Below are 57258 nucleotides of genomic sequence, written 5' to 3' on the forward strand. Positions count from 1 at the left end.
CATACGCTTAAACATTGTCGTATAGGCCGCAGCGCTTTCATAACCGGTGTCGAACGCAACAGATGTAATCGGCTCACCGGAAGCAAGCTTTGGCAGAGATGCGAAAATACAGGCCTGCTGACGCCATGTCACAAAACTCACACCGGTCTGCGCACGGAACAGCCTTGTAAAAGAACGGCGGCTCATGCCCATTTTCTCTGCCCAGCTGTCAATATCCGCAGCCGGATCCGGCGCTTTTAAAAATGCTTTGCACAATGCGGCCAGTGCCGGCTTTTCCGGAAACGGCAATCCCAGCTCACGCACTGGCAGGCGCTTAATCTCATGGAGCAGCAGGTCAAAAAGCAAGCCACTGCGCTCATCATCCGCATCAGGCTTTTGCAGCTTCACCACCTCTGCCAGCAGGCTGCGCACCAGCTCATTCACCGACAACACGCAAGGATGACCGCTATGATCATAGTCACGCATATAGACCGATTGCATTTCAACACCGGAGAACATTTCAACCCGATGCTCGATACCGCGCGGAATAAGCAAAGCATGATCCGGCGGGATCATCCAGCGCCCGCGCTCAGTTACAACCAATGCAACGCCTGAACGCGCATAAAGAAACTGCGTTCGGGAATGGCGGTGCATCGGGATCAGCAAGCCGCCCGGATATTGTCTGGCAAGGGCTACAACCGGATCAGCGGCATGTTCGATCAGATGAAAACCCTGCGAAATCAGTGTATTTATATCATCAGGACTATTTAAATGCATGATTTGGCCCAGTTAAGAAACTTTACGTCCTTAGCACGAAAGCAGGCCAGAGAAAAGCGAACTAAGCAGAATGCTGCCAGTCAGAGAAAAATCAAAAAGCGGCATCCGGTCAGATAGGCACAGAGCATCATCTTTATCGGCGCTGAACGCTACATGAAATATTGGCCTCTGACTTACAGAAAGAATGCATATATCCGGCTAATGCCGGACGGCGCGTGACTTCAAAAAAAGGCATAACATATCCGGAGCACTTGCAATGACGACCGTGACCAGCCAGTCACCCAAAGTAACAGAAGCCACAACCGTTTCACTGATTGTGGTTGTCAGCTTCTGCCACATGTTCAACGATATTATGCAATCGCTGCTGTCAGCGATCTATCCGTTGATTAAAACCAATTATAATCTGGATTTCCGTCAGATCGGCTTCCTGACCATGACCTTCCAGATCACGGCCTCCCTGCTGCAACCGGTTATCGGCATTATCACCGACCGCTGGCCGATGCCTTATTCTCTGCCGCTCTCCAGTGTCAGCACATTCACCGGCCTTTTGCTGCTCGCTAATGCCGACAGCTATACGGTGCTGCTGATCGGCTCCAGCCTGATCGGTCTGGGATCGGCGATCTTTCATCCAGAGGCTTCACGTGTGGCGCGTATTGCCTCCGGTGGTCGCCACGGCTTTGCCCAGTCCCTGTTTCAGGTCGGCGGCAATTTCGGCTCTGCACTCGGCCCTCTGCTTGCCGCTTTCATCATTCTGCCAAACGGTCAGTCGAGCGTTGCATGGTTGGCAATCATTGCGGTTTTTGGCTTTATCGCGCTGACCCGCGTCAGCCGCTGGTATGCTGAAAAACAGCGTCAGAGCAAAAACAAACCTGCTGCAGACCGCACTCTGCCGCTGCCGCAGGGACGCGTGATGTTCGCCATTCTGGTTCTGGTGCTGCTCACCACGACCAAGAATGTGTATATGGCCAGTATTTCCAGCTATTTCACCTTCTTCGTCATCGAGAAATTCGATGTCACAGTACAAAATGCTCAGCTGATGCTGTTCCTGTTCCTCGGTGCATCGGCAGCCGGTGTTTTCATCGGCGGCCCGATCGGTGACAGAATGGGCGCACGCTTCGTTATCTGGTTCTCGATCCTCGGCGTTATTCCTTTCGCCCTGATGATGCCTTACGCCAACCTGTTCTGGACATGCGTTCTGGCCGTTGTCATCGGTATTATCTTCTCCTCGGCATTCTCCGCAATTGTGGTCTTTGCACAGGAGCTGGTACCGGGACGTGTCGGCATGATCGCCGGTGTGTTCTTCGGCTTCGCATTCGGTGCGGGCGGTATCGGAGCTGCATTGCTCGGCGATTTCGCCGACAGCCACGGTATTGAATATGTCTATTGGCTGTGTTCATTCCTGCCACTACTCGGCGTGCTGACAATCTTGCTGCCGCGCCTGCCGAAAAAAATGGCCGCATAATTGGCCTAGAAAAGAGAACGGGGAAGACCTTGCGGTCTTCCCCGTTTTTTTATCTCAATCATTATTCCGGAGCGCACTTTTCCGTCGGGACCTAATCGCCGGAAAAGCAAAACGGGAACCGCCGCCTGCTCCGGAACAAAGACCGGATATTATTTCTTGATGCTTTCCAGCAGCTCGTCATAAGCCTTGCAGGCTTCATTCATATCAGTGGTACCCTGATACTTGGTCTGCATTTCCTGCGACTTTGTCATAATTTCCTGAGCGCGGCTCGGATCTTTCGTCAACACTTCCTGAATTGCAGCAGTTAAGTCTGTTGCTTTCTTGGTCAGTTCTTCCTGCGTGCAGGCAGATGCTGCGGAGCTTGCAGCAGCAGAGATGAGCAGTGCAGACAAGGATGCAGCAACCAGTGTTTTGAATTTCATAGAAGTATCTCTCTTTATGATCTGTCGATAAACGAGCAATATTTTATGCACCGACAGCTTATGTTGGTGTTTTTATCTTTCAAAATAACAAATTATTTTCGCTTAAAACAAAAACCACCTGCCACCGGCAATATTTCCATTTCTGCCGAAAATGGATTATAGAAAGCAACAGGACTATGGGGGAGCAATATGTTGCGAGTGGTGTTTTTGTCTGTTGCGGTACTGGGTATGACGACGAATGTCTGGGCGCAGCCCATAGATACATACTGGGCGCGCCTGAGCAAACAGGATCATTACAACTCATCAGGCGTGGCGCTTAACTCCGCAGCCACGATTATCCGTCAGGATCGCGCCAATTTTTACATTTTTGGCAAAATGGATCCGGAAGATGAATCCGACGTGTTTTTCAACGACAAGGCGAACCGCGCAAAGCTGGAGAAAATGCTTTCTGAAGGCTCACTTTCCGACCGCGACCGTGCAATTATTGAAAACGGCACACCGCTGATACGCGTAGATATTCATCCTGAACATGTCGAAGTCACTGTCGCGCAGGACTAGAGCATTTCACAGTCAAGTTGGATCAACTTGACGCCCGTGATAATGCGAGCAAATAAAGAATCTAGAGCGAGTGCTATGATCTAATCTGGACGTAAACCGCTCTAGAGCGTGTCGCGTTTAATTGCACGCGCCCTAAACAGATTTCAGGTCTTTCCAGAAATAGATCGTACCGGTCAAAGTGCCGAAAGGATCGAGAGCGAAATCCGGCACCTCGCCGACCCGCTTAAAGTCCAGCCGCTCATAAACTGACACTGCAAGACTGTCACTTGCCGTATCAAGCATCAGATGTGTGCGGCCATGCTGTAATGCCAGAGCTTCCGCAGCCTGCATCAGCAATGTTGCCACACCGCGCCCGCGACAGGAGACAGAGGTCATCAGCTTGCTGATCTCCGCACGATGCGGCTGGTTCGCGGTCTGCACCAGAACCAGACTGACTGTACCGGCAAGTTTCTCACCATCAAAAGCCCCGAGAATAATCCGCTCTCCGTTCTGCGCAGAGATCATCGCACCGTGCCAGAATGCCTCTGCCGTTTCCGGCTCGAGAGGATGCATAAAGCTGACAGACCCGCCGCTGGCGACTGTTTCAACCAGAAGATCGCGCAGCTGTGCGATATGTATATTATCATAAGGCAGAGGTTTAATTTCGAAGCCAGTCATAACCATCAGCTTTCACAAGAATGAAAATCCGCATAAATTATTTTGAGCGTAATCCTGCGGTAAACAGCATAAATTACTAGTTTTAAAAAAATCAATAAATATTTGAATTATCTAATTTAAAACAGAGCCAATATGCTCTCAAAATAAAAAAGCAATTTAAAAAACTTGCCCTCATAATCGGGCAAACTTGCTGGTCATAATTAGGAAAGCTGCTTAAGAGCAACCTTAGCAATGGTCTGGGGGCTGATGTGTATCAAATTCTTTTAAAAGCAACATTCGTGACTGCCTTGGTCGTCGCGTTGAGCCAGATATTTTCATTCAGCATCCGTTATGCATCCGGCCAGCCCTTCACTGCTTTTGTCTTTCTGATGAATTCAATCATGCCTGTACTGACCGGCTTTCCGATCAGCATGTATATTTTTATACAGAATGCCAAACTGAAGAAGACATCAGACGAGTTGACAGAGGCCAACCGGCTGCTGCAGATACGCGCCGACACCGACAGCATGACCGGTCTTCTGAACAGAAATGCTTTTCTCGAGCAGGTCAAACACGCCAACAAAAACTGCACGCAAGCAGCATTGCTGGTGATAGACGCCGATAACTTTAAAAACATCAATGATCTTTACGGCCATCACGCCGGTGACAAAGCCCTGACTGCAATTGTCAGCGCACTCCGCTCGCCATTGCGGATGGATGACCTTATCGGCCGTATCGGCGGTGAAGAATTTGCCGTATTCCTCAGCAATACCGATATGGCTGAGGCACAGAATATTGCTGAGCAATTACGCAAGAGCGTTGAGGCAATCAATTTCATGCCCCTGCCGGATCAGCCTTATCCGCTGACAATCAGCATCGGCATCGCCCTTTCCTCCGGTATTGTGACCACTGCACAGCTCATCCGCATGGCAGATCAAAGTCTGTATCAGGCAAAAGCAAACGGCCGTAATCAGGTGGTACTCAACCAGCAAAGCCTCGGCCAAAACCGCAACCCCACCAGCTAAGCCGTTGTTTGCGCACGGACATATCAGCTCACAAAAAAGACCGTTCGCAATCTCTGCAAAACGGTCTTTTTCATTTGAGTGCTAGTGAAAGCGCTTAATCAAGCCCGAGAAACTGAAACGGTTCTGTTTCCTTAAACTGCTCATTCACATTGCCGGCAAAGACATTGGTCTGATTTTCACCCAGATCAAGCTTTTTGACCTTGCCGGTCTCAGCGGAGAAATCCATACCTTTCAGATCGACCCAGAATGTATTGGGTGTGAGTGCAGACTCAAAGAAATAGAGTTTGCGCTTCTGATCGGCCACAGTTCTCCAGCGTGTGGAAGAGATATTCGGCTGATCCGGTGTGGTAATACCATATGGCACCGACACATTGCGAATAACGCCAAACACACTTGCCAGCGCCACATCCGGATTTTCGCTCTTCGGAATGGCATTAATATAGAATGATGCGCGGGCAAAACGGTCTGCGGCACGATTGGTGCCCGGCAGCATGACCGTGCCGCCGATCTGCTGCCAATAGCTGTTCAGTGCCAACTGCTGGTCAAAAGTCGGGGAATTCGTCATGACCTGATATTTACGGTTGTGATGAATAACCTGCTTGCCGTCGATATATTCGATAATTGCGCTGTCACCGCTCGCATCGGAAATGGCCAGATGCAGCGTTGCCAGTCTGCTTTCACCCGGAACTTTATCGGTAACAATCGTATAAGGCTCGGTCTTCAGCGCAGCAACGGCTTCTTCCACCGTTGCATAATTATCAAGCACATATTGTGCCCATGCAGCAATTGTCAGGCCGGGTTTGTCTTTTGTAAATTCCGGATATTCGGATTCTACCAGCCATAAAACGCTGGCAGCAAGCCCGACTTCATTCATGCCGTCTGTGGTTGCAATATCATAGCCCGAAGCGATGACGCTACCATATTTCGATGTCCACTCAATCGAGTTTTCACCGGCCTCGCCATTCCGCTTCATGCCCTTCGGAAACAGCCAGAGATTGGTTGCCACATCCACTTTCCAGTCCATGGAACGTGCCGTGATCACATCATCATTTGCGCCCTGATAGACGACACGGGTGCAGGCTTCCGCGATCAGCGGCGAAGCGAATAAGGACAATGCAACTGTTTTAGCCACAAGCGCGGAACGAACCGCTTTACGGTGCAGAAACATCAGAAAACCCCGCTTTTTGAATAAGATCAGAACCGCATGGACAGACCGAGAACCGGTCCGTGCTGCACGACATCCCATTTAAAGGTGTGACCGGTAAAATCGTCCCCCTGATAATCCTGCGACAGAACGCGGTAGCCAATGCGCAGATTGGTCGGGCGATCAAACAGGAAAGTCCGGTAGCCGAGATAGGCCTGCGCATTCACGCTGAGTTTGGAACCGACACCGAAACCACCGATATCAGCCTCACCGGACAGATTCCAGCGCTCGTTCAGGTCAGTTTTCAGGCGCACACCAATAAACGGGTCTGTCCATTCTGCTTTTTTGGTGACACTGAATCTTCCGACAGCAAGATCAGCTTTGATCTTTGTCCAGCGTACACCCACTGTCGGCTCAACTGTAAAACGCTGCGGATCGTTGAAAACGGTTACGCCGCCCAGTTCCTGCTCATAAACGCGATAGAATGCACCACCGGCAATTGAGGTTGTCTTCACATTCAGAGCCAGCTCATTGGCGAACAGATTTTCATCCTGTGTGGTGGAAACATATTGGCCGTCGATATAAAAACCCAGCGGGCCTTTAACAATCTCAACATTTCCCATCACCGCCATATCAAGATTATCAAAGATCTCGGAGAACGGGATATTCACATCCGTATGAATACCGGCCAGTGCGGATTTACCTTTGAGCGAAGCGCCCCAGACATAAGGACTGACGATAATCTTCCAGCCGTCTTCAGCAATATATTGCGGCTGAGCCACATCGGCAGCCATTGCGTTACACATCATAGCCAGACCGGAGAGTGCTGAAGTCGTGAGAAGTGCAATATTACGCATAAGCAGGCATGCCCCTTGCCGATAAATTAAGAATCTATTGAGAAAATAGATGATTATGGCAGCGGGTCAACTTCCGTCAGAAGTATTCAGCCGGCATTTCCAACAAATAACATGATAAGACAAAAATAAATTGAACAGGCGGATTAAAACAGCTGCAACAGCAAGCAATGTTCAAGCGGTTTTTATTTCCAGATCATAGACCAGCACGCCATCTGTACCGCCCTGCGCCGCAGCCACAATTTTCGCGCCGGTTTTTTGATGGTCGGCATCGGCAAGATAGGCATCACGGGACGCAGCATCAGCAAAATCCACGATAAAACCTTCCGAATAATCTTTATCCATGCCGGTTTCAGGGCTGACATTCCTGCCAAGATGCACGGCGAGGAGCCCTTTTAAGCGGGATTTTAATGCCGCGATTTCTGCAAAAATCGCATCCTTCTCAGCCTGTGAAACCGATACTTTAAAGTGAATGAAGACACAGTGACGGATCATAAGGGCTCCTATCTAATTTGATTGCGTGCACGCGGACGGTAATCATTGCGCTCATCCGCGAAAATTGCGGCAGGCAATGGCGGCAAACCACGGATAATATCCGCCGCTTTTTCTCCCACCATTATAGTTGGCGCATTGGTATTGCAGGACGGCACGCGTGGCATCACCGAACTGTCGCAGACACGCAGTCCCTCCAACCCATGAACTTTAAGATCAAGACCGACAACTGCATCTTCACCCGTTCCCATTTTGCAGGTGCCTACCGGATGATGATCGGTTTTCGCATTGGCGCAGCCATAATCAAACAAGTCCTGATCGCTCACCACCTGCTTACCCGGTAGTTTTTCAGCCAGAATAAAAAGTTTCAAAGCCGCCTGATCGAAAATTTCACGTGCGATTTTCAATCCCTCAATCGACATTTTAACATCATGGGGATCAGACCAGTAATTCGGGTCGATCAGCGGCGCAGCAGCAGGGTCAGCCGAGCGCAATCGGACGGTGCCGCGCGAACGTGGATGCAGATAGGCGGAATTGAGTGTGACGCCGGCATTTTTGAGTTTTGCAACACCGGCCTCTATACCGGAGCCGAGGCCAAGATGAAACTGAATATCCGGCGAACGTGCTTGCGGGTCTGCATACCAGAAACCGCCGGTCTCAAACAGGCTGGAAGCCACCGGCCCTGAGCGGAACAACATATATTCCAGCCCTGCCCACAATGTGCGATGCAGCTTGGCGACATTGTCATAGGTATGATCGCCCGTGCATTCTGAAATCACAAACAGGTCAAGATGATCCTGCATATTGGATCCCACACCGGCCAGATCATGCTGAACCGCAACACCGGCAGATTTCAGATGATCCACAGGACCAATGCCCGATTGCAGTAATAATTTCGGTGAGCCGATAGCACCGGAGCACACCAGCACTTCGCGCTCGGCACGGATAATCTCTGTGCCTTTGGCAGTGACAATTTCCACACCGACTGCCCTCGCTCCCTCCAGCACAATGCGTGTAACAGCTGCGCCGAGCCGGATTGTCAGGTTCTTGCGGTTTTTAACCGGCTCAAGATAAGCAAGGGCTGCAGAAGAGCGGCGGCGATTGCGTTGCGTCAGCTGATAAAACCCGACACCGGCCTGTGTCTTACCGTTAAAATCATGATTATAGGGAATACCAAGCTCCTGCCCCGCGCGGATATAAGCATCGCAAATCGGCAAGGCAGAAACCGGCATCGACACGCCAAGCGGCCCGCCATAAGCATGATAGTCATCAGCAAAACGCTGATTATCCTCAGCACGTTTGAAATATGGCAGAACCTCGCGATAGCTCCAGCCTTTGCAACCGTCTTCCTCAGCCCAGAGATCATAATCCGCCGCATTACCGCGTGTATAAAGCTGGGCATTAATCGTCGAACCGCCGCCGATGACTTTAGCCTGCGTATAGCGCAGCACCCGCCCCTTCATATGTTTTTGCGGAACAGTCTCCCAGCCCCAGCTGGCAACACCTTTGGTCATCTTTGCAAAGCCTGCAGGCATATGAAACAACGGATTGCGATCACTGCCACCGGCTTCCAGCAGCAAAACCTTCACATCAGGATCTTCTGACAAGCGGTTTGCCAGAACACAACCGGCAGGCCCCGCACCGGTGATAATATAATCATAATGCATGGTTCTGATCCTTAAATCAGGTCATTTCAGAAATGCACGTCAGAAGCGCGCAATTGACAGGCCGCCATCCGCAGCAATCACTGTTCCCGTGGCAAAATGCATGGCACCGGAAGCAAGACCGGCACAAATCGCTCCGATATCCGCCGCCTCTCCCCAACGTCCGGCAGGCACCAGCCCTTCAGCAATCAGCGCATCATATTTTTCTGAGACTTTTGCAGTCATATCTGTGCGGATAATGCCGGGACGAACTTCAAAAACCGCAATACCACTCTGAGCAAGCCGTAATGCCAGTCCCTGACTGAAAGCCGACAGACCTGCTTTGCTGACACAATAATCCAGCCGCTCGGGTGAACTGGTCGATGCGGAAACCGAGGTAATATTAATGATTGTACGGGGGTTCTGATTGTGCTTCACCGCCAACATTGAGCGGACAACAGCCTGCGTAAAAAAGATTGTGCCCCGCAGATTAACATTCATAACCGCGTCAAAATTTTCCGGACGCAACTCCAGAAAATCCCCGCGAATAACAGAGCCGATACCCGCATTATTTACAAGGCAATCAATTGTGCCAAAGCGCTGAAATATCGCATCAACCGTTGTTTGATGCTGACAGGTATCAGACAAATCCGACTGCCAGTAATGCGCATCGGCACCCAGTGCACCGAGTTCCGCGAGTACAGGATCGTCAGTCTGAGCGGCCTCTACTCCAGTAAGCGCAACATCAAATCCCGACTGCGCAAGCGCTTTGGCAGTCGCGAAGCCAATACCGCGACGGCCGCCGGTAATCAGAGCAACGGGACGCTGTGCAACTGTCATGACTGCAAATCCTTTGCAGAAATATGTGCGGCCACCCGCAAGGCCTGGGCAGCAATTGTGAGTGCAGGATTAACCGCCGCAGATGTCGGCAGAAAAGATGCATCAACCACAAACAGATTGGGATGGTCATAGGCACGGCAAAAAACATCCAGCGGTGCCTGTGCCGGATCACTCCCCATCCGCACCGTTCCGCATTGATGTGACGGTGTACGCTTGTCAAAAACACGGGATAAAACGAGCGGAAAGCCAGCCGCCTTCAGCACTATTTTCAGCTTTTTCACCAGATCAAGATGCGCCTGCCAATTGGTGCGCTGCCACTGCATGATGATGCGCTCGCCATCCACCATGATCCGGCTGTCGGGATGCGGAAGATCCTCGCTCATCGCGTAGAAATCGATGGCATGGGCGGAGAGTTTATTCAGCATCCATAGCGGTACTTGCGGCAGGCTGGCTTTGAGAATCTGTCCGGAAATACGTCCCAAAAGCTGTACATTCCCCAAAGGTGCGCCACCCTCACCATCGGAAAGATAGAAATCATTAAGACCGAAAGTCTTTTGATAAACGGATGTGTTTTTATACCATGGCGATACGGCCAGAACCGCACTTGCATTATGGTTCATGAAGTTACGGCCAACCTGCCCTGAGGAATTGGCCAGTCCCTGAACGTGCTGCGCATTGGCTGAGCGCAGCAGCAAAACGGCAGATTGCACCGCCCCCGCAGACAGGATCACCAGTTTCGGCGTCAAACGATATTCAGTGCCGTCTTTCACATAGCAGACACTTTCAATATGCCTGCCGTCAGCAACGGTGTTCAGTTTTGTAACCCATGAACCGGTTTGCAAGCGTATATTGGAATGCTGCAAAGCTTTGGCCAGCGCAGTCGTTTCAGCATCCATTTTGCCGTCATCGCAATTGGGATGCGCATCCCACGGCGTTTTCGCCTTGCGCAACCAACGCTCCACATCCACACCCAGAGGCAGTGAAAAAGGCTGCAAACCATTAGCCTTCAGCCGTGCCCTTACCTTAGCAATCGCAGGCTCTTCCGGCACAGGCGGAAAGGCATAGGCTTGTGAATGGAGCGGTTCAGTCGGATCGTCAACCGCAGCGCCCCGCACCTGATAAAGCTGCTCGGCCTCGCAATACCACGGCTCTAGCTCTTCATAGGCGAACGGCCATGCAGGAGACACGCCCTCCCTGTGTTGCATCTCCTCAAAATCCTCGGCACGGTAACGCAACAGCACCGCACCATAGAATTTTGAATTGCCGCCGACATTGTAATAATTACCGGGATTAAAAGCTGTATATCCGTCTGCACGGGCGCTTTTCTCATACCAAAACTCGTCTGGCCGGAAAAAGCCACGCTGAAAAATTGCAGCCTGATCGCGATTTTCCGGTCTGTCCGGCAAATGCCCGCCAGCCTCAAGGATCAGAATATCAGCGCCGCTCGCCGCCAGCCCCGAAGCGATTGTTGCCCCGCCGATGCCTGAACCGATAATGACAATATCCGGCTGCCTGGATGAGGAAATACTCATGCACTTATCTCACGCAATACGCTGTTGCGTTTGCGGATCAAAGAACACAGCTTTATCCAGATTAAAGGCCAGCCGCGCAGTCTGCCCCGCATGGATATGCGCTTCTGCCCGCAATCGCGCTACCACTTCCTTACCACCGAGCTTGGTCACGGCAAAAGTGTCCGAACCTGCCGGTTCTACAACTTCGATATGGCAATCACCTTCCGCGATTGTGCCCGCATTGCGGTCTGTACCATCAGGATCAGTCAGCGCCTCAGGACGGATACCGAAGACCACTTGTTTACCGGCATAGGCGTCCAGTTCCTTCTGTCTCGCAGGCACCGGCAGTTTCAGCGGATCGCTATCTGGCCGCTCAAGTGAAATCTGCAGCCCCTGCGCACTGTTTTCTACGGTTGCAGTCAGCAAATTCATAGCTGGCGAGCCCATAAAGTCCGCTACGAACATATTGACCGGACTGTTATAAATTTCTGCCGGAGTGCCGAATTGCTGCAGAATTCCGTCTTTGAGCACGGCAATTTTTGTTGCCAGTGTCATCGCTTCAATCTGATCATGGGTCACATAAACGATTGTGGTTTTCATGCGCTGATGCAGACGTTTGATCTCCGTGCGCATATCCACACGCAGCTTGGCATCAAGATTGGATAATGGTTCATCGAACAGAAAGACCTGCGGATTGCGCACCAGCGCCCGCCCCATTGCCACACGCTGGCGCTGACCGCCGGAGAGCTGGCTGGGTTTGCGATCCAGTAAATGCCCGATCTGCAGCATTTCCGATACGTCGCGGATGGCTTTTTCACGTTCGTCTTTCGGAACGCCGCGCACTTCCATGCCGAATGCGATATTTCCGGCAACCGTCATATTCGGATAAAGCGCATAGGACTGAAATACCATGGCAATATCGCGCTTGGACGGCGGCAGATCAGCGACCGCTTGACCATTAATAGCAATATCACCTGCGCTGATCGGCTCCAATCCGGCAATCGTGTTCAGCAATGTGGATTTGCCGCAGCCGGACGGCCCGACAAGCACCAGAAAACCGCCTTCCTCAACCTCAAGACTGATATCTTTGAGAATTTCTACCGCGCCGTAAGATTTGCGAAGGTTTGTGATTTTAAGAAATGACATGCTTTATCCCTTCACAGCACCGGACATCAGACCGCGTACAAAATAGCGGCCGGAAACGATGTAAACGATCAGCGTTGGCAGCGCGGCGAGGATCGCCGCTGCAAAATGAACATTATATTCCTTCACCCCCGTTGAGGATGAGACGAGATTATTCAGCGCCACCGTCATCGGCGTGGATGACGCACCGGAAAAAGACGCACCGAACAGAAAGTCATTCCAGATATTCGTGAACTGCCAGATCACCGAAACCACGATAATCGGCCCCGAAGACGGCAACAGAATACGCCGGAAAATCTGCATGAAACTTGCCCCGTCGATCTGGGCGGCACGCACCAGCTCCGTCGGAAATGCCTCGTAATAATTCCGGAAATACAGAGTTGTGAAGCCAAGACCATAGATGACATGCACCATGATAAGCCCCCAGATTGAACCGGAGAGCCCCAGCATTCCGAGAATACGTGCCATCGGGATCAGCACAATCTGGAACGGAATGAAGCAGGACAGCAGCAGCAATCCGAAGAAAACATTCGAACCGCGAAAACTCCATTTGGTCAGCACATAGCCATTGAGCGCACCGACTATGGTAGATATCGCAACAGCAGGCACCACCATCAGAATGGAGTTGATGAAGAACGGCTTCACGCCGGTTGGCTGCACACCGATCTGCGCTGTAGACCATGCAGACAGCCACGGCTCGATCGTCCAGCTTTGCGGCAGATTGAGCATACCGCCCTGCCGGATTTCCTCCAGCGGCTTGAAAGAATTGACCACCATCACATAAAGCGGCAGCAGATAATAAACGGCGAAGATCAGCAACAGCGTATAGATCAGTGCCCGTGTCAGCCTTTTATGCGAGATTGCATTTTGCGGATTGTCAGAACCACTCATCAGCGCTTCCCTCCGCGAATTTCTGCATAAAGATAAGGGATGATGATCGAGAAAATCATCGCCAGCATGATAATCGCCGAAGAAGCACCGATCCCCATCTGATTGCGGGTAAATGTATAGGAATACATAAAGGTTGCCGGCACTTCGGTTGCCTGTCCGGGGCCGCCGCCGGTCAAAGCAACAACAAGGTCATAGGCCTTGATCGCCAGATGCGCGAGCACCACAAAAGCCGACAGGAAGACCGGCCGCATCATCGGAATAATAATCCGGCGATAGGTCGTAAATGTCGATGCGCCGTCTATCTGCGCGGCCTTGATGATTTCATTATCCACGCCGCGCAAACCGGCCAGAAACATCGCCATAATAAAACCGGAAGACTGCCAGACAGCTGCAATCACCACACAATAAATCGCGTAATTACGATCTTTGATCCAGTTGAAGTGAAAGCTCTCCCAGCCCCAGACCTGCATCGTATGTTCAAGCCCGATACCCGGATCGAGAAACCACTTCCATGCCGTGCCGGTTACAATGAAAGACAGCGCCATCGGATAAAGATAGATCGGGCGCAGAAAACCTTCGCCGCGTATCTTCTGATCCAGCATAATCGCCAGAAACAACCCGATTACCGAGCAGATAATGATATAAAGCGACGCAAAAATCGCCAGATTGGAAATTGCCCGCCACCAGTGCGGCAGCGCCCAGAGCTTGGAATAATTCTCCAATCCTACGAAATTATAGGATGGCAACATCTTACTGTCTGTCAGCGACAGAAGCCCCGTATAGGCAATGAAGCCATACACAAAAATCAGGATAATAAAAAAGCTCGGAGCCAAGACAAGTTTTGGCAACAGCTCCTGTAACCAGCTGCGGCTATTCATGGTCAATCACCACACTTGGCACATATCCGGCCAGACAACCGGACAGGCGCTTTAAAAAAATACAAATTCAAATGCTGTCAATAAATGACCGGTCACAATCGGTGCCGGATCACAGAGGCTGCGCAAAGGCAGCCTCCGGTTTTGCAATCAGTTTACTGAGCCGCGGCAACAGCTGCCACGAGCTCTTTCACGGCTTCTTCCGAAGTCAGTTCACCGTTAAATTCGCGTGTAACAACGTCGTAAATCGCATTTTTAACAGCAGCAGGATTGGCATAGCCATGCGCCATGGAGCCAAGCATCGTGCCCTTCTCACTGGCTTCCTTCACATCGGCGATTGCTTTTTTACCGCAGGCATCAAAGGCGGTATCCGGTACATCGGTACGTGCCGGTGCCGAACCTTTAACGACATTGAAAGCGGACTGGAATGTCGGGCTTTCAATCGCGGAAGCCATTTGCAGCTGTGCCGGAACTTTGTCGTCCGCAACCTTAAACATCGCAAACATATCGGAGTTGAATGTTACAGCGCCCTGTGTCCCCGGATAACGCATACAGACGAAATCCTCACCCGGTTTCTTACCGGCTTTGACAAATTCGCCCTTTGCCCAGTCGCCCATAAATTGCAGACCGGCTTTCCCCTCAATCACCATCGCTGATGCCAGATTCCAGTCACGACCGGAGAAATTGTCATCAACATAAGAGCGCAGCTTGGTCATACGATCGAAAGCCTGTTTCATCGTATCACTGCCCAGTGCTTCCGGATCGAGATCAATAAAGGCTTTTTTGTAGAAATCCGTGCCGAATGACAGCACCACGGCATCAAAAATCGTGCCGTCCTGCCATGGCTGGCCACCATGAGCCACAGGGGTAATGCCCTGCTCTTTGAACTTGTCCAGCAGTGCAATCAGCTCATCCCAATTGGCCGGTTCTTTACCGCCTGCCTTGTCGAGTGCTGCTTTATTGATCCACATCCAGTTGGTGGTGTGCACATTCACCGGAGCGGCAATCCAGTGACCGTCATATTTGGCAAATTCCTGCAACGGTGCCGGAATAACCTTTTCCCAGCCTTCTTTACCCGCTACTTCATCCAGATTACCGAGCGCGCCTTCTTTTGCCCAGTCACGAATATCAAAACCGAGCATCTGCACGGCAGTCGGCGGATTTCCTGCGGTAACGCGGGCACGCAGAACGGTCATTGCTTCTGTACCGCCGCCACCGGCAACCGGCATATCCGTCCAGCCGATCCCTTTACCTTCGAGATCTTTCTTCAATACATCCAGAGCTGCCGCTTCGCCGCCGGCTGTCCACCAGTGCAGCACCTCTACATTCTCCGCAGCCTGCGCTGCACCTGCCATAAAACCTAAAGCCATTGCTGTTGTTGTCATAAACTTGCGCATCGTATTCCTCCCGTTTGCAAGTTGTCAGCAGCGGAATCCTCCCGCTTGGTCATTACCTGCTGTCCTCCCGAACAGCATAAATTTTCGGCTCGCAAGATTGATCGGGCTATTCTTTTACGACCAACCGTCAGGCGAAATAGGACGTTACAATTCTCCGTTCGTCAAGCAGTGTTCTGCAAAATTCAAATCGATTAAAATATTATTCTTCAGCCACGCTCCCGTCACGCACCCAAAGCGTTTTTCGTGAGCCGATATGCATATTCAGAGTTTTTGTTTCCGTGTAATCTTCAACAGCATGGCGGCCAAGCTCTCTGCCCTGTCCGGATTGTTTATAACCGCCAAACGGCAATTCCGATGCGCCATCCATGAAAGTATTCATCCAGATTGTACCGGAACGCACCTTGCGCCCCACAGTCAGGCATGTATCGAAATCACGGCTCCAGACACTGGCAGACAGGCCGTAATCTATGGAATTTGCAATATGAATTGCCTCTTCCGCAGTTTCAAATGTCAGCACAGACAAGACCGGGCCAAACACTTCCTCACGCGCCACGGCCATATCCGGCGTAACACCCGATAGCAAAGTCAGCTCCATATATTGGCCGCGGTCAAAATCCACGGTTCCGCCGCCGACACTCAGTGCAGCACCATCCGCTTTGGCACCGGATATATAGGTTTTGATTTTCTCCAGATGCTGCTGACTGATAATTGCACCAACCTGTGTTTGCGGATCAAGCGGATCACCCAGCCTCACCTTTTTGGTAAGATCAATAATACGGGAGATCACATCATCCGCGATGTCTTTATGCAGAATCAGGCGTGAACCCGCATTGCAGCACTCACCGGCATTGAAATAGGCGCCAAACACCGCAGCATCAATAAATGCATCCAGATCAGCATCCGGAAAGACGATTTGCGGGTTCTTACCGCCAAGCTCCAGCGACACTTTTTTCAGAGTCTGCGCTGCATTCGCCATAATCAGACGACCGACACCGGTTGAACCTGTGAAAGACACCATATCCACATCAGCATGTGTGCTCAGCAGTGCACCCGCACCAGCACCCGTACCGGTGATAATATTCACAACACCGGCAGGAACACCCGCCTCGGTCAGAATTTCACCGAGGATCAGCGTGGAAGCTGATGTCATTTCCGAAGGTTTGACAACACAGGAACATCCTGCAGCAAGAGCAAAAGGCAGCTTCTGGCTGATAATCAGAAACGGGAAATTCCACGGCGTAATCATCGACACAACGCCGATTGCCTCGCGCAACACAACGCCCAGCGTGCCGTCACCGAGTGTATTATAACTCTCACCATGCAAATCACGGGCAAGTGCCGCCGCATAGCGCCAGATATCAACAGCACCGGCAATCTCGCCCCGCACCTGACTGATCGGCTTTCCGGCCTCGACGGCATCCCAGAAGCTCAGTTCTTCTGCGCGCTTCTCAATCATATCCGCGATTTTCAGCAGGATATTGGAGCGTTCGGCACCGGTTTTGCTGTGCCATATTCCTGTATCAAAGCTCTGTTTTGCAGCAGCAATCGCGTGCTCTGCATCAATATGACTGCCTTCAGGATAACGGCTCACCGGCACTCCGTGCCCCGGCGCAATGCGTTCCAGCATTCTGCCGGAGGCTGCGGCCACCCATTCGCCAGCAATCAGCATTTTAAAATCACGAACAGCGATATCTGCCGAAAGCTTGGGCGCAATCAGAACGGCCATTACCATTCTCCTTTAAAATTTGCCGGACGTTTGCCGCTGAAAGCCGCAACCCCTTCTTTGAGATCACTGGTTTTGGCGGCCAGCATGGAACCGAGTGCTTCAACTGCTGCGCCATTATCCTCATTATTGGCAACACCGATCATCAGCTTGGATATTTCAAGCGCCGCAGGTCCGCGCGTCACAATACGCGCTGCATAGGTCTTGGCAGCCTCCAAAGCTGAGCCGCTTTCAACAACCTGATCCACCAGCCCCAATTTGCAGGCTTCTTCAGCACCGAACATCTCGCCGCCCAGCACCATACGCCGGATAATCTGTGCACCAAAACGCTGTACCAAACGCTGCGTGCCGGACCAGCCGGGAACCATACCGAGTGATGTTTCAGGCAGGCCGATTGTAACATGCTTTTCGGCAATGCGGATATCCGCCGCTCCGGCAAGTTCCAGCCCGCCGCCAAGGGCATGACCATTTATCGCGGCGATCAGCGGCATCCGCAATGTTGCCAACCGCTCAAAAACCCGATGTCCGAAACGCACCCATTGATGGCCGAATTCATTGGCCTGCATCGCGCCCCATGCTTTGATATCACCACCTGCGGAAAAGGCCTTGCCCACGCCGGTGAGAATAACAGTCCGCACTGCACTGTCCGCCTCAACCGCATCACAGGCTGCTGATAATTCCTTCAGCATTTCAATATCAAATGCATTGAGCTTATCCGGTCGTGTGACAGTGATCGTGGCAATGGCACCGTCACGGGAAGTTATGATACGCGGCTCAGTCATGATCTCCCCCCTCGATCTGCTCTTGCAAGATAAGTTGCGGTTTTTCCGGCAAAGTCAGGCCAAGTGGTTCTTCCCTGAATAAAGCAGCATCCATCAGTTTCAGTTCCGGCGAAATGATGAGCGGAAATTCCGACTGCTCCAGAATATGCGCCTGCAAATCCACACCCGGTGCAATTTCCGTGAGCATGATGCCCTGTGGCGTCAGCTTCATCACGCAGCGCTCAGTCACATAGGTAATATCCTGTCCTTGTGCGACGGCGCGGCTGCCGGAAAATGTGACATGCTCCGTTTCATTGACCAGCTTCTTCAGCTTGCCTTCTTTTTCAATGACCAGTCCGCCGCCCTCAATGCCGAGCTTTGCGCCCGCATTAAACATGCCGGAAAAGACAATCTTCTTTGCCCGCGCAGTAATATCCACAAAGCCACCGGCGCCCGCTGTCACATGCGGGCGGAAAGACAACCGCGATACATTGACGGAGCCGTCACGCCCGATCTCAAGAAAAGACAGCAGCGAGGCATCAAAACCGCCGCCCTGAAAATAAGTAAACTGATAGGGCGAAGGCATATAGGCATCAGCATTGGAGGCACAGCCGAATGCAAAATCCAGCAGCGGTACACCGCCGACAGCGCCCTGCTCGATCACCCATGTGACTGAGCCATGCAGCCCCTCTTCCATCAGAATACGCGGCACATTGGCTGAAATACCAAAACCGAGATTAACGCAGCTTCCCGATTCAAGCTCCTGTGCAACACGGCGTGCAATGACCTTCTGCACATTGAATTCCGGAACGCGGAAGCTCTCCAGTGGTCTGAAAATCTCACCGGAAATCGCCGGATCATAAACTGTCTGCGTTGTCTGTTTCTGCTCCGGATCAATGATAATATAATCGACCAACATACCCGGAACACGCACATCATGCGGTTTCAGCGAGCCCTGCTTGGTAATGCGCTTCACCTGCGCGATAACAATGCCGCCGTTGTTACGGGCGGCCAAAGCCTGATCCAGCCCGCCGAGAGTGGCTCCCTCATGCTCATAAGTGAGATTACCGTGTTCATCAGCCGTTGTTGCCCGAATAATGGCGACCTGCGGTATGATATTGGGAAAATAGAGCCATTCTTCATCCGCAAATTCAATCTTGCGCACGAGCGGCTCCCGCTGTGCTGCCTCGTTCATGGCGCAGCCCTGCCGGTCAGGATCGACAAAAGTGTCCAGTCCGATTTTAGTTATCACGCCAGGTCGTTTGGCAGCAGCCTCACGGTGCATATCAAACAGAATACCGGAAGGCACATTATAGGCGGGAATTTCATTCGCACCGATCATCTGCCAGATCAGCGGCGGTTCTGCCGATGACGGACCGGACGGATAAGACCCGCCGATAATTTTCGCCAGCAGACCTTTTTTAGCAATATGATCAATACCTTTGATACCGCTCATATCCCCAGCCGCAATCGGATGCAGCGTCGTGAGATTGCGCGGATGGCCTGTTGCCTCAAACCGCTCACCGATAGCTCTGAGCATCAGATCAGGGCAACCAAGCCCGCTTGATGAGGAAACGGTAACCACAGCATGATCGGGGATCAGAGCCGCGGCCTGTGCGGGAGTAATATGCTTGCTCATATTATCACTCTCCCAAACCGGTTCTGATTTGCACGGCACTGCCGCTTTTCACGGATTGCGCCACGGCAAGCGCGGTTGCCAGAGACCAGACACCATCCTCTCCGCTGGCAGAAACTGCGTCTTTACCCTTGACCGCATTGTGAAATGCCTCCAGCGCGGTTTCATAGAGATTGCGCTGCTCCAGCGGCAAAACCTGCTCACCTTCCGCATTGCGCAAAATGACAGAACCAACCGGCTTCTGCGTCATCACATTACGGGCAATCAGTGAGCCTTCTGTTCCATGCACTTCAAAGCCTGTTTCGGCATATTGCGTGGTAAAACCATCATGAAACTGAGCCAGCACACCGGATTTAAAGCGCAAGACACCCATTACCGCATCTTCCAGCCCTTGCTTTCCCATCCCGCCGGACTGACCGAAAGCCACCGCCTCAACCGGATCATCATTCAGCACAAAGCGCAGCGTATCCGCATCATGCACGGTTATATCGAGGATAACACCGCCACCGGCCTGCGGTTTATCAAGCCGCCAGCCCTGCAAATGCGGTGGCAGATAAACAGCATGAAAAACCCGCGCGGAGAGCGGTTTGCCGATCCTGCCCGCAGAAATGGCATCGCGCATGGCACGATGACTGGCAGCATTGCGCAAATGATGATTGGTGGCAAAAACCACCCCCGCCGCTCTGGCCGCCTCAACCATGGCACGGGCATCTTCAAGGGAAAGTGCCAGCGGTTTTTCACACAGCACATGTTTGCCTGCTTTTATCGCGGCTATAGCCTGATCGCGATGCAGCTCATTTGTGGTCGAGATATAGACAGCATCGGTTTCCGCATCATTGACCAGCGCATCAAGCGTGGTGACAGATCGGGGAATTCTGTTCTCTTTCGCGTAGGTTTCACCGCGCTCAGCACTGCTGCTCATCAGGCTCACAACCTCACCACCCGTTGCACGGATTGCATCAATCACCCATTCTGAGGCGATTGTACTTGCGCCGATAAGACCCCACCGCACTGTCATCCCGTAATCCTCCGCTGTTCCCCTTGCCTTGTCGCACCGCAGCTTTCCCGCACAACAAGGCGCACAGAACTGACAATCGCCTCGGCTTCCGGTTGCCCTGCATTGATTTGCTTGAGCAGCAACTGTGCCGCCTTTTGCCCCATGCCCTGCGGATCGACGGAGACCGTGGTAAGTGCCGGAACCGCAGATTTGGCCTCAATCACATCGTCAAAACCGATAACGGCAAAATCAGCACCCGGTTCCAAGCGCTGCGCCCGCAACCCGTCACACACACCGAATGCAACCGCATCATTGAAACAAAGCGCGGCTGTCGGTCTGTCCGCAAGCTGCATTGCGCGCAGTATGGCATCCACACCACCAGCGCGGGACGGTGCTGAACCGATAATCAGCGCCTCCTCAAGCACAATGCCTGCCCGTTGCAGAGCATCCGCATAGCCCTGATAGCGCTCAGTAAACACGCCCGTATCAGCAAAACCGCCGAGAAAAGCGATCCGGCGATGCCCCAGCGCCACCAGATGTTCAACCGCAGCCATCGCCCCGCCGTGATTATCCGACATCAGAGAAGAAACCTTGGCACCAGCCACATTGCGCACAGTCGCAACAACCGGAATTCCGCTGGCGATCAGCGGCTTCAGATCAATGGCTTGCGTGCCGCGCGCAGGCGACACAATCAGTCCGGAAATACCGTGCTCACGCATAGAAGTAATGACTTCGCGCTGACGATCCGGACTTTCTCCCGTATGCGAAAGAAACTGCACATAGCCTGCCGACTGCACCACCATATCAACCCCGACCGCAAGTTCTGCGAAGAAGCTGTTGGTCAGATCATTGACGACAAGGCCGATAATTTTTGAATTGGAGCCGGACTGGCGCAGATTGGCCGCGCCGCGATTATAGACATAACCAAGCTCGCGGATAACAGCGGTCACTTTAGCTCTTGTGGCGTCATTCACCAGCGGGGAATTTTGCAGAACAAGCGATACGGTCGACTTGGACACGCCCGCAGCCTGTGCAATTTCAACAACGGTGACACGCTTTTTATTCACGGCATTCTCCCTGTCTCCCTTCATAAAATTAGATCGTTCCAAATTTGTCAAGTGAAGATTAATCCGGAAAATCGATGTAAATTGCCTGTTGCATATGTAAAAAATTGAATTACTCTTTCAAATTGGAACGATCTAAATTTTATCGCTTTTCCGGAGATTACAGCACCATGGCAATGTTGCGGCTTCCGAATGCAGACGGCACCATCACTGACTATCATCTGACAGGCACTGTCGTGCCTCGTCCGCAATCAGTGCCGCAGTTCAATCGCATCGCTTATGCTGCCGCCCATATCGTCTCCGATCCGCTGCGTGAAACCGATCCGTGGAACCGCCCTGCCATTGACTGGGACGCAACCATGGCGTTTCGTCACCATCTCTGGAGCCTCGGTTTCAAAATCGCCGAAGCCATGGATACATCGCAACGCGGTATGGGGCTGGACTGGAACGGCGCACAGCAACTCATCCGCCGCTCGCTGGAAACCGCCCGTACAGTCAAAGGTGCAGATCTCGCCTGCGGGATCGGAACTGACCAACTTGCTCCAGTTGAGGCCAAATCTCTTGATGATGTGATCAGGGCCTATGAAACCCAATTGGAATTTGTGGAGAAACACGGCGGCCGCGCCATTATGATGGCCAGTCGCGCTCTGGCATATATCGCCCGCAGCCCCGATGATTATGCGCTTGTCTATAATCGTATTCTCTCTCAGGCACAGAACAAAATTGTCCTGCACTGGCTGGGTGAAATGTTTGACCCGCAACTTGGCGGCTACTGGACGGGGCAGGCAGACAGCCCCTTTGAAGATGCACTCACCAGTGTTCTGACGATCATCAATGATAACCGTTCCCGTGTTGAAGGCATTAAAATCTCATTGCTCGACAGTACCAGCGAGATTGCACTGCGCAATCGCCTACCTGAGAATGTACTGTGCTTCACCGGCGACGACTTTAATTATGCAGAACTCATTGAGGGAGACGGCAATCGCTACAGTCATGCCCTGCTCGGCATTTTCGATGCTGTTGCCCCTTCAGCCTCCTATGCGCTGAGTGCGCTTGCCGCCGGTGACACTGCAACATTCCGCTCGGTGATCGAGCCTACTGTACCCTTATCACGCAAAATTTTTGAAACGCCGACACAATATTACAAGGCAGGCGTCGTGTTTCTGGCATGGCTGAACGGCCATCAAGATCACTTCACCATGCCTGCAGGTATGCAATCGGCACGCGGCCTGTTGCATTACACCGATATTTTCCGGCTGGCAGATCAGGCCAATGTGCTCGACAAGCCGGATCTGGCCATCCGCCGCATGCAAAACTGGCTAAGCACACAAGGCGTGGAATAAGTCTCTTTAGAGCGCCGTGCGCCCTTTTTGGCGCACAAAGGTCGCTCTAATACTTTATATTTGCAGCATAGTTTTACCTTAAACCGATTCAAGTTTAAGGAATTATGCTGTGAAACCCTGCTCTCTGTTCAATTGACCCTGCGTTCCAAACAGCTATAAAGGCGGCTTTCTCAAAGATGCCTCCCCAATATCTCTCTCGGGCACAGATGCAAGGATTTGAACAATGACTGCGGGAAATCACTCACCCTCGGAGAAGATAACCCTCGGCCTCGATTTCGGCACAACCAACACTGTTATTGCTGTGGCAGATGGTAATGGCATTGCCGAAGTTATGAGCTTCCCGAAAGATGACGCTATCGTTTCAGCCTATCGTTCCGTGCTGTGCTTCTGGCAGGATGGTAATAAAGGCCATCGCAATGTTGAGAGCGGACCGTGGGCGATGGATCGCTTCATTGCTGATCCGCATAATTGCCGTTTTCTGCAATCCTTCAAATCCTTCGCCGCGAGCAAATCCTTCACAGATACACCGGTCTACGGTAAACGCTTTAAATTCGAGGATCTGCTGCAAACTTTTCTGGAAACACTGGCCGAACGCCTCGGAGACAGACTGCCCTCCCGCGGCAACAAAGTCATTGTCGGTCGTCCGGTTACTTTTGCAGGCCATAATCCTGATGAAGCGCTGGCAATGGCACGCTATGAAAAAGCACTGCGCGCCTTCGGCTTCACCGATATTCATTATGTTTATGAGCCGGTTGCCGCGGCATATTTTTATGCGCAGAAGCTGACAGATACATCGACGGTGCTGGTTGCCGACTTTGGCGGCGGAACGAGCGACTTTTCGATCGTAAATTTTGAGGTCGGCGCAACCGGCCTGACTTCAACACCGCTCAGTCAGGTTGGTCTGGGCATTGCCGGCGATACATTTGACTACCGTATCATTGATAATGTGGTCTCTCCGAAGCTCGGCAAGAAAAGCAATTACAAATCTTTTGGCAAGGTGCTGCAGGTTCCGAACCATTATTTTGCGAATTTTGCCCGCTGGAATACCCTGTTTCTGATGAACTCCCCGTCCACACTTCGGGAGCTTCATGAACTCGCATCGCAGGCAGAGCATCCGCAAGCCCTCAACCACTTCATTGAAATGATTGAAGGCGATTACGGCTTCGAGCTTTACCGTGTCGTATCCGATGTCAAAGCAGGCCTGTCCTCATCCCAGACATCCGATCTGCAATTCAAAGCCGAGAACTTTAAAATCGAAGCTCAAATTCAGCGTTCGGATTTTGAAAAATGGATTGCCGAAGATATGCAGGCAATCTCCGCCTCCGTTGACAGCGCAGTACGGAATGCCGGTTTGCAGGATAAAGATATTGACCGCGTCTTCCTCACCGGCGGCACATCCTTTGTGCCGGCGATTAAAACCCTGTTCTCGCAGCAGTTTGAACATGCGGATGTTTCCAGCAGCAACCAGTTCGACTCCATTGCCACCGGTCTCGCACTGATCGGTCAGAGCAATGATATTGAACGCTGGGCAGTCAAGTTCTGATTGATCCTGATCAATGTAAAGCGCTCAGACTCATGCGAAGAATCCTTCAACAAAATAATTCAAGGAAGGAAACAGCATGTCCAACACACCGCATACACTTGGCGAAGAATTTCCGGGCAAACTGGATGAAATTCATGCCCTGAAAGCCGCTGATCCGCGCTTTGCCAAAGTGCTTGAGGAATATGACGACGTGAATGATCAGATTCACCGCGCAGAGACAAAGATTGAACCGACCAGTCAGGACAATGAAACAGCTCTGCGCAAGCGTCGTCTTGCATTGAAAGACGAGATAGAACAGGCACTCAGCCAGCAGGCCTGATATCTCGCATAGTGACTGAAAGCACAGTCCTCAGGAGCATTTTCAATCTCAACCATTGAAAATGCTCTTTTTTTGACCGACCAATTATTTTCTACAATTGATAGCGTGCCCTGTCCGAATCGCTCTACTCTGCTGCCAGCACATAGCGCAGGACGACCTGCGCCGGTGTAACCCAACGGGGACGACCCCGCCTGCCAGGGAGTACATCATATGGCCGGACCAATTGAACAATTTCAAATCAAACCACTGGCAGAATTTGGTGAAGTCGGCGGCTTTCAGATCGCTTTTACCAATTCAGCTCTGTTCATGCTGATTGCCACAATCGGCGCCGGTGCCTATTTGTTTTTATCGGCGCGCGGCAGAACCCTTATCCCTGACCGCTGGCAATCCTCGTCCGAAATTTTATATGAATTTGTGTCCACGACACTGCGGGATAATACCGGTGAAGAAGGCAGACGTTTCTTTCCGCTGGTCTTTTCCCTATTCATGTTCATTCTCACGGCCAATCTGCTCGGAATGTTCCCTTATGCCTTCACTGTAACAGCGCATATTATTGTAACATTCGGCCTTGCCATGACTGTCTTCCTGACCGTGACAATCTATGGCTTTGTGCGCAACGGAACCAAATTTTTCCGCCTTTTCATGCCGTCAGGCGTGCCGCTTATTCTGGCGCCGATTATTGTGCCGATCGAGATTATGTCTTTTCTCTCAAGACCGGTCAGCCATTCGGTTCGTCTCTTCGCCGTTATGCTTGCAGGACATATTACGCTGAAAGTTTTCGCAGGATTTGTTGTCTCCCTGACAGGCCTTGGCACATTGGGCGTTATCACCGCCATTCTGCCACTGGCAATGACAGTCGGCATCACCGCCCTCGAATTTCTGATGGCAGTGATTCAGGCCTATGTCTTCACCATGCTCACTTGCATGTATCTGAATGATGCGCTGCATCCGTCCCATTAAATTATCAGAGACCCTCGGCCGCCGTTTACTCCGGCGGCTGAACCGGCTTCACATCTTCCAGTACAAAACACAGCATATCTTCAACGGCATAAGGCAGCATTGAGCCGTGACTTTCACCGGCAAACTGATGGAAGCTTGCTGAAACGCCAGGCAACGCAACCAGCTCCTGATAAATATCCCTGCCATTCGGTCCGCCACGCAATGCCTTCAGCTGCGCAGCACGATCCTTGTCAACGCCCTCACGCATCACTGACTTGCCTGCTGTCTCAATCAGCACTTTGACCGGCTTACCCGTCTCTGTTGCCTGCTCAATGAAACGATCCTTCTCTTTCAGAATTGAGCGGTTATTCCACCAGACAGACGGATCAGCGGCGCTATAAGTCTGAAAACTTCCTCTTTCACTGAAAAGCGCATGCAGCGTGAATAAGCCCCCGAGTGAGTGGCCGAACAGGGTCTGATTGTTTTTATCAACGGCAAAGCGCCGCTCTATTTCCGGTTTCACTTGCTGTTCAATGAAATTCAGGAATGCGGCATTGCCTCCGGTGCGCGGCAGATCAGCACCATTTCCGCGTGAAGGGATCAGTTCCGCAGGTGTTTCTGGTGTCAGATCATAATATCTGGAGCGCACAATATCTTCGCGTGATTGTGTCGGATAACCGATACCGACAATCAGTGCGCGCAATTGCGGCCTTTTTTTCACCACATCCACGGCCATCGGAAAGGTCGAATTGCCGTCAATCATATAGATGACCGGCATGTGCTTGTCATTTTCCGCAGTTTTTGGCGCAGCAACAAAAATCCGGTAATCAATCCCGTTTGCACGCATATCAAAAACTGAAGTCACCGGATCACCCTGCTCTGCCGCCATCACATTGGCCATTCCATAAAGCTGCATCGCTAAAAAACTGCCAAGAAATGCAATGAGATAAAGTAGTTCAGACGTCTTATTCAAAATGCGCATCAGTACCAACATTCATTTATTATCGGGCATTATCTGGTCATGGCAAATTACAGGCCGAATTGAAAATATGACAGCCTGAAATTCATACTGCAGAACATTACAAATTTGTAATTGGCTTGTTCATATTCAGTACACATTTACAGCTAGATATTACTCCTATGCCAATTAAAGGCTCAAGTTAATTTGTGACGGAGTTATAATTACCATGAATACAAAAACTTTAATTCTTGCACTCGTTGCTTCATCTGTACTCGCATCACCTGTTCTTGCACAGGATGCATCGAAAACGAATACTGAAAAAACTGTTGAACAAATCTCCAAAAAACCTGAGCGTGAGCCGATTGATCTCGCAAAATTCTCCCGCATGGATGAGTTAAAAGCGGCCGACACCGACAAGGACGGCATCCTCTCCCGCGAAGAAATTGAAGCCCATGCTCTCAAAATGATGGTGAAACGCTCGGCAGACCGCATGGAGCGCCGCCTTGATGTGAATGGCGACGGAAAAATCTCGCTTGAAGCCGTTGAGAAAAAGCGTGCGGAACGCTTTGCCGAACTGGATAAAAACAAAGACGGCAAACTGGACCGGAGCGAGTTAAAAGCCGGTAAGCGCCATGGCAAAGACGGACACCATGGCAGACATGGTCAGGATGAACATCCGAAGCCATAAAACCAAAAGCCCGGCTCAATGCCGGGCTTTCTTTTTTCTATAATGAAAACCTGCCCCGCTCATCAAAAAGTGAAATTTTTAGTCATTGATTTTCTTTTTATTTTAGTACCAAATTATAGAAACAGGAGAGATATCATGCCTTTTCAAAAGACTGATTATCTTGGAATTTACAAACCTGAACAAATAAAGACGCTTCAGACCGCCTATAATGAGGTCTGCGAGATTCTCGGTTATTGCCCGACAACGGATGAGAATAAAGATCAGTTAGCGCGCACTGTCATCCGTATTTATGAAAGCGGAATAAAAGATCCGAAGGAAATCGCCGGATTGATCGCCCGCATTGAAAATCTCCGCTCCTGAACCTGCCTGAACCTGCTCTGCTTGATCCTAATCAATGCACCACCATCACTTGCGCGATAAAACCTCCCTGTAATCTTTGAAAGAACTGACCGCTTCGAAAATTGCCGCTTGCGCAGAGAACAGCCTGCGAATGCAGCTCACATCTGCCTGCAGCTTTTCACGAAACCGGCCAGAGACAAAGGCACAGAGCTTCTGGTTCATATTGAGAACCACTCTCGGAGGGACAAATGTCGACTAATTTCCATCTGGCATCAATGATCGGCTCAATCGCATTTATTGTTCTGGTCGGCTCAGGATTCATTGTCGTTCTGACAGTGCCTTCTCTGGCACAAAAACCTATTTATCCAATGCTGGCGATTGTCGGTGCGGCTCTGCTCATCACACCGGTTATCGGGTGGTATGTTGCAACCCGTATACAACGGTAAGTCCCTGTATTCTGCAGGTGAAACATAAATATCGCATCTGCAGAATATGCTTCAAGAATGTGAGAGCATAACAGCAACCACTTGCTAAATTTCCGCTTGCCTGAAATACTTGATTTATCCTGACATTGCTCCTCAGATCTTGCCCTGAGAACCATGTCAGCGGAACCATTTCTTTGTGGTTACGTTGATATGACAGAGCATAAGGGAGGCAATGAAATGTCCACTCGTTTTCAGATTGCCGTTTTACTCAGCCTGATGATTAACGCAGTTCTTTTCGGAATTGGGATGATCATCGTCCTCACAATCCCTGATCTGGCGCAAAACGCCAAATATCTTATTCCTCTGGTTATTGGCTGCAGTTTTCTGATTACACCATTTATCGCCTGGTTTATGGCACCGCGCATGCGAAACCGGTACTGGCAGAACAGAAACCACAAAACCGGAAGTTTTTGATAGTTACAGGTCAGGGTCTCAAACAATAAGGGTCTTACCATGCGTATGTTTATAATTGCTGTGGCCGCCATTGTTGCACTTTCCGGCTGCACAACGACAGAAAAAGATCTCAGCGTTGGTACAGCGGCAGGCGCAGTCATCGGCGGCATTGCCGGCGGCGGCAGAGGCGCATTGATCGGCGCAGGTGCAGGCGCTCTCGGTGGTCTTCTGGTTCGCAATTTGCGTAACGGTTATTGTGAATACCGTAACAGCCGCGGCCAGATTTATACCGCACGCTGCAAATAACAGCGGAACATAGTGCCGGCCAGAACTGGCCGGTATGCACGACCTGAAAGCGGCCTCTGCAGAGACGGCCGCTTTTATCTTTGCTGCTACCTCCTGAAAGTGAGGTACACCCGCACAGATATCTGTCTGCCCTGCACTTCACAGCGAACGGTCTGTGCTTTAATTTCAGCACTTCAGAATACGGGAACAGAAGTCCCGCGCTATAAAATCAATGAACGGCTCTCAATGTCATCTTTTGCACCCAAAACACCAGGCAGAACCGTTATTGAAATTCTGAAAGTCATGTTCATTACCATGCCCATGACGGCAGTGGTTATGTTTGCCGTGATTGGCACATTGATTTTCATCAATAAATATTATCCGGATTCGACGATTACCTTAGAAGATGTGATGAATTACGTCACCGTCGGCATCACAGTTCTGCTGACAATGCCGCTTATGCAACGCGGCATGCACCGGTATTTTTGGTATGTGCAGAATAATCCAAACTCAAAAATTCCACCTTGGGGCACAGCCGTTCCGCCGGTTCCTTATGTAAAAAATCCGGCAAGCATTCATCTGCTTCGCATCGCTCTGTATCTGTTCGCAATCATTTCATTATTGCTGATCTTTGCGCCCTTATCCCATCAGAAAGCTCTGTTTCGCACTACAATGAGCGTTCCGGGCATACACCGGAATTTCTTTCCGTTCTTACAGATCGTAGCCTATTTTTTGATATTCGGTTTCTTATTGCTGATCGCTTTTGCATCAACACAATATAAGAAATATCTGGCAACAAGAGCAGTTACAGAGGCGGATATGCTTCGTTATAACCTGAACGAATGCTGGCTCTTCGCCTTCTCCGTCACCTATGTTCTGACAGGACTGCTGTGCTTTATCTTTGGCACCATGATAATTCGCACACTCACTTAAACAGTTATTTTAAAATCACACCCGCATTTAAAGACAATACACATATTGCATCAGAATATCGCAAGTAGTGATTTAGAATGCATCAGCTTCCAAGATAATCTTTGGCCTGAACCGGTATTACTGCCGATTCCCAAGCAAAATTCATACTGAAAGAGACACCTGCTCTTTATCAGGATCAGGCAGTTAATAAATCTCATTCACAGATCAGAGAGATACACCGATGAAAAGCATTTTAGGTATTGCTCTTATTGTTGTTGCAACAGCGATAGCAGGTTGCTCGAAGGAGCCAGCATGCACACCGGAAATAATTGCCAAGAAAGCGCAGGAACTGAATGCTGCCTTACAAGAGTCGATCATGAAAGACCCGACCAAAGTGCAGGAATTGTCGGCAAAAGTTCAGGAACTTGCCACAAAATACAATGGCGCGGATGATTCTCAGGCATGTAAGGCATATGATGACTTACTGTCTGCTATAAAAGGCTAAAATATAACGGGCTTCTTATCCTCTAAGGAGCCCGTTTTATTGAAATACAGCTATATATAGATACGCCCCGCACAGCGAATCTTCACCTGAGCTGATATCAGGCCGTTTTGCGCTGACGGGTAGAAAACAGCACCAAAAGCCCTGCTGCAAAACCATAGGCAGCCCATTTATAAGGCAACAGATCAGCGACTTCGCTGCGTATAGCACGAACGGCTACAGTACCGGGGCGCGTTTCTACGGCCGTTTGGCCGCTATTGCGTGCCTGTTCAATTTTCTGCGGTGAAACAACCCACTCTGCATCCGCATATTTATCATAGGCCATAAAACCGAAACCTACGATGAGTGCCACGACGACTGCAGTTATCAGGCGAGTTTGAATATTCATCTGCGATCTTCCACGGCCGAAATAATAATCGCGCAGTAAATACTTCAACAGGAAGTTTTCAAGCTATCAGTTCGTCTGAGTTACTTTTGACAATCATTCAGCACCCAAAAAGTATATAATACCGGTATATTCTCGCAGAAAATTCCGCATCTGAATGCGAGTATTTTGTTTATAAAAAATATATCAGCTTAAAATTATTGTTTTAATTATAAAACCAACCTAAGCACTCCCGCAGATAAGCGCTTATTATATCCGAGTGCTTACGCGCCCGATAAATAAAGAAAGTTACAATATGATCATACGTCTATCAAAAATCTTTATGGTGATGGCAATTGCCCTATTTTCATCCTTGGTAGCATTTGGCAACATCACAGATTACGGCTCAAACTTTGCATTTGTGCATCACGTATTCCTCATGGATACAATCTTTCCTGATGCAACAATCAAGTACAGAGCCATTGAATCTGAATGGCTTCATCACGTAGGTTATATTGGCATTATAACCCTCGAAACACTGACTGCCATTATCTGCTGGGTTGCCGGTTTCAAGCTGCTGGCAGCACGCAATGAACCTGCCAAAGTTTTCAATAAAAGCAAAAACCTTGCAGTTGCAGGTCTCACCCTCGGCTTTCTGACATGGCAGGTCGCCTTTATGTCGGTGGGCGGTGAATGGTTCGGAATGTGGATGTCCAAACAGTGGAATGGCGTGCCTGACGCATTCCGCTTCTTCGTCACCATCATTCTGGTTCTGATTTATCTGGTTCAGCCGGATAAAGACGACGAATAAGATTTAAATAACAGTCCTGCCGCAGTCATATATGCGGCAGGGTTTTGCTTTACCTCGACAAAAGCCTGAGCTGACGGTCGCGTGCAATACAGCCCGCATTCAAGACTCCGAATGGCCGCCATATTTGATGTTATAATCAGGCTATATTTTGCGAAGACTTATTGCTGACGGATCTTAATTCGCTGGCAGCATCTTCGGGTTCCAGACTATTTCCCATAAATGCCCGTCGGGGTCGGTAAAGTAGCCCGCATAACCACCCCAGAAAGTCTCCTGCGGTGCCTTCACGATTTTAGCACCTGCGCGCTCAGCTTTGAGCATTACATCATCGACCTCTTCCCGTAGCAGAACATTATGCCCGATACTGGCAGCGGTAGAGCTGACCGGATGCTTCGGTAATCCGCAGTCATAGGCCAGATCATCCTGCGCAAAAACTGCGAGTTTCAGGCCAGCGGAGAGATCAAAAAACGCCACAGCACCATGCTCGAATTCACGCCCGAAAATGCCTTCAGACGGCAATCCCAGCCCATCATGATAGAATGAAAAAGAATGTTCGAGATTGGCCACACCGAGTGTGAGAACAGAAATACGTGGCTTCATATCCATACCCTTCCTATTTAGCGTCCGCACCATACGGACACTTCAATAGTCATGGGCCGTCACCTTTTGTGACAGAAGGACCCGCAAAGCGGGGGCCGGGCCAACCTTCCCGAACCTAACCTGTTTTTGACCGCTTGATGATAGCTGCAGGCCAACGACAGGTCAATATTCGTGTTTTCAGAGCCAAACTGCTGCAAGGTTTGCAACGAGTTTCCATTTACAAATAACACGCGAATACATGCACACCAGCACATAATCAGCGCTTTGCAAAAGCAGATCACTACAAGAATCATGAATATTCAATGAGCATTTCAAGTCAAAATGCGACATGCCTGCCCGCTAATTATTGTACAGACGGCGATATGACGGAAAAGTTCAGGAAAGCTGACGCGTGATGAAAAACACTGTTTTCAACTTATTGTGAGGCAAGAAAAGTGCTGCCAGTCAGTAAAAATAGCACTGTAATAAGCATGTCACAAACACCTTAAAAACCAACGGTAACCGCTTCGAATAATATCAATGCAAACATTTGATTTTATTGAGTAATTTTACGACTATTTATATTCATGACACTAATTTTAAGATAAGTCACCTCTTTAAAAATGCCTCATCCGATCAGGCGTTTTTCCACGCCAATCTCACAACAATTTTACCACTCACTAAATTGTGACCAAAAAGATACAGGGTCATTTCCATCTCATATTTCAGTAATTTTTCATATTTCCATACCCTCCCGCCTTCCATATCAACCAAAGCGCAAGATGTTTCCGAATCTCAAAATTGGAAAGTCTCAACAATCAATCGCTTACGCGGGAGAATACACAATGACCATTAAGAGCCTTCTTCTCGGCTCCGCTGCAGCACTCGTTGCAGCAACCGGCGCTCAGGCTGCCGACGCCATCGTTGCACCAGAACCAGAAGCAGTAGAATATGTGCGCGTTTGCGACGCTTACGGCGCTGGCTACTTCTACATTCCAGGCACAGAAACCTGCCTGCGTCTTTCCGGTTATGTTCGCGCTGACTTTAAAGCTGGCGACGATGTGTATTCCGGCCGTGACCGCGAAACATGGTCAACCAACACCCGCTTCACACTGCGCACACACACAGCTTCGGAAACCGAACTCGGCACACTGAAGACCTTCACCGAAAACCGTTTCAACTTCGGTGACGGCGAACAGAAATCCCACACTCTGAAGCACGCTTACATTCAGCTGGGCGGCCTGCTCATCGGTAAAACCGATTCAGCATTCCACACCTTCACAGGTTACCTCGGCGACGTAATCAACGATGACGTTGTATCGCCAGGTGCTTACAACACAAACATCATCAGCTACACCTTCAAAGGCGGCAACGGCTTCTCGGCAATCATCTCTGCCGAACAGGGTGAAAAAGTTACAGCATTCACCGACACCAACGGCAACGTTTATGACGGCGTAATCGACGACTACATGCCACACGTTGTTGGTGGTCTGAAGTTCGAACAGGCTTGGGGCTCGATCGCAGCTGCTGCAGCTTACGACTCTGAAATCGAAGAGTGGGCTGGTAAAGTTCGCCTCGACGTAAACGTAACTGACGTATTCTCCGTATGGGTACAGGGCGGTTACGCTTCTTACGAAGCTCCTGTTGGCATGTACGGCAACTGGGGCGGCGATTGGGCTGTCTGGGGTGGTCTGAAGTACAAGGCAACCGACAAAGCTACTTTCAACCTGCAGGCTGCTTACGAAGATTTCGGCAAACAGGCTTACACTGCAAACGTAGCTTACCAGCTGGTTCCAGGCTTCACAATTACTCCTGAAGTTTCCTACACCAAGTGGAAAGACACCGACAAATACGCTCCAGCCGTTCGTGGCGAAGGCGCATTCGGTGGTATGATCCGCTTCCAGCGTTCGTTCTAATAAAATTCATTAGGGGGATGAATATAACTCATCTCCCTAAGAGCGTAGTCTAGACTTGGTTATGACCTCCAGTCATCAAAATACTATCCATTCAGCTACGCTCACGGGACACGGCGGGAAATCGAACATCTCGCCGTGTTTTTATTTTCTAAACACAATAAGATATTCCAGCCTCTTTTTACAAACCGCCCTTCGGCATTAGCCTTCTCATTTAAAATGATTGGCACGCCAAGCACTTACCCGAGGATAAGAGTGCTATTCAGGCATATTAAACCGGCGGATTTCTTCATTCATCCAATCTCTGAATGCACAGATCTTCGGATGGTCACGGCTACCTTTTGCGTAAATAAGATCATAGCCATGCTCAACCTCCAGACGGAATGCAGGGAACAGCTCCACCAGCCGGCCTGAGGCCAGATCCTCAGCAATAAGTACGCTGCGCCCCAGTGCCACGCCCTCACCTCTGATTGCCGCCTCTATGGACATACTTCCATGACTGTAACCGGCACCGCGTATATTACTGCCTTTTACCCCGAAGAGCTCAAACCAACGATGCCAGTCCGTTTTCATTCCGTTTTCATGTATCAATTTACAGGAAAGCAAATCTGCGGCAGCTGCTATACCGCCCGTCTTCTCACAATAAGCAGGTGAACAAACCGGACTTACAGTCTCGTCCATGATGCGCTCACTATCCGCATTGGGATATATGCCATTCCCGTAACGTAAAACGACATGCGCGGAGGAAACATTAAAATCGACAGCATTTTCATTCACCTCTAGATGGATATCGTAATCGGGGTAACAGCTCATCAAGCGGTGCAAACGCTGCGCTAACCATTTGCTCGCAAATGAAATACTGCAATTGATGACCAGTTTTGCGTCAGTATTTCTAGTCCGGATATTTTCAGTCTCCCGCGCCAGTTCCGACAGCAAGTGAGTAACTGCGGCAAAGTAATTTGCCCCGTCATCCGTAAACTCAATTTTCCGCGTCAAACGCTTAAACAGCCTGCAACCAAGATTATCTTCCAAAGCTTTGATCTGCCTGCTGACGGCTCCATGCGTAACACACAGCTCTTCTGCAGCCAGCGTCATACTCAATCGCCTGCCCGTAGCCTCAAAAGCACGAAGTGTTTGCAACGGAGGAAGATGGCCTGCCATATTTTACATCCATACATGATAAAATCTCACGCATAGTGTGATTATAAATGGTTTGTCTGCAAGAGGCAGAGAGCGGTAAATCTTAAGAAAAGCTCGCGCTATTCTGAGGATTTCTCAATGAGTCAAACCTTAAGCAACAAAACTGCATATATTGCAATTTCTCACAAGCCGGTCACGCTTATCAGCTTTGGTGCAATGTTGCTTCTGGCGCTGATGTGGGGGCTCTCCATACCGGCAACCAAGCTGGGTCTAAACTCAACACCACCGTTGACACTCACCGCATTGCGGTATGCAGTTGCCGTGCCGTTTATGCTGTTGCTGTTAATCGGGAAAAAGCCCTTACCGTGGAAAGCAGTCCCCACCGTGGCTATGCTTGGCATTATCGGCATTGGTTTGGGACAGGTCGCACAAACAATAGGTGTAAATGGTACATCGGCCTCAGTCGGAACCATTCTCTCCGCAACCATTCCCTTGTTTATTGTGATCTTTGCAACATACCGGTTAAAGCAACCGATCACGATTATTCAGATATGCGGTGTTGCGACAGCGTTTATTGGCATTGTCGTTGTTGCATTTGAGAACACATCTCCTGACATAACCACCACGTTTTCGGGGCCCGTCTGGATACAGATTTCGGCCATTGCGGTTGCATTCTATTATGTCTGGAGTGTTGAACTGACACTTAAATATGGAACCGTTGTGGTCGTAACGTGGAGCACATTCTTCGGGCTGCTGGCAATGATCCCGCTTGCTGCCTGGGAAACTTATCAGGCTCCCTTCACACTCACGGCCATTTCATTCGGTGCGGCTGCATATCTTGGGTTAATCGTGAGTGTAGCCGGATTATTCTTATGGATCGGTATTTTAAAGAATGTACCGGCACCGGTTGCAGCCAGCATTCAATATCTTCAGCCAGTATTTGGGATAATTGCTTCAGCCATTCTGTTCGGTGACAATATTGGTTTACAATTTTTGCTCGGTGTCTCACTTATTTTGGCAGGCCTCGCACTCACTATGCGAAACAAAAAGGCTCGGTAAATATATGTATCCATCAATCAATCAGCCGACGTATAATTGCCAAAATCGCACCATGTATTTCCTTATCTGAACATTGCAACATGCTGCACAGGAATGACGCTTTTGATAAGATCTCGTCTTGAAATGAAAAGAGCTATTCCTCTGCTCATTGCCACACTCGCATTAACAGCCTGCGGCGCAGGCAAAGCTGCAATGGACTCAGGAAAAAACTTTGACCGTTACGCCTGCATGTCCAAAAACTTCAAAGGACAAGAACCCTGCTCAAACCCGACTGCGCAGGAAACACAGCCTTAAAAGCCATATCATCTCAGGCATTACAGCTAAGTGCAAACCAGCCTTTCAGCTGACATGTTAATTGGTAGCAGGCACTATACACGCCAAAACTTCACACATTGCAGCGATGATCAAAGTGAATAAATCCCCCCCCCAACATCCGAGGTCGATAATGTATGCAGCTGGGTTTATCGTTCTGTTGTTAATGAGTTTAATTGCCATAGCAGCAAATAATAAACTTCATCATCTGCACAGACTTCCGATGCAATGGAGTCTTTCCGGACAGGTTAACTGGTCAGCTCCGAGAGTTATAGCACTGGCTTCATTTCCTGCCATTTTTGCGGCGATCAGCTCTGCGCTTATTCTCACCAGTATTTCAGAGCATGAGCAGTCAACAGCTCAATCCCTTATTTTTCTGGGCATCGTGATGATTGGCTTGCAGATATTACATCTCTGGCTCGTCCATAAAAAAAGTAGCCGTTAAACCGCCTTTTCAAAACTATAATTTAATCTCCCCAGCGCTCTGACAATAGCGAACAGGAATCCGAATCCTGACCGCGGAGAATCAACCTTCAACAATCAACGACTGAACAGCATCAAACATGCTGCCAATGAAGCTGACAGGAATAGCCTTTGCATTAAGCAATAACATGTGCGGGAAAAGATTATAAATGCTTCGTATTATCAAATCTCATTTCTGAGATTAGTTGAAAAAGCACAACAATTACAATGATAAGATTGTAAGTGGTGCCCCCAGAGAGACTCGAACTCCCGACCCCCTGATTACAAATCAGGTGCTCTACCAACTGAGCTATAAGGGCAACTGACGGCTAGATAGCATATTCTTTTTGTTTGTAAAACGGAAAATCGCTTAGACGCAGAAAAAATAACAATGTTTTGCCTCTTATCCACATTTAGGCTACAAATCCTCATCCAATCATGCAGCTTTTCGGCAGAAACTGATGAAATACCCGTATAAAAAATTCTTTTATATCACTTCAGGCACTCCGGAATCGGTCTCGGCCGCGGAATCATTACGCAATCGCTATGGTGAATCACCTGCAGGTGAAGCAGATGCCCTCATTGTGCTTGGCGGTGACGGGGTCATGTTACAGGCTTTGCATGATCATATGAATCACGAGCGCCCGATTTACGGCATGAATCGCGGTTCAGTCGGCTTCCTTATGAATGAATATCACGAGGACAATTTGCCCAAGCGTGTTGCTGCAGCGCACGCCGAAACTATCCGCCCTCTTGAAATGATTGCTGAATCGCGTGAGAGCGGCACGGTCAAAGCACTGGCCATCAATGAAGTGTCCGTTTTGCGCCAATCTTACCAAGCGGCGAAAATCCGCATCAGTATTGATGACAAAGTGCGGCTGGAAGAACTGATCTGCGACGGACTGATGGTGGCCACCCCTGCCGGCTCCACCGCCTACAATCTTTCCGCTCAGGGACCAATCCTGCCGCTCGACTCCCCGCTGCTGGCTCTGACCCCCGTCAGCCCTTTCCGTCCGCGTCGTTGGCGCGGTGCATTACTGCCGAAATCCGTCACTGTACGTATGGATATTCTTGAAGTCGACAAGCGGCCGGTCAATGCCGTGGCGGATCATACAGAAGTGAAATCCGTCACTTCTGTAACCGTGCGCGAAGATACGCAAAACCGTGTCACCTTGCTTTTTGATGAAGAGCACACATGGGATGAGCGTATCCTCAATGAGCAGTTCCGTTATTAAGCGCCGTGCGCCTATTGGGCGCACAAAACTCGTACTAGTCAGAAAGCCAAGGAAAATCGGCCAAAACTGCATAGTTAGTCATACGCGGATCTGCAAAACCACTGATAAAACAGAGATAAACAGCATCACTTTATAACAATGCGATGCTTCTATTGGCAGATCGTATAGTTGTGGGCTGCCGGAATATCAATTATATCAACCTAAATCGAAGCAAAAACGGCATTTTTGTTGACTTTTTGGCCTGTTCCCCGTAACGGCTTTATTAATTTTAACGCAATGCGCAAACATAAGCGCTTTTCCTGTCCTGTTGTCATGCGGACATTACCGGTCGGGTCCAGTGCGCTTCTTCCAAAAAGAGAGCTACGCCTCCATTGACGACATTTGCAGAACTCGGTCTGTCACCGAAAATACTGGCAGCGGTAGAAGCCGCCGGTTACACCACCCCTACTCCTATTCAGGCTGGCGCCATTCCTCAGGCCTTGGAACGTAAAGACGTTCTCGGTATTGCCCAGACCGGTACCGGCAAAACAGCATCCTTTGTATTGCCGATGCTGCATCTGCTTGAAAAAGGCCGTGCACGCGCACGTATGCCGCGTACACTCATTCTTGAACCAACCCGCGAACTCGCAGCGCAGGTTGAAGAGAATTTTGTAAAATACGGCGTTAATCACCGTATTAACGTTGCTCTGCTGATCGGCGGCGTCTCCTTTGATGAACAGGAGCGCAAGCTGGAACGCGGCGCTGATGTGCTGATCGCTACTCCTGGTCGTCTGCTCGATCATTTTGAGCGCGGCAAACTGCTGCTGACCGGTGTTGAAATTCTGGTTATCGACGAAGCAGACCGTATGCTGGACATGGGTTTCATCCCTGATATCGAACGTATCTGCAAGCTGATCCCGTTCACGCGTCAGACCCTGTTCTTCTCGGCAACCATGCCTGCGGAAATCACCAAGCTGACTGAGCAGTTCCTGCATTCACCAGCCCGCGTTGAGGTTGCCAAAGCATCGACAACCGCCAAGACGGTGACGCAGCGTCTGGTTAAATCGGCTAAGAAGCCATGGGATAAACGCGCAGTGCTGCGTGATCTTATTCAGGCCGAAGGCGATGATCTGAAAAATGCGATCATTTTCTGCAACCGCAAAATGGATGTGTCAGAACTGTTCCGCTCGCTGGTAAAGCACGGCTTTAATGCCGGTGCGCTCCATGGCGATATGGATCAGCGCGCGCGCATGACCATGCTGAGCAATTTTAAAGACGGCAATCTTCAGCTTCTGGTGGCCTCTGATGTGGCTGCCCGTGGTCTGGATATTCCCGATGTCAGCCATGTGTTCAACTATGACATTCCGATCCATGCCGAAGATTATGTCCACCGCATCGGCCGTACCGGTCGTGCAGGCCGCTCGGGCAAGGCATTCTCGATCATCACCGGTGCAGATACCAAGTATCTTGATGCCATCGAGAAAATGATCGGCGAAAAGATTGAATGGCTGGACGGTGATCTCTCCACTCTGCCTGCACAGGAAGAGACCGAAGAAACCGGTCGCCGCGGCCGCAACAACCGTGGTAAGAACGGCAAGAAATCCCGTGATAAAGATCACAAGGAAAAACAGACACAGCCACGCGTTGCAGAAGAAAAAACTGCTGAAGCACCTCAGGCTGTGGCAGACATTTCCGCGCTCAATGCGCCGCAGCCTGTTCTGCCGGACAATGTCTCCATCGGCACTGCCGTTACAGCGGAACCGGTTCGCCCTGCTCCGCACAAAAACGGTCATGAAGATCGCCGCCAGAACCACAACCAGAATGGCCAGCAGAATAAGCGCCATCGTCGTGATTTTGATGATGAACCGTCACCGCTGGGCTTCGGCGATGACATTCCGGCTTTCATGCTGATACCGATTAATATTTAAGCATTTCCAGCAAAAGTGGGAACCGGTTTTGCGTAGGATAATGCGTCAGACAAATGTTTAGAGCATTTTCAATTGAAAATGCTCTAAAAAAGAAAAACCCGCCGAATGGCGGGTTTTTTATTATCTGTATTTAACGGGATAATCAGGCAGCGCGGTGCGCAGCATCCAGTGCTTCCTGAGTAACCGGTGCCAATTCAACGGATTCACCACAGCCACAGGCCGATGTCTGGTTCGGGTTATTAAAGACGAAGCCTGTGCGCAGAGTTGTCACTTCAAAATCCATCTGTGTGCCCAGCAGGAACAATGCAGCTTCCGGTGCCACATAGACTTTTGCACCTTCATGCTCAATCAGATCATCACCGGCTTTGGCTTCTTCAGCCAGCGCAATCGTATATTCCATACCGGCGCAGCCGCCCTTTTTCACTCCCACGCGGATACCCAGAGCATCCTCATGAGAAGCCTGAATTTCGCGCACGCGTTCCGCTGCTGCGTCGGTCAGGGTCATGATGGAAAAACGTCCCATAAAATTTCTCACTTGTATCTGTTACATGGTTCAAGGCCATGTAGTTTCAACTTGCGAGGCCAACCTGAAATCCTGCACTAAGCCCCGATTGTCAGGTTTACCTCTGATACTCTATCTAGTCTCACACAGTCCTGACTGCAAGTAAAGCAACGCTCTGATCCTGCATTTAAAGCAAGTTTTTCTACTCTTTACAGCGCATAAGAATAAAATGAATAATTCGCAAAACGCGTAAAATTGCCATGATCTGTTTGCAGTCTTTTGCGAATAAAAGAACATCTCAGGTTCTTTGCCTCAGCTAAGCGGAGATTTTAATGGGTATTCAGCAGAGCCGTCATAACCCCGCATCGCATCGCCCCGTTGCATTGGCCATCACAGAGGATCGCGTTCAGCAACAGCGCTTTACAATCATGCGGCTGCTTGGAACCACGATTATCGGTGCAGCTTTGCTGACCGGCAGTGCGATTTATGCCAAGGCGGCTGGGACAGCTGAAACCAAGGACAAGCCTGCAGCACAGCAAAAGGTAAAGCCCGATGCTCTGAAAAAGGCAGGTGAAGCAGCAGCTAAAGATTCTGAGGAAGAAAAAGCCAAGGTCGAAAAAGCGAAAGCGGAGAAAACTGAAGCTGAAAAGCCGAAAGAAGATGCTGTGCCTGCGGATAAGCCGGACGCTAAAAAATCCACAGAAGCCACAAAAGAAGTGGCTGAGGGTTTGGTTCTGCCCGATTATGTGGATGACCGCAGCACACCGCAGAAATTGCTGGAATCCTATTACAACGCCATTAACCGCAAAGAATATGTGCGTGCCTACAGCTATTATGCTGAAGGCCAGCAAGGCGATGATTTTGAGAAATATGCCAAGGGCTATGCCGGAACTGAATCTGTAAGCATTAAGCTCGGCAGCAGCGAACCTGATCCGGGTGCCGGTCAGATCTATTGGTCTGTGCCGATTGCTATCGAATCCAAACTCGCTGAAGGTAAGTCGCAGGTTTATACCGGTTGCTACACGATCAGCATGAGCAATCCTGCCATGCAGGCAGTGCCGCCATTCAAACCAATGGCAATCATGGCAGGCACATTATCAAAATCACCGCTGCCGCTTGAAAAAAGCGTGCCGGAAGAATGCGGTGCACCTTAATTTCTGTATTCAGCTCTTTAAAAAGCCTGTCATCACTGACAGGCTTTTTTGTTTTATGGCTTACGCGGATGAATAAGCTGCGTGCTGACACCAATCCGGTTCCACAAATTGATCATGCCGACTGCCACAATCAGCTTGGCAATTTCTTCTTCAGAGAACTGCGCTTTCACACTTTCATAAAGAGTATCCGGCACGCCGAGTTCTGCAACCCGCGTCAGATGTTCGGTCCATTCCAGCACCGTACGGTCACGCGCATCAAAACACGGCGATTCACGCCATGCGCTTGTCATATATAAAGTCTGCATATCGATGCCATCTTTATGAGCATCACGGATATGAATATCCGTACAATAGGAACAGCCGTTAATCTGTGAAGCGCGGATTTTCACCAGATGCAGCAGACGCTTATCCAGCCCCGCTGCATCAACAGCTGCGTCCAATGCTTGTATTGACTGATAGAGAACCGGAGCGACTTTCGCGACATTCATTCTGTTTTTCATCACATATGCCTTGCAATAAGAATTTGCCTTAGAATCATCGATATATTATATCGATGATTAGAGGACAACAAATCTTAAAGGTATGATATGCGCAGAATGAGCGACGGTGTTGAGGCGGCATTGCATTGCGCACTCGTGCTGTCAGGGCTGCCGGAGGATAAGGTTCTGGCGGGGAAACATCTCGCAGAACTGCATGGCGTATCCGAGAGCTATCTGCTGAAGCACCTGCGTGCCCTCACCGCTGCTGATGTGATTATAGCTGTTCCGGGGCCGCGTGGCGGCTACCGGCTCGCACATGCGCCGCAACAGATTACATTGCTCGATATTGTGGAAGCGATTGACGGCAAAGAACCGGCCTTTATTTGCAGGGAGATCCGCCGCCGCGCCCCCGGAAAATCACAGGATCCCTGCAACTATAAGAGAGATTGTTTTATCAAGTCGCGGATGCTGGCCGCTGAACAGCTCTGGCGCGATGCTTTGCGCAGCCAGACTGTAGCCGATCTCATGCAGGACGGCGAGCAGCAGATCAGCCCTTCCAGCAAGCTACTCGTATCCGATTATCTTAGCTTACATGCCCGCTAAATAAAAAACGCTGCGTTTCCGCAGCGTTTTTTTAAAAAATCAGTACCAGCCCACAGCAACCTGAGCTTCTTCGGACATACGATCCGGTGTCCAAGGCGGATCAAAAGTCATAGTCACTTCCACATGGGAAACGCCCTCAACCGCGCCAACAGCATTTTCCACCCAACCCGGCATTTCACCGGCCACAGGGCAACCCGGTGCTGTCAGTGTCATATCGATTTTGACCGTGCGGTCATCTTCAATATCAACCTTGTAGATCAGGCCGAGCTCATAAATATCTGCCGGAATTTCCGGATCATAGACAGTTTTCAGCGCGCCGATAATATCATCGGTCAGGCGCAGCAATTCTTCTTCCGGAATTGCGGAAGCGGAAAACACTTTTGAAGCACTGTTTTCTTCATCTGCTGCGATCACATCTGCGACCGGCACTTGCTGTTTAGTATCCATATTCATCATCCAAAAAACTGTCTTGCTTTTTCAAGCGCTGCAACCAGAGCATCCACTTCCGCGCGGGTATTATACATAGCGAAGGAAGCACGGCAGGTCGATGTTACTCCAAAGCGCTGCAGCAATGGCTGAGCACAATGGGTGCCTGCCCGCACTGCAATTCCTGCACGGTCAATCAGGGTTGAAACGTCATGGGCATGAATGCCCTGCATCTCAAACGCAATGATCGCGCCTTTATCCGGTGCATTGCCGACAATACGCAGTGAGTTAATTCTCGCCAGAGACTCATGCGCATAGAGACGCAGATCAGCCTCATGGGCAGCAATAGCCTCACGACCTATGCTCTCTATATAGTCAAGGGCTGCGCCCAATCCAATAGCCTGCACGATCGGCGGGGTTCCGGCCTCAAAACGATGCGGCGGATGATTATAAGTGACATTATCAACTGTCACCTCTTCAATCATTTCACCACCACCCATAAACGGGCGCATCTGCTCCAGCATTTCCATACGGCCATACAGCACGCCGATACCGGACGGGCCATAGAGCTTGTGGCCGGTCATAATATACCAGTCACAGCCGAGATCACGCACATCCACCGGCATATGCACGGCAGCCTGCGAACCATCCACCAGAACCGGAATACCCCGCGCATGGGCAAGCTCGACGATCTTTTTAATTGGCAGAACCGTACCCGTCACATTGGACATATGGGTCAGCGCAATCAGCTTGGTTTTCGGCGTAATGCATTTCTCGAATTCATCGAGATGAAACACACCTTCATCATCCACCGGCGCAAAAACCAGCTTGGCACCCTGACGCTCACGGATGAAATGCCAAGGCACGATATTGGAATGATGCTCAAGAATGGTGAGCAGGATTTCATCGCCCTCACCGATCTTCGGCATACCATAGCCATAGGCAACCGTATTGATCGCCTCTGTGGCTGATTTGGTAAAGACGATCTCGTCTACAGAACCGGCATTGAGAAAGCCGCGTACTTTTTCACGCGAACGCTCATAGGCATCGGTCGTCGCATTAGAGAGATAATGCAGGCCGCGATGCACATTGGCATATTCGTTGGAATAGGCATTCGTCACCGCATCAATAACCGCCTGCGGCTTCTGTGCCGAGGCACCATTATCGAGATAGATCAGCGGCTTGCCATAGACTTCACGCGACAGGATCGGGAAATCACGGCGGATTGCTTCAACATCATAATTTTGCAGTACAGACGATAATTGATTCATAATCGTACTCCTGAGCACTTTGTGCTCAAAAAAGCAGGCAAGAGCACTGGATGCTCACAAAAATCAATAAGGCACCATGTGCTCTATATCAGGGAAGAAGAGCGGGAAATTTCCCGCTCTTTTTGCATCATCAAGCGTGCTTTTCGAGCCAGCTCTGCAAAATATCTTCCAGCTTTTCAACGAGGGTTTCGTTTTCCAGCTCTTCGATCACTTCTGCGATAAAGGCTTTGACCAGCAGGCCACGGGCTGCATTTTCAGGCACACCGCGCGCCATCAGATAGAAAAGGTGATCCTTTTCAATCTCACGCACAGTCGCACCGTGACCGCAGGCCACGTCATCAGCAAAGATTTCCAGCTCAGGTTTGGCTGCAAATTCCGCATCATCTGACAACAGCAATGTGTTACAGGCCATTTTCGCGTCAGTTTTCTGAGCGATCTGCGCAACGCGGATCATGCCCTGAAAAATACCGCGCGCTTTGTCTGTCACCACATTGCGCACAACCTCGGTCGAGGTGGTGTTTTCAACGAGATGACCAACATTCATGGTCACGTCAGTCACTGTTTCGCCGCCAAGCAGGTTGAGCGTACGAAGCTGGAAGTCAGAGCCTTCGCCCTTTACATCCACATTGATTTCCTGACGCACCAGCTTGCCGCCAGCATTCATCACGAACAGGATCAGCTTGGAATTCTCACCGATTGTCACATTAATCTGCGACAACTGCGTGGAAAGATCCGTATGCTCACGCACGATAACCCAGACGATTTCTGAATTATCAGCAATGGTCACATGACCGATACTGGTTGCGAAAGTCTCTGCCTCACCGCCGATCTGGCGCTCGATAAATGTCGCTTTGACATTCGAGCCGATCTTGACCGGAAAACGCACATGGGACTGGCCGGAAGGCTGCAAATTTTGCAGCTCAACAGCCTGCTCCAGCTCGGTACCGTCAGCAACAGACAGACCCCAGCCATCGCTGGCATAGGCTGCGTTGATCTGGCCGATCGCATCATCATCACCACGGGTTTTCAGAGTATGGGCAGCAATGCCCTGTCCCAGAATATCGCGGATCGCTTCAACGCGCACGCCTTCGATCTGCACAGGCTTCTGCGCAACACCATTGGCAACGGTCAGCACGGCAGAACCGTCAAGCAGCGGCGCAACAGATTTATGGCTCACATTCGCATCAAACGGTGCAACCGAGCGCAGCAATGTACGCAGATCTGTATAGTGCCAGCTTTCAATACGACGGCCAGGCAGACCATTGATTTTCAAAGCTTCCAGTGCGTTATCACGGGCGCTTACGACTTCCGTATCACCCGGCAGATCACCGACGCGGACAGCGAATGCATCAATCAATGCACTCTCAGCCGGCGTTCTGACCTTCTGAAGATGGACGTTCATATTCATCCCTCTCTTTAAGCAGCTGCGCCGATGATTTCAGCGTATCCGTTTTCTTCCAGATGCAGAGCGAGGCTCTTATCACCGGATTTGATCACCTGTCCTTTGTAAAGAACATGCACGCTGTCCGGAACAATATATTCAAGCAGACGCTGATAGTGGGTGATCACGATCACAGCACGGTCAGGCGAACGCAGAGCATTCACACCATCGGAAACGATCTTCAGCGCATCAATGTCCAGACCGGAGTCGGTTTCATCGAGAACACAGAGTGATGGTTCCAGAAGCTGCATCTGCAGAATTTCCGCACGCTTCTTCTCACCGCCGGAGAAACCGACATTAAGCGGACGCTTCAGCATGGCCATATCCATGTTCAGGCCACCGGCAGCTTCTTTAACGCGACGCAGCAGTTCAGGAATTTTCAGCTCTTCTTCACCGCGTGCCTTACGCTGCGCATTCATCGCAACTTTCAGGAATTCCATTGTGGCAACGCCCGGAATTTCCAGCGGATACTGGAATGCAAGGAAGATGCCCTTGGCTGCACGTTCCGCAGGATCGAGTTCCAGAATGCTTTCGCCGTTATACAGAATGTCACCGGATGTCACTTCATAGTCTGAACGACCGGCCAGAATGTAAGACAGGGTGGATTTACCCGAACCGTTCGGGCCCATAATCGCAGCCACTTCACCGGCTTTAACGGTGAGGTTCAGACCACGGATGATCTCTGTATCCGTGTCAGCGATTTTGGCGTGCAGATTAATGATCTCTAACATGAGTGTAACCTTTTATACCGGATCTCTCAGGATCCGAAAAATATCAATGAGCTGATTAAAGGGGCGGAGATCGCACTCCGCCAGCCCTGTTTAACCAACCGAACCTTCGAGCGAGATACCGATAAGCTTCTGAGCTTCCACGGCAAATTCCATCGGCAGTTCCTGAATAACTTCCTTAACGAAGCCGTTCACGATCAGAGCAATCGCCTCTTCTTCCGGAATACCGCGCTGCATCACATAGAACAGCTGGTCTTCAGAGATTTTCGAGGTTGTTGCTTCATGCTCGAACTGCGCAGTCGAGTTTTTCGCTTCGATATAAGGCACCGTATGCGCGCCGCAATCATTGCCGATCAGCAATGAGTCACACTGGGTGAAGTTACGGGCATTGGTTGCTTTACGATGGGCAGAAACCTGACCGCGATAGGTATTGTTGGAGTTACCCGCCGAAATACCTTTCGAGATGATGCGGCTCGATGTGTTCTTACCGAGATGGATCATCTTGGTACCGCTGTCGATCTGCTGATAACCGTTGGATACCGCAATCGAGTAGAACTCACCGCGGGAATCATCACCACGCAGAATGCAGGAAGGGTATTTCCATGTGACAGCAGAGCCGGTTTCGACCTGTGTCCATGAAATCTTCGAACGGTCGCCACGGCAATCGCCGCGCTTGGTCACAAAGTTATAAATACCGCCCTTGCCTTCCTTATCGCCCGGATACCAGTTCTGGACGGTGGAATATTTGATTTCGGCATCATCAAGCGCGATCAGTTCAACAACAGCTGCATGGAGCTGGTTTTCATCACGCTGCGGTGCTGTACAGCCTTCCAGATAGGACACATAAGCGCCCTCTTCGGCAATAATCAGTGTACGCTCGAACTGGCCTGTATCTTTTTCGTTGATACGGAAATAGGTCGACAGTTCCATCGGGCAGCGAACGCCCTTAGGTACATAGACGAATGATCCGTCCGTAAAGACAGCGGAGTTGAGTGTGGCGTAATAATTGTCCGAAACCGGCACAACAGAAGCCAGATATTTCTTCACCAGTTCCGGATATTCGCGGATTGCTTCCGAAATCGAGCAGAAAATCACACCGGCTTTGGCAAGCTCAGCCTTAAAGGTGGTGACAACGGAAACACTGTCAAACACCGCATCAACCGCTACACGGCCTGATGCGTAAACATTGTCTGCCGGATTGCCGTCAATCTCGCTCGGCTCACCCTGTTTGCGCACACCGGCCAGAATTTCCTGCTCACGCAGCGGAATTCCGAGCTTTTCATAGGTGCGCAGCAGTTCCGGATCAACTTCATCCAGAGACTTAGGGCCGGTCTGATTTTTAGGAGCCGCATAATAGCGGATATCCTGAAAATCAATTTCCGGATAATTGACGCGCGCCCATTTCGGCTCTTCCATAGTGAGCCAGCGCTTATAGGCGTCCAGACGCCATTCCAGCATCCATTCCGGCTCTTCTTTTTTAGCGGAAATGAAACGGATAATATCTTCGTTCAGCCCCTTCGGAGCTTTATCCATTTCGATGGTTGTTTCAAAACCATATTTGTACTGGTCCACGTCAAGCGTGGCGACCTGATCGATCGTTTCCTGCACTGCAGGCATCGCCGTTCTCCATCCTTGTCAGGGTCAAGGCCCGACAGTTAAAAACGTTATGGCAGCAATCATTTTGCTGTCATAAACATATAGTGCGCATTGATGCGCTGTAAAAGCCTGTCAGCTGGCGATGTTTTAAAGAGCACCGCCTCAGACTTTGAACTCCGGCCGGTTTTGCATCACATTACTGTGCGCAAAACCACAGTGGCCATTCAGAAATACCTGCCCTTTCAGGCGGCATTATTTTCCGATTCGCCCGAAAACTGTGCCTGAACCTGACTGCGTGTCTGATCCCGTCTGGCTACCAGTCTTTCGAAAATCGTCAGAAATGCTTCTGCATCCTGCATTGTCGCCGACTTTTCTGTCGAGACGCGCAATGCACCGCATTCATCCTCATAGCCCATCGCCGCGAGCACATGGCTTGCGCCAACCTTACCTGAAGAACAGGCCGAACCGGCAGAAAGTGCAATACCGCCCAGATCAAAAGCGATCTGCATGGTCTCGGCCTTCATACCGGGCAAAGAAATAAAACTCGTATTCGGCAGGCGCGGCACGGCATCACCATGCACCAGCACATCATCTGCCAGCCTGCGCACACCACTTTCAATCACAGTGCGGATTGCATCCGACCAGCGCGGCAGATTGCTGCCCTCCTGCTGTGCAACCAAGGCCTCACGCGCAGCGGCACCAAAACCGGCGATCAGCGGCAAGGCTTCAGTACCGGCACGATGCCCCTTCTCCTGCCCGCCACCGCGCACCAGCGCAGACGGCATAACCAGATCAGAGATCGCAACCACAGCACCAACACCTTTAGGGCCGCCGATTTTATGCGAAGAGAGAATGAGATAGTCGGCAGAGGCTGCAGCAATATCAAGCGCGATGCGCCCTGCAGCCTGCACGGCATCCACAATGAAGAATCCGCCCGCAGCTTTTACCAGCGCGCCGATTTTCTCTACCGGCTGAATAACACCAGTCTCATTATTCGCCCACTGTACTGCTACCAGCGGCAGACCTTTGGCTTTATCATGCGCTTTTAACGCCTGTTCCAGCACATCCAGATCAACGATGCCCTGACGATCAACCGGCAACACAGTCACATTCTCCGCAGCAAAACGCCCGCCGGATAACATGCACGGATGCTCAGTTGCAGAAACATAAAGATGCGACAGGCGCAGTTCCGAGCGCCCCATCTTATAAAGCGGTGTCAGCAATGTGTTTGCTGCTTCGGTTGCACCGGAGGTGAAAAACACATGATCCGGCTTTGCACCGCAAAGGGCTGCCACGTCACGTCGAGCCGATTCAACCAGCGCGCGCGCCGCACGACCTTCCTGATGCACAGAAGACGGATTACCTGTCACATTCAATGCCGCGACCACAGCCTCGCGCGCTGCTTCACTCAGCGGCGCACTGGCATTATAATCGAAATAGATACGCGGCTTTGGCATTGCAGACTCTTTCGCGAAGCACCATATTTGCGTTAAACGCGCAATTATCTTGAAATTTCAAACCAGAGCAGACTATTAAGCTGCATGAGTGTTTTTTTACACCCTCCAGTTTTGAAAGATTCTAAAGTCGGTTGTAAGATTTATGAGCGAAACAGTCAAGGATTTGCTCAGAATTTAAGCCGTAAAGTCATGATTGGTAACAATCAGGCTTATAAATAACAAATACGACACTTGTGTTGCGAACCGGCCATTTGGTCACGCAACCCGGCGGTTATAGCGGAGTACATATGCCAGAAGTCATCTTTAATGGTCCTGCGGGTCGCCTTGAAGGGCGTTATCAGCCTTCAAGCGAGAAGAATGCACCAATCGCCATCATCCTGCACCCGCATCCGCAATTCGGCGGCACCATGAATAACAAGATCGTTTATGATCTGTTTTACATGTTCCAGAGCCGCAATTTCACGACTCTGCGTTTTAACTTCCGCGGAATCGGACGCAGCCAGGGTGAATTTGATCACGGCGCGGGTGAATTGTCCGATGCGGCAAGCGCACTGGACTGGGTGCAGTCGCTGCATCCTGATTCCAAAACTTGCTGGGTTGCCGGTTATTCTTTCGGTGCGTGGATTGGTATGCAGTTGCTGATGCGCCGTCCGGAAATCGAAGGCTTCATGTCGATTGCACCGCAGCCGAACACCTATGATTTCTCGTTCCTCGCACCGTGCCCTTCTTCGGGTCTGATCATTCATGGTGATCAGGATAAGGTTGCACCGCCGAAGGATGTGCAGGTTCTGGTTGATAAACTGAAGACCCAGAAGGGCATCACGATCACGCAGAACACCATGGCCGGTGCCAATCACTTCTTCTCCGGCATGGGTGATGAGCTGATTGCGGAATGTTCGGAATATCTTGATCGTCGCCTGATGGGCGAGCTGACAGAAGTTCGCCAAAAACGTCTGCGCTAATCGACAAAAGCAAAAGACCGGCTAATCGCCGGTCTTTTTTATTTATGCCTTTACCAAGACCCCGCCACTCACCGGCTTGTCGCAACCGGTTGTTGAGGGATAAGTCAGCGGCAAGCCTCTCAGGCTGCGCACAGCCAGATAGCCCCAAGCCTCGGCTTCCATGGAATCACCATCCAGCCCTGCTGTATCCGCATCAATCACCACAGCGCCTTCAGCTTGTGCCAAGGCAGAGAGTTCAGCCATAATCGCTGCATTCTTGCGCCCGCCGCCACTCACAACATAGCTGCGAGGCTTCTGCGGCAGATGGGACGCTGATTGCAGGATCGAAGCCGCCGCAACATAGGCCAATGTGCGGGCACCATCCTCAACCGATACAACACCGATTGAAGGCACAGCAAAGTCCCCGCGATCCAGTGCGCGGCGCTGATTACCGATGAAAAATGCATTACCCAGATAATGCGCGGCCAACTCGGTATTTACAGCACCACTCAATGCCAGCGCACCACCGGCATCAAAGCTACCCTGCCCGTGCAGTTCCATCCACTGATCGATCAGCATATTACCGGGTCCGCTGTCAAAAGCTGCCAGCCGCCCTGTCTCATCGACATAGGTCAGATTGGAAATCCCGCCAATATTGACGAAGACAACCGGCATATCCGGCTGCTGCTCCAGATTATGTGCCAAGGCCGCATGATAGGCGGGGATCAGCGGCGCACCCTGCCCGCCATGACGCATATCCTCAGCGCGCATATCATATACCACATCAATACCGGCTTCCTGTGCCAGCAAAGCCCCGTCACCGATCTGTACTGTCAGCGCATCATCCGGGCGATGCAGCACCGTCTGCCCGTGGAAACCGATGACATCAACATCATCCGCGCTCAGACCATGCGCGAACAAAAAGTCCTGCACGGCAACGGCATGCAGCAATGTCAGATCATGCTCAAGTTTTTCAAGAATACCAATACGCTCATCACGCTGCGTCATGCTTCTGGCATCAACAAGCCCTTGTTTCAGACGGGCACGGAAAGCATCGGAATAATTCATGCTGCCGGAAGCAATGCGCTCAACCACCTGCTCACCGTCTGTTTTGATCAGCGCCAGATCAATGCCATCCATAGAGGTGCCGCTCATCAGTCCGAGTGCGCGATAGAGTGCAGTCATCTTTGTCTTTCTGTTTTCAATATTTCCGGTTTTGTACAGTTGGCAGGTACTCGCAGGTTACATAAACCACACAAACGGCACAAAACGACAGCAATTTGCGATAAAATCGCCTTTTACGATGTCACACCTTTATTGTGATTTGCCCTGCAATAATGTTAAACGCTGGATTGTGTCAGTCACCGGAATAATATTCACGGCCTGCTCTCTGGGGTCTTCCCATATCACAATCCTTTGTCAGACAGGAAAAATCAATGTCCGGCTTTAAGTCCGATTTTCTACGCACACTTTCCGAACGTGGCTTTATTCATCAGGTCTCTGATGAATCGGGTCTGGATGAACTCTTCACCAAGGAAACTGTGACTGCGTATATTGGCTTCGACCCGACAGCATCCAGTCTGCATGCGGGCGGCCTCATTCAGATCATGATGCTGCACTGGATGCAGAAAACCGGCCACCGTCCGGTTGCGCTGATGGGCGGCGGCACCGGTATGGTCGGTGATCCGTCATTTAAAGAAGAAGCCCGCAAGCTGATGACGGTTGAAACCATTGCCGACAATATTGCCGGTATCAAAAAGGTTTTCACCAATTACCTCACTTTCGGCGAAGGCAAAACCGACGCGCTGATGGTCAATAATGCCGACTGGCTGGCAGGTCTCAACTATCTCGAGTTCCTGCGTGATGTCGGCCGTCATTTCTCCGTCAACCGCATGCTGTCCTTTGACTCGGTTAAAACCCGCCTTGATCGTGAACAGTCGCTGTCCTTCCTCGAATTCAACTACATGATCCTTCAGGCTTATGACTTTGTTGAACTCAGCAAGCGCTACGATATGCGCCTGCAGATGGGCGGCTCTGACCAATGGGGCAATATCATCAATGGTATTGATCTCGGCCATCGCATGGGCACGCCGCAGCTCTACGCGCTGACTTCGCCGCTGCTGACCACCTCTTCCGGTGCGAAAATGGGCAAGTCGCTCAATGGCGCAGTCTGGCTCAATGCTGACATGCTGAGCGCTTACGACTTCTGGCAGTACTGGCGTAATACTGAAGATGCCGACGTAGAACGCTTCCTCAAGCTTTACACCACCATGCCTATGGATGAGATTGCGCGTCTGGCAGCACTTGGTGGCTCGGAAATCAACGAAACCAAGAAAATTCTGGCCACTGAAATCACCGCTATGCTCCATGGCCGTGAAGCTGCGGAACAGGCTGCGGAAACTGCACGTAAAACTTTTGAAGAAGGTGCAATTTCTGACAATCTGCCAAGTCTGAGCATTGCCAAGGATGAACTGACCGCCGGTCTCGGTATTCAGGCTCTGCTGGTTAAAGCCGGTCTTGCCTCTTCCAATGGTGAAGCACGCCGTCATATTCAGGGCGGTGCGGTGCGCATCAATGATGTGGCTGTTCAGGATGAACGCGCTGGTATCACTGCCGGTGACGTAACCGAAGACGGTATCATCAAGCTGTCGCTGGGTAAGAAAAAACACATTCTGGTTCGTCCGGAATAAAACCAGCGATAATACAAATACGCAAAAAGCGCGGAGTAATCCGCGCTTTTTTTTGTGGCCGATTACAAATCAAAACTCGAAGATCGAGCGGAAAATCCCCGGCGCAATCGCAGAAATCGGATTGACGATAATATTCGGCTGCTTGGCATTGCCTGCCAGCTTATAGGTAATCCCGATCAGACCGCGATCGCGGCCATTGCCGAGAATTGCGCCCAGTACCGGCACTTCACCAAACAAACGATTCAGACCATAGGCAGGCATGAATGTACCGGTAACGGCCATATTGCCGTTGCGGTCGTAGAGAATGCCCTGAAAAGTAGCACCGATCAGCGGGCCGCGAAGAACGCCGTTCTTCAGCGTCAGATAACCGGAGCCCTTTTCAATCTGCGAATATCCGCGTTCAAAGTCGACCCGCGTCACATCAATATTACCGCGCACGGCCTGATTGAGGCTCTTGCCACCATTGGAGCTGGTAGAAACCAGCTTATCCAGACGCGGCTCATTAATGACCGAGAAATCACGGGCATCAATCGCACCATAAAGCGGCCCCGTGCCCTGCGAGGTCAGATTAACGGTAATTCTGCCGCCGCGCATCTTGTCGTAAAAATCAAAGAAGCGCAGCACCGCACCGGCATTGGCCGAGCTCAGCGCCACAGAACTGGCACCTTTCTGATTGCTGGATGTCGCACTGACCTGTGCGCCGTTTCCGGTCACCGCATTCAGTGACACGCCGGAGACTTTCGCCCCTGCTGTTTCATAAGACACGGTGACATTGCGCAGGCTCTCGTCATAGAAACCTTTCACATCATCAATCTGTGCATTGACGACAATGCGCGGCATCACCCCGTTTTTGCTTTGACCGGCTTTCTTTTCATCCGTATTGCCTGAAACCGCCTGCTGGATCAGCGCCCGCGCATCAAAAGCCGTACCACGGACATCCGCGCGGAAGCCATTACCGGATTTGCGCACTTCAAGGCTGAGGTCGTCATTACGCGTCAGATTGAGCTTGCGGATATTAGCGCTCTGCAATTCATTGTTTTCAAGCGTCAGATCACCGCTGACATGAAAACCGGTGCCGTCAAAGACAAAGTTACGAACCAGTACCGGCCCTTTGCCTTCCTTCGGCAACCTCACATCCATTGTCAGTTTTGCAGGAATACCTGTACCTTTTTTCCAGCCGAGCCATGGCAGATTGACCTGTGTCTTGCCGAGATCAGCGGAGATTTTGCGCATCTCACCCTGTTCCTCGCCCAGATCCAGCGTCAGCGGACCTTTAAAAATATCATTCAGCCCCGGATAATAGGTTTCACGCGTTTTATCATCCAGCTCCAGCCGGATATTTTGCTGACGCTTGATATTCGTATCCGCCAAAGGCTCAACCAGTGCCAGCTTGGCCGGAATATTATTCAGCCGTGCAGTCGCATCGATTTTAGCCACATCATCATTGACGCTCAGATTACCTTTGGCCTGCGTCACATTCTGACCGTTAAACGGTTTCTTCAAAGTCACATCGCTGAAAGCCAGATCAGCCTGCCATTTCAGACTATCCTTTGGTGCATCTTTGGTAACTGAAAACGCCACTTTAACTTTCGCATTCACATTGCCGCTGAGATCTTCAGCGCTGAAAGGCAATTTGCGCAAGGCATTGATCGGCTTATAACCAACAAGCTCTGTGATCGCCGGTGCCTCACCGCTGAGATCCAGATCAAGATCCGCAATCACCGGACGCTGGCGCCCCCAAGGCACGAACAATGTTCCGCCATCCACATTGATCTGACGATTAACCGGTGTAAAGGCCGTGCCTTTTTCAAGCTTGATGGTTGTATGCGCACCGCGCACCGCAATCGTGCCCGTTGCATCACGCACCGGCGGTATCTCACCGATCACGTCAAAACGTGTGCCTTCAACCCTGAAATCAGCCTTGATATCGGATTCTGTCAAATCCGGCGGCAGCCCCGGTCCGTTGAAGTGACCGGCAGGCAAAGCAATATCAATCCGGCCTTCGGTCATATGACCGCCAAACAGATTCTTCAGCACCCAGTCGCGCGCGCCGTCAGCCACATTGAGCGGCCAGAGTTGCTTGGCCTGTGCGACTGGCATACCCGGTATGCGCAGCATAAAAATCATCGCCGGAGAGCCGTGACCAAAGATCATCCGTCCCTGTCCATACAACTCACCGGAATCTGTTTTGACATTCAGATCATTGAAGTCAACGCGGCTGGCATTCTGCATCAGACGACCGGCAATCTTCACGCCGAACGGCAAAGGCGCTTCGGCAGAATTTTCCGGCGCGCTGACGGCATTTCTGGACACCAGCTCAAAACGGTAAGCCGGTTTCTCAGCAATATCGGTCTCCGTTTGCGTGATCGCAGATCGTGCATTCTTCAAAACAGGCAGAGTGTCTGTCTGCTGCCCTGCGGCTGGTATTTCACCACTCGCAATACGCGCTGCCTGTTCGCGGATTTTCTGGGCTGCAGTTTCCGTTTCAGCAACCGGCTCTACCCCGAATGCACCTTCAAGCACCGTGGACAAGCCGCCAAGATTGAGATCAAGCGCCTTAATCTCAAGTTTTTCCCCACCGGCAATATGCTCAAAAGACAGTGCCATATTGCCTTTGATGCCGCGCTCACGCCCCATATCCACGACAGCATCATCAAGCGTCAGCTTGCCGGAGAGGATTTCCTTTTGCACCTCGGTAGAGGCCTGTCCGGTTAAAGCCAGTGATGCCGTGCTGTTCACATGGAAATAAGCCGGATTTGGCCGGTCATTGCCCATTTGCGGCATGACTTCTTCCGGCGAGCCAAGGCTGACCGGAATATTATCCAGTGTCAGGGAGAAGTTAGAGGCATGTGCGGGATCATCGGAACGGATCATTTCCGCCTGCAAAGCCGTGCTTTTGCCCTGCCAGACAAATTCGGCATCCAGCGTAACTTTCTGCCCGTTCTGCCTGACCTGCGCATTACGGATCAGGATTTCCTGATCTTTCTCCATCGCGCGAAAAGCAAATGTCACATCATGCAATGCAATTGCTTTTGTGCCGCGCATATCCAGCAGTGCCAGTGTCTGATCGATACCCGCAAAGACTTCACGCGACAGCTGATCAAAATCGACCAGTCCCCTGTCATTAAACGGCAAAAGGATAAAAGGTTTCGGCTTGGTTTCACCCTCTTGCAGGCGGATCAAAGCATCGCCGATTTCAATCTGGGCAACCTGAACTGAGCCGGTCAGCAGCGGCAAAGGTGCCAGCCCCAGCCTGACAACACCCAGCTTTTCTACGGAAACATCCTGAATGCGGCTGTTCAGAGCAACATCACGCGCTTCAATCGCCAGATGTCTGTTACCATCCAGCGAAACCAGCGCCTTGCTGATCGACACACCGGCATCAGGCCCTAAGATTTCCTGCAATCTTTGCTGTGCTTCATCGCGCAACATATCGCTGCTGATACCGGTACGCAGCACGAGAAAACCGATACCTGCCAGTACAATCAAAGCAAAACTGACAGAGATAAAGGCGCGCCAGCATTTTGCGATAAAGCCTTTGCGCTTTCTGCGCGCTGCCTTGCGGGCTGCTCTGTTATGTAAGCCGGTCTTATAATCAGGGCAGTCTTTCAGCACAGCTTTATTCTCAGGCCCCGCACCGGATGACGGATAC

Annotated in this window: 55 protein-coding genes, 1 tRNA gene and 1 pseudogene (2 of these 57 only partly in view); 24 read left to right on the forward strand and 33 right to left on the reverse strand. The window is 50.7% G+C overall.

The genetic code is table 11. The annotated features are described in order from the left end of the window. A protein-coding gene (locus KHQ09_RS10370) for an AraC family transcriptional regulator (protein WP_022711695.1) crosses the window boundary here: on the reverse strand, positions 1–756 show its 5' portion. 54 nt of this gene lie to the left of the window's left edge; the window shows 756 of its 810 coding nt (coding positions 1–756); it begins with the start codon at positions 754–756; the stop codon falls past the left edge of the window. Positions 757–1012: 256 nt separating this feature from the next. On the opposite strand from KHQ09_RS10370, the gene KHQ09_RS10375 reads away from it, so the two are divergent. Next, positions 1013–2218 carry an MFS transporter gene (locus KHQ09_RS10375; RefSeq protein WP_213598117.1) on the forward strand — a complete coding sequence of 402 codons (1206 nt, stop codon included), beginning with the start codon at positions 1013–1015 and terminating at the stop codon, positions 2216–2218. A gap of 149 nt (positions 2219–2367) precedes the next feature. On the opposite strand, the gene KHQ09_RS10380 is transcribed toward KHQ09_RS10375, so the two are convergent. After that, entirely contained in the window at positions 2368–2640 is a 273-nt protein-coding gene (locus KHQ09_RS10380) for a hypothetical protein (RefSeq protein ID WP_213598119.1), read from the reverse strand. A 189-nt stretch (positions 2641–2829) separates the two neighbouring features. Between KHQ09_RS10380 and KHQ09_RS10385 the strand changes: the two genes are divergently transcribed. Beyond that, on the forward strand, positions 2830–3198 hold the full coding sequence (locus KHQ09_RS10385) for a hypothetical protein (RefSeq protein ID WP_022709434.1): 369 nt from the start codon (positions 2830–2832) through the stop codon (positions 3196–3198). Between the two features lie 132 nt (positions 3199–3330). Here KHQ09_RS10385 and KHQ09_RS10390 read toward each other — a convergent pair whose 3' ends face one another. Beyond that, entirely contained in the window at positions 3331–3855 is a 525-nt protein-coding gene (locus KHQ09_RS10390) for a GNAT family N-acetyltransferase (protein WP_213598121.1), read from the reverse strand. Between the two features lie 380 nt (positions 3856–4235). Here KHQ09_RS10390 and KHQ09_RS10395 point away from each other — a divergent pair, with 380 nt between their 5' ends. Continuing rightward, positions 4236–4859, forward strand: coding sequence for a GGDEF domain-containing protein (locus KHQ09_RS10395; RefSeq protein ID WP_238481614.1), 624 nt, complete (start codon positions 4236–4238; stop codon positions 4857–4859). A 94-nt stretch (positions 4860–4953) separates the two neighbouring features. On the opposite strand, the gene KHQ09_RS10400 is transcribed toward KHQ09_RS10395, so the two are convergent. The 15 genes from KHQ09_RS10400 to KHQ09_RS10470 form a co-directional block, all read right to left on the reverse strand. Beyond that, positions 4954–6027, reverse strand: coding sequence for a linear amide C-N hydrolase (locus tag KHQ09_RS10400; protein ID WP_213598125.1), 1074 nt, complete (start codon positions 6025–6027; stop codon positions 4954–4956). A gap of 26 nt (positions 6028–6053) precedes the next feature. After that, on the reverse strand, positions 6054–6860 hold the full coding sequence (locus KHQ09_RS10405; RefSeq protein WP_022709430.1) for a porin family protein: 807 nt from the start codon (positions 6858–6860) through the stop codon (positions 6054–6056). A 171-nt stretch (positions 6861–7031) separates the two neighbouring features. After that, positions 7032–7352, reverse strand: coding sequence for a Dabb family protein (locus tag KHQ09_RS10410; RefSeq protein WP_213598127.1), 321 nt, complete (start codon positions 7350–7352; stop codon positions 7032–7034). Positions 7353–7360: 8 nt separating this feature from the next. Next, the gene (locus tag KHQ09_RS10415) at positions 7361–9016 is read right to left on the reverse strand and encodes a GMC family oxidoreductase (protein WP_213598129.1); all 1656 of its coding nucleotides are present in this window, start codon (positions 9014–9016) and stop codon (positions 7361–7363) included. A gap of 39 nt (positions 9017–9055) precedes the next feature. After that, on the reverse strand, positions 9056–9832 hold the full coding sequence (locus tag KHQ09_RS10420; protein WP_213598131.1) for a 3-ketoacyl-ACP reductase: 777 nt from the start codon (positions 9830–9832) through the stop codon (positions 9056–9058). Continuing rightward, positions 9829–11364, reverse strand: a complete 1536-nt coding sequence (locus KHQ09_RS10425) for a GMC oxidoreductase (RefSeq protein ID WP_213598133.1) — start codon at positions 11362–11364, stop codon at positions 9829–9831. The genes KHQ09_RS10420 and KHQ09_RS10425 overlap by 4 nt, the downstream gene beginning before the upstream one ends. A 9-nt stretch (positions 11365–11373) precedes the next feature. Beyond that, positions 11374–12489, reverse strand: a complete 1116-nt coding sequence (locus KHQ09_RS10430) for an ABC transporter ATP-binding protein (protein ID WP_213598135.1) — start codon at positions 12487–12489, stop codon at positions 11374–11376. A 3-nt stretch (positions 12490–12492) separates the two neighbouring features. Then, positions 12493–13377 (reverse strand): carbohydrate ABC transporter permease, encoded by an 885-nt coding sequence (locus KHQ09_RS10435; protein ID WP_213598137.1) that lies wholly within the window; start codon positions 13375–13377, stop codon positions 12493–12495. Further along, positions 13377–14255: a carbohydrate ABC transporter permease gene (locus KHQ09_RS10440; RefSeq protein ID WP_022709423.1), complete on the reverse strand. Its 879-nt coding sequence runs from the start codon at positions 14253–14255 to the stop codon at positions 13377–13379. Before KHQ09_RS10440 ends, KHQ09_RS10435 begins: the two co-directional genes overlap by 1 nt. 152 nt (positions 14256–14407) lie before the next feature. Further along, positions 14408–15649 (reverse strand): ABC transporter substrate-binding protein, encoded by a 1242-nt coding sequence (locus KHQ09_RS10445; protein WP_213598139.1) that lies wholly within the window; start codon positions 15647–15649, stop codon positions 14408–14410. A gap of 199 nt (positions 15650–15848) precedes the next feature. Then, a complete protein-coding gene (locus tag KHQ09_RS10450; RefSeq protein ID WP_213630832.1) occupies positions 15849–17375 on the reverse strand; it encodes an aldehyde dehydrogenase family protein in 1527 nt (508 codons plus the stop codon). Next, positions 17375–18154, reverse strand: a complete 780-nt coding sequence (locus tag KHQ09_RS10455; RefSeq protein ID WP_213598141.1) for an enoyl-CoA hydratase/isomerase family protein — start codon at positions 18152–18154, stop codon at positions 17375–17377. The genes KHQ09_RS10450 and KHQ09_RS10455 overlap by 1 nt, the downstream gene beginning before the upstream one ends. Next, positions 18147–19772: an acyl CoA:acetate/3-ketoacid CoA transferase gene (locus KHQ09_RS10460; RefSeq protein ID WP_213598143.1), complete on the reverse strand. Its 1626-nt coding sequence runs from the start codon at positions 19770–19772 to the stop codon at positions 18147–18149. The genes KHQ09_RS10455 and KHQ09_RS10460 overlap by 8 nt, the downstream gene beginning before the upstream one ends. A 4-nt stretch (positions 19773–19776) precedes the next feature. Next, a complete protein-coding gene (locus KHQ09_RS10465) occupies positions 19777–20787 on the reverse strand; it encodes a Gfo/Idh/MocA family protein (protein WP_213598145.1) in 1011 nt (336 codons plus the stop codon). After that, positions 20784–21833 carry a LacI family DNA-binding transcriptional regulator gene (locus KHQ09_RS10470; RefSeq protein WP_213598147.1) on the reverse strand — a complete coding sequence of 350 codons (1050 nt, stop codon included), beginning with the start codon at positions 21831–21833 and terminating at the stop codon, positions 20784–20786. The genes KHQ09_RS10465 and KHQ09_RS10470 overlap by 4 nt, the downstream gene beginning before the upstream one ends. A gap of 167 nt (positions 21834–22000) precedes the next feature. On the opposite strand from KHQ09_RS10470, the gene KHQ09_RS10475 reads away from it, so the two are divergent. The 4 genes from KHQ09_RS10475 to KHQ09_RS10490 all read left to right on the forward strand — a co-directional run bounded on the left by KHQ09_RS10475 (position 22001) and on the right by KHQ09_RS10490 (position 25995). Beyond that, complete coding sequence (locus tag KHQ09_RS10475) at positions 22001–23173, forward strand: dihydrodipicolinate synthase family protein (protein ID WP_213598149.1); 1173 nt, start codon at positions 22001–22003, stop codon at positions 23171–23173. 223 nt (positions 23174–23396) lie between these two features. Further along, positions 23397–24716 (forward strand): Hsp70 family protein, encoded by a 1320-nt coding sequence (locus KHQ09_RS10480; protein ID WP_213598151.1) that lies wholly within the window; start codon positions 23397–23399, stop codon positions 24714–24716. A 76-nt stretch (positions 24717–24792) separates the two neighbouring features. Further along, positions 24793–25035, forward strand: coding sequence for an HP1242/YdcH family protein (locus KHQ09_RS10485; protein ID WP_028233253.1), 243 nt, complete (start codon positions 24793–24795; stop codon positions 25033–25035). Positions 25036–25245: 210 nt separating this feature from the next. Beyond that, on the forward strand, positions 25246–25995 hold the full coding sequence (locus KHQ09_RS10490; protein ID WP_022709414.1) for a F0F1 ATP synthase subunit A: 750 nt from the start codon (positions 25246–25248) through the stop codon (positions 25993–25995). Positions 25996–26020: 25 nt separating this feature from the next. Here the strand turns inward: KHQ09_RS10490 and KHQ09_RS10495 are convergent, their stop codons facing one another. After that, entirely contained in the window at positions 26021–26947 is a 927-nt protein-coding gene (locus KHQ09_RS10495; RefSeq protein WP_238481615.1) for an alpha/beta hydrolase, read from the reverse strand. 214 nt (positions 26948–27161) lie between these two features. Between KHQ09_RS10495 and KHQ09_RS10500 the strand changes: the two genes are divergently transcribed. The 7 genes from KHQ09_RS10500 to KHQ09_RS10530 all read left to right on the forward strand — a co-directional run bounded on the left by KHQ09_RS10500 (position 27162) and on the right by KHQ09_RS10530 (position 30542). After that, positions 27162–27623, forward strand: coding sequence for an EF-hand domain-containing protein (locus KHQ09_RS10500; RefSeq protein ID WP_213598154.1), 462 nt, complete (start codon positions 27162–27164; stop codon positions 27621–27623). Positions 27624–27641: 18 nt separating this feature from the next. Then, the gene (locus KHQ09_RS10505) at positions 27642–27983 is read left to right on the forward strand and encodes a hypothetical protein (protein WP_238481616.1); all 342 of its coding nucleotides are present in this window, start codon (positions 27642–27644) and stop codon (positions 27981–27983) included. A gap of 227 nt (positions 27984–28210) precedes the next feature. Next, positions 28211–28408, forward strand: coding sequence for a hypothetical protein (locus tag KHQ09_RS10510; RefSeq protein ID WP_213598156.1), 198 nt, complete (start codon positions 28211–28213; stop codon positions 28406–28408). A 153-nt stretch (positions 28409–28561) separates the two neighbouring features. Further along, entirely contained in the window at positions 28562–28861 is a 300-nt protein-coding gene (locus KHQ09_RS10515) for a hypothetical protein (protein ID WP_238481617.1), read from the forward strand. 39 nt (positions 28862–28900) lie between these two features. Next, on the forward strand, positions 28901–29146 hold the full coding sequence (locus KHQ09_RS10520; protein WP_022709409.1) for a hypothetical protein: 246 nt from the start codon (positions 28901–28903) through the stop codon (positions 29144–29146). Positions 29147–29371: 225 nt separating this feature from the next. Further along, the gene (locus KHQ09_RS10525; protein ID WP_213598158.1) at positions 29372–30058 is read left to right on the forward strand and encodes a hypothetical protein; all 687 of its coding nucleotides are present in this window, start codon (positions 29372–29374) and stop codon (positions 30056–30058) included. Positions 30059–30278: 220 nt separating this feature from the next. Further along, positions 30279–30542 (forward strand): hypothetical protein, encoded by a 264-nt coding sequence (locus KHQ09_RS10530; RefSeq protein ID WP_213598160.1) that lies wholly within the window; start codon positions 30279–30281, stop codon positions 30540–30542. Between the two features lie 97 nt (positions 30543–30639). Here the strand turns inward: KHQ09_RS10530 and KHQ09_RS10535 are convergent, their stop codons facing one another. Next, entirely contained in the window at positions 30640–30927 is a 288-nt protein-coding gene (locus tag KHQ09_RS10535; RefSeq protein ID WP_213598161.1) for a hypothetical protein, read from the reverse strand. Between the two features lie 292 nt (positions 30928–31219). Here KHQ09_RS10535 and KHQ09_RS10540 point away from each other — a divergent pair, with 292 nt between their 5' ends. Then, positions 31220–31714 carry a DUF2165 family protein gene (locus KHQ09_RS10540; RefSeq protein ID WP_213598162.1) on the forward strand — a complete coding sequence of 165 codons (495 nt, stop codon included), beginning with the start codon at positions 31220–31222 and terminating at the stop codon, positions 31712–31714. A gap of 174 nt (positions 31715–31888) precedes the next feature. Here KHQ09_RS10540 and KHQ09_RS10545 read toward each other — a convergent pair whose 3' ends face one another. After that, positions 31889–32311, reverse strand: a complete 423-nt coding sequence (locus KHQ09_RS10545) for a VOC family protein (RefSeq protein WP_213598163.1) — start codon at positions 32309–32311, stop codon at positions 31889–31891. 824 nt (positions 32312–33135) lie between these two features. On the opposite strand from KHQ09_RS10545, the gene KHQ09_RS10550 reads away from it, so the two are divergent. Further along, the gene (locus KHQ09_RS10550; protein ID WP_213598164.1) at positions 33136–34206 is read left to right on the forward strand and encodes a porin; all 1071 of its coding nucleotides are present in this window, start codon (positions 33136–33138) and stop codon (positions 34204–34206) included. Positions 34207–34461: 255 nt separating this feature from the next. Here the strand turns inward: KHQ09_RS10550 and gcvA are convergent, their stop codons facing one another. After that, positions 34462–35364, reverse strand: a complete 903-nt coding sequence (gene gcvA, locus KHQ09_RS10555; RefSeq protein ID WP_213598165.1) for a transcriptional regulator GcvA — start codon at positions 35362–35364, stop codon at positions 34462–34464. Positions 35365–35481: 117 nt separating this feature from the next. Between gcvA and KHQ09_RS10560 the strand changes: the two genes are divergently transcribed. Both KHQ09_RS10560 and KHQ09_RS10565 read left to right on the forward strand, forming a co-directional pair. Beyond that, positions 35482–36402: a DMT family transporter gene (locus KHQ09_RS10560; RefSeq protein WP_238481618.1), complete on the forward strand. Its 921-nt coding sequence runs from the start codon at positions 35482–35484 to the stop codon at positions 36400–36402. Between the two features lie 445 nt (positions 36403–36847). After that, the gene (locus tag KHQ09_RS10565; protein ID WP_213598166.1) at positions 36848–37159 is read left to right on the forward strand and encodes a hypothetical protein; all 312 of its coding nucleotides are present in this window, start codon (positions 36848–36850) and stop codon (positions 37157–37159) included. Positions 37160–37420: 261 nt separating this feature from the next. Here the strand turns inward: KHQ09_RS10565 and KHQ09_RS10570 are convergent. Next, positions 37421–37496, reverse strand: a tRNA-Thr gene (locus KHQ09_RS10570). A gap of 141 nt (positions 37497–37637) precedes the next feature. Between KHQ09_RS10570 and KHQ09_RS10575 the strand changes: the two genes are divergently transcribed. Continuing rightward, on the forward strand, positions 37638–38411 hold the full coding sequence (locus tag KHQ09_RS10575; RefSeq protein ID WP_213598174.1) for an NAD kinase: 774 nt from the start codon (positions 37638–37640) through the stop codon (positions 38409–38411). Positions 38412–38782: 371 nt separating this feature from the next. Beyond that, positions 38783–39986 (forward strand): annotated as a pseudogene (locus KHQ09_RS10580) (DEAD/DEAH box helicase); the annotation flags it as partial. A gap of 474 nt (positions 39987–40460) precedes the next feature. Here the strand turns inward: KHQ09_RS10580 and sufA are convergent. Continuing rightward, positions 40461–40841: a Fe-S cluster assembly scaffold SufA gene (gene sufA / locus KHQ09_RS10585; RefSeq protein WP_075654899.1), complete on the reverse strand. Its 381-nt coding sequence runs from the start codon at positions 40839–40841 to the stop codon at positions 40461–40463. A 311-nt stretch (positions 40842–41152) separates the two neighbouring features. On the opposite strand from sufA, the gene KHQ09_RS18590 reads away from it, so the two are divergent. Then, on the forward strand, positions 41153–41974 hold the full coding sequence (locus KHQ09_RS18590) for a hypothetical protein (RefSeq protein WP_213598176.1): 822 nt from the start codon (positions 41153–41155) through the stop codon (positions 41972–41974). Between the two features lie 53 nt (positions 41975–42027). Here KHQ09_RS18590 and KHQ09_RS10595 read toward each other — a convergent pair whose 3' ends face one another. Continuing rightward, complete coding sequence (locus KHQ09_RS10595) at positions 42028–42474, reverse strand: carboxymuconolactone decarboxylase family protein (protein WP_213598178.1); 447 nt, start codon at positions 42472–42474, stop codon at positions 42028–42030. An 87-nt stretch (positions 42475–42561) separates the two neighbouring features. Between KHQ09_RS10595 and KHQ09_RS10600 the strand changes: the two genes are divergently transcribed. Further along, positions 42562–43056, forward strand: a complete 495-nt coding sequence (locus KHQ09_RS10600) for an RrF2 family transcriptional regulator (protein ID WP_213598180.1) — start codon at positions 42562–42564, stop codon at positions 43054–43056. A 39-nt stretch (positions 43057–43095) separates the two neighbouring features. Here the strand turns inward: KHQ09_RS10600 and KHQ09_RS10605 are convergent, their stop codons facing one another. The 6 genes from KHQ09_RS10605 to KHQ09_RS10630 form a co-directional block, all read right to left on the reverse strand. Next, positions 43096–43503 (reverse strand): SUF system Fe-S cluster assembly protein, encoded by a 408-nt coding sequence (locus KHQ09_RS10605; protein WP_139316353.1) that lies wholly within the window; start codon positions 43501–43503, stop codon positions 43096–43098. A gap of 5 nt (positions 43504–43508) precedes the next feature. Further along, positions 43509–44753: a cysteine desulfurase gene (locus tag KHQ09_RS10610; RefSeq protein ID WP_213598182.1), complete on the reverse strand. Its 1245-nt coding sequence runs from the start codon at positions 44751–44753 to the stop codon at positions 43509–43511. Between the two features lie 130 nt (positions 44754–44883). Continuing rightward, a complete protein-coding gene (sufD, locus tag KHQ09_RS10615) occupies positions 44884–46161 on the reverse strand; it encodes a Fe-S cluster assembly protein SufD (protein WP_374828066.1) in 1278 nt (425 codons plus the stop codon). Positions 46162–46169: 8 nt separating this feature from the next. Further along, positions 46170–46925: a Fe-S cluster assembly ATPase SufC gene (gene sufC, locus KHQ09_RS10620; RefSeq protein ID WP_022711442.1), complete on the reverse strand. Its 756-nt coding sequence runs from the start codon at positions 46923–46925 to the stop codon at positions 46170–46172. Between the two features lie 90 nt (positions 46926–47015). Next, the gene (sufB, locus tag KHQ09_RS10625) at positions 47016–48539 is read right to left on the reverse strand and encodes a Fe-S cluster assembly protein SufB (protein ID WP_213598184.1); all 1524 of its coding nucleotides are present in this window, start codon (positions 48537–48539) and stop codon (positions 47016–47018) included. A gap of 221 nt (positions 48540–48760) precedes the next feature. Then, positions 48761–49975, reverse strand: coding sequence for a cysteine desulfurase family protein (locus KHQ09_RS10630; protein WP_213598186.1), 1215 nt, complete (start codon positions 49973–49975; stop codon positions 48761–48763). 287 nt (positions 49976–50262) lie between these two features. On the opposite strand from KHQ09_RS10630, the gene KHQ09_RS10635 reads away from it, so the two are divergent. Next, the gene (locus tag KHQ09_RS10635) at positions 50263–50937 is read left to right on the forward strand and encodes an alpha/beta hydrolase (protein ID WP_022711445.1); all 675 of its coding nucleotides are present in this window, start codon (positions 50263–50265) and stop codon (positions 50935–50937) included. A gap of 42 nt (positions 50938–50979) precedes the next feature. Here the strand turns inward: KHQ09_RS10635 and KHQ09_RS10640 are convergent, their stop codons facing one another. Continuing rightward, positions 50980–52101 (reverse strand): anhydro-N-acetylmuramic acid kinase, encoded by a 1122-nt coding sequence (locus KHQ09_RS10640; protein ID WP_213598188.1) that lies wholly within the window; start codon positions 52099–52101, stop codon positions 50980–50982. A 251-nt stretch (positions 52102–52352) separates the two neighbouring features. Here KHQ09_RS10640 and tyrS point away from each other — a divergent pair, with 251 nt between their 5' ends. Next, positions 52353–53606 carry a tyrosine--tRNA ligase gene (gene tyrS / locus KHQ09_RS10645; RefSeq protein ID WP_213598190.1) on the forward strand — a complete coding sequence of 418 codons (1254 nt, stop codon included), beginning with the start codon at positions 52353–52355 and terminating at the stop codon, positions 53604–53606. A gap of 69 nt (positions 53607–53675) precedes the next feature. Here the strand turns inward: tyrS and KHQ09_RS10650 are convergent, their stop codons facing one another. Next, positions 53676–57258, reverse strand: the 3' portion of a protein-coding gene (locus KHQ09_RS10650) for a YhdP family protein (protein WP_213598192.1). 59 nt of this gene lie beyond the right edge of the window; 3583 of the gene's 3642 nt are visible here — the last part of the coding sequence; the start codon falls outside the window, past its right edge; its stop codon occupies positions 53676–53678.

The sequence above is a fragment of the Pseudochrobactrum algeriensis genome (assembly GCF_018436245.1).
Taxonomy (GTDB): domain Bacteria; phylum Pseudomonadota; class Alphaproteobacteria; order Rhizobiales; family Rhizobiaceae; genus Pseudochrobactrum; species Pseudochrobactrum saccharolyticum.

What these genes read in the sequence shown, in the direction of transcription:
- KHQ09_RS10375 (WP_213598117.1), top strand. Translation starts at nt 1,013, where the DNA reads ATGACGACCGTGACCAGCCAGTCACCCAAAGTAACAGAAGCCACAACC.
- KHQ09_RS10380 (WP_213598119.1), bottom strand. Translation starts at nt 2,640, where the DNA reads ATGAAATTCAAAACACTGGTTGCTGCATCCTTGTCTGCACTGCTCATC.
- KHQ09_RS10385 (WP_022709434.1), top strand. Translation starts at nt 2,830, where the DNA reads ATGTTGCGAGTGGTGTTTTTGTCTGTTGCGGTACTGGGTATGACGACG.
- KHQ09_RS10390 (WP_213598121.1), bottom strand. Translation starts at nt 3,855, where the DNA reads ATGACTGGCTTCGAAATTAAACCTCTGCCTTATGATAATATACATATC.
- KHQ09_RS10395 (WP_238481614.1), top strand. Translation starts at nt 4,236, where the DNA reads ATGCCTGTACTGACCGGCTTTCCGATCAGCATGTATATTTTTATACAG.
- KHQ09_RS10400 (WP_213598125.1), bottom strand. Translation starts at nt 6,027, where the DNA reads ATGTTTCTGCACCGTAAAGCGGTTCGTTCCGCGCTTGTGGCTAAAACA.
- KHQ09_RS10405 (WP_022709430.1), bottom strand. Translation starts at nt 6,860, where the DNA reads ATGCGTAATATTGCACTTCTCACGACTTCAGCACTCTCCGGTCTGGCT.
- KHQ09_RS10410 (WP_213598127.1), bottom strand. Translation starts at nt 7,352, where the DNA reads ATGATCCGTCACTGTGTCTTCATTCACTTTAAAGTATCGGTTTCACAG.
- KHQ09_RS10415 (WP_213598129.1), bottom strand. Translation starts at nt 9,016, where the DNA reads ATGCATTATGATTATATTATCACCGGTGCGGGGCCTGCCGGTTGTGTT.
- KHQ09_RS10420 (WP_213598131.1), bottom strand. Translation starts at nt 9,832, where the DNA reads ATGACAGTTGCACAGCGTCCCGTTGCTCTGATTACCGGCGGCCGTCGC.
- KHQ09_RS10425 (WP_213598133.1), bottom strand. Translation starts at nt 11,364, where the DNA reads ATGAGTATTTCCTCATCCAGGCAGCCGGATATTGTCATTATCGGTTCA.
- KHQ09_RS10430 (WP_213598135.1), bottom strand. Translation starts at nt 12,489, where the DNA reads ATGTCATTTCTTAAAATCACAAACCTTCGCAAATCTTACGGCGCGGTA.
- KHQ09_RS10435 (WP_213598137.1), bottom strand. Translation starts at nt 13,377, where the DNA reads ATGAGTGGTTCTGACAATCCGCAAAATGCAATCTCGCATAAAAGGCTG.
- KHQ09_RS10440 (WP_022709423.1), bottom strand. Translation starts at nt 14,255, where the DNA reads ATGAATAGCCGCAGCTGGTTACAGGAGCTGTTGCCAAAACTTGTCTTG.
- KHQ09_RS10445 (WP_213598139.1), bottom strand. Translation starts at nt 15,649, where the DNA reads ATGCGCAAGTTTATGACAACAACAGCAATGGCTTTAGGTTTTATGGCA.
- KHQ09_RS10450 (WP_213630832.1), bottom strand. Translation starts at nt 17,375, where the DNA reads ATGGCCGTTCTGATTGCGCCCAAGCTTTCGGCAGATATCGCTGTTCGT.
- KHQ09_RS10455 (WP_213598141.1), bottom strand. Translation starts at nt 18,154, where the DNA reads ATGACTGAGCCGCGTATCATAACTTCCCGTGACGGTGCCATTGCCACG.
- KHQ09_RS10460 (WP_213598143.1), bottom strand. Translation starts at nt 19,772, where the DNA reads ATGAGCAAGCATATTACTCCCGCACAGGCCGCGGCTCTGATCCCCGAT.
- KHQ09_RS10465 (WP_213598145.1), bottom strand. Translation starts at nt 20,787, where the DNA reads ATGACAGTGCGGTGGGGTCTTATCGGCGCAAGTACAATCGCCTCAGAA.
- KHQ09_RS10475 (WP_213598149.1), top strand. Translation starts at nt 22,001, where the DNA reads ATGGCAATGTTGCGGCTTCCGAATGCAGACGGCACCATCACTGACTAT.
- KHQ09_RS10480 (WP_213598151.1), top strand. Translation starts at nt 23,397, where the DNA reads ATGACTGCGGGAAATCACTCACCCTCGGAGAAGATAACCCTCGGCCTC.
- KHQ09_RS10485 (WP_028233253.1), top strand. Translation starts at nt 24,793, where the DNA reads ATGTCCAACACACCGCATACACTTGGCGAAGAATTTCCGGGCAAACTG.
- KHQ09_RS10490 (WP_022709414.1), top strand. Translation starts at nt 25,246, where the DNA reads ATGGCCGGACCAATTGAACAATTTCAAATCAAACCACTGGCAGAATTT.
- KHQ09_RS10500 (WP_213598154.1), top strand. Translation starts at nt 27,162, where the DNA reads ATGAATACAAAAACTTTAATTCTTGCACTCGTTGCTTCATCTGTACTC.
- KHQ09_RS10505 (WP_238481616.1), top strand. Translation starts at nt 27,642, where the DNA reads ATGCCGGGCTTTCTTTTTTCTATAATGAAAACCTGCCCCGCTCATCAA.
- KHQ09_RS10510 (WP_213598156.1), top strand. Translation starts at nt 28,211, where the DNA reads ATGTCGACTAATTTCCATCTGGCATCAATGATCGGCTCAATCGCATTT.
- KHQ09_RS10515 (WP_238481617.1), top strand. Translation starts at nt 28,562, where the DNA reads ATGTCAGCGGAACCATTTCTTTGTGGTTACGTTGATATGACAGAGCAT.
- KHQ09_RS10520 (WP_022709409.1), top strand. Translation starts at nt 28,901, where the DNA reads ATGCGTATGTTTATAATTGCTGTGGCCGCCATTGTTGCACTTTCCGGC.
- KHQ09_RS10525 (WP_213598158.1), top strand. Translation starts at nt 29,372, where the DNA reads ATGTCATCTTTTGCACCCAAAACACCAGGCAGAACCGTTATTGAAATT.
- KHQ09_RS10530 (WP_213598160.1), top strand. Translation starts at nt 30,279, where the DNA reads ATGAAAAGCATTTTAGGTATTGCTCTTATTGTTGTTGCAACAGCGATA.
- KHQ09_RS10535 (WP_213598161.1), bottom strand. Translation starts at nt 30,927, where the DNA reads ATGAATATTCAAACTCGCCTGATAACTGCAGTCGTCGTGGCACTCATC.
- KHQ09_RS10540 (WP_213598162.1), top strand. Translation starts at nt 31,220, where the DNA reads ATGATCATACGTCTATCAAAAATCTTTATGGTGATGGCAATTGCCCTA.
- KHQ09_RS10545 (WP_213598163.1), bottom strand. Translation starts at nt 32,311, where the DNA reads ATGAAGCCACGTATTTCTGTTCTCACACTCGGTGTGGCCAATCTCGAA.
- KHQ09_RS10550 (WP_213598164.1), top strand. Translation starts at nt 33,136, where the DNA reads ATGACCATTAAGAGCCTTCTTCTCGGCTCCGCTGCAGCACTCGTTGCA.
- gcvA (WP_213598165.1), bottom strand. Translation starts at nt 35,364, where the DNA reads ATGGCAGGCCATCTTCCTCCGTTGCAAACACTTCGTGCTTTTGAGGCT.
- KHQ09_RS10560 (WP_238481618.1), top strand. Translation starts at nt 35,482, where the DNA reads ATGAGTCAAACCTTAAGCAACAAAACTGCATATATTGCAATTTCTCAC.
- KHQ09_RS10565 (WP_213598166.1), top strand. Translation starts at nt 36,848, where the DNA reads ATGTATGCAGCTGGGTTTATCGTTCTGTTGTTAATGAGTTTAATTGCC.
- KHQ09_RS10575 (WP_213598174.1), top strand. Translation starts at nt 37,638, where the DNA reads ATGAAATACCCGTATAAAAAATTCTTTTATATCACTTCAGGCACTCCG.
- sufA (WP_075654899.1), bottom strand. Translation starts at nt 40,841, where the DNA reads ATGGGACGTTTTTCCATCATGACCCTGACCGACGCAGCAGCGGAACGC.
- KHQ09_RS18590 (WP_213598176.1), top strand. Translation starts at nt 41,153, where the DNA reads ATGGGTATTCAGCAGAGCCGTCATAACCCCGCATCGCATCGCCCCGTT.
- KHQ09_RS10595 (WP_213598178.1), bottom strand. Translation starts at nt 42,474, where the DNA reads ATGAAAAACAGAATGAATGTCGCGAAAGTCGCTCCGGTTCTCTATCAG.
- KHQ09_RS10600 (WP_213598180.1), top strand. Translation starts at nt 42,562, where the DNA reads ATGCGCAGAATGAGCGACGGTGTTGAGGCGGCATTGCATTGCGCACTC.
- KHQ09_RS10605 (WP_139316353.1), bottom strand. Translation starts at nt 43,503, where the DNA reads ATGGATACTAAACAGCAAGTGCCGGTCGCAGATGTGATCGCAGCAGAT.
- KHQ09_RS10610 (WP_213598182.1), bottom strand. Translation starts at nt 44,753, where the DNA reads ATGAATCAATTATCGTCTGTACTGCAAAATTATGATGTTGAAGCAATC.
- sufD (WP_374828066.1), bottom strand. Translation starts at nt 46,161, where the DNA reads ATGAATATGAACGTCCATCTTCAGAAGGTCAGAACGCCGGCTGAGAGT.
- sufC (WP_022711442.1), bottom strand. Translation starts at nt 46,925, where the DNA reads ATGTTAGAGATCATTAATCTGCACGCCAAAATCGCTGACACGGATACA.
- sufB (WP_213598184.1), bottom strand. Translation starts at nt 48,539, where the DNA reads ATGCCTGCAGTGCAGGAAACGATCGATCAGGTCGCCACGCTTGACGTG.
- KHQ09_RS10630 (WP_213598186.1), bottom strand. Translation starts at nt 49,975, where the DNA reads ATGCCAAAGCCGCGTATCTATTTCGATTATAATGCCAGTGCGCCGCTG.
- KHQ09_RS10635 (WP_022711445.1), top strand. Translation starts at nt 50,263, where the DNA reads ATGCCAGAAGTCATCTTTAATGGTCCTGCGGGTCGCCTTGAAGGGCGT.
- KHQ09_RS10640 (WP_213598188.1), bottom strand. Translation starts at nt 52,101, where the DNA reads ATGACTGCACTCTATCGCGCACTCGGACTGATGAGCGGCACCTCTATG.
- tyrS (WP_213598190.1), top strand. Translation starts at nt 52,353, where the DNA reads ATGTCCGGCTTTAAGTCCGATTTTCTACGCACACTTTCCGAACGTGGC.